At 63.0% G+C, this 54,986-nt stretch carries 56 protein-coding genes, 1 tRNA gene, 1 pseudogene and 1 riboswitch (2 of these 59 only partly in view); of the genes and pseudogenes, 29 read left to right on the forward strand and 29 right to left on the reverse strand.

What is annotated here, in order from left to right; translation table 11 throughout:
- Both NKJ04_RS13080 and NKJ04_RS13085 read right to left on the reverse strand, forming a co-directional pair.
- On the reverse strand, positions 1-735 hold the 5' portion of the coding sequence (locus NKJ04_RS13080) for an epoxide hydrolase family protein (protein WP_352675431.1). 384 nt of this gene lie to the left of the window's left edge; 735 of the gene's 1,119 nt are visible here — the first part of the coding sequence; the start codon lies at positions 733-735; its stop codon lies off the left edge, out of view.
- A 146-nt stretch (positions 736-881) separates the two neighbouring features.
- Entirely contained in the window at positions 882-1,766 is an 885-nt protein-coding gene (locus NKJ04_RS13085) for a PhzF family phenazine biosynthesis protein (protein WP_352675432.1), read from the reverse strand.
- A gap of 96 nt (positions 1,767-1,862) precedes the next feature.
- On the opposite strand from NKJ04_RS13085, the gene NKJ04_RS13090 reads away from it, so the two are divergent.
- Both NKJ04_RS13090 and NKJ04_RS13095 read left to right on the forward strand, forming a co-directional pair.
- Complete coding sequence (locus NKJ04_RS13090; protein ID WP_352675627.1) at positions 1,863-2,717, forward strand: LysR substrate-binding domain-containing protein; 855 nt, start codon at positions 1,863-1,865, stop codon at positions 2,715-2,717.
- Positions 2,718-3,206: 489 nt separating this feature from the next.
- Positions 3,207-3,717, forward strand: a pseudogene (locus NKJ04_RS13095) (alpha/beta hydrolase).
- Positions 3,718-3,874: 157 nt separating this feature from the next.
- Here NKJ04_RS13095 and NKJ04_RS13100 read toward each other — a convergent pair.
- Both NKJ04_RS13100 and NKJ04_RS13105 read right to left on the reverse strand, forming a co-directional pair.
- Positions 3,875-3,951: transfer RNA gene (locus NKJ04_RS13100), tRNA-Arg, on the reverse strand.
- A gap of 83 nt (positions 3,952-4,034) precedes the next feature.
- Complete coding sequence (locus NKJ04_RS13105) at positions 4,035-5,198, reverse strand: M20 aminoacylase family protein (RefSeq protein WP_352441763.1); 1,164 nt, start codon at positions 5,196-5,198, stop codon at positions 4,035-4,037.
- Between the two features lie 212 nt (positions 5,199-5,410).
- Between NKJ04_RS13105 and NKJ04_RS13110 the strand changes: the two genes are divergently transcribed.
- A complete protein-coding gene (locus tag NKJ04_RS13110; protein ID WP_352675435.1) occupies positions 5,411-6,574 on the forward strand; it encodes a D-alanyl-D-alanine carboxypeptidase family protein in 1,164 nt (387 codons plus the stop codon).
- Positions 6,575-6,577: 3 nt separating this feature from the next.
- Entirely contained in the window at positions 6,578-7,702 is a 1,125-nt protein-coding gene (locus NKJ04_RS13115) for a CobW family GTP-binding protein (protein ID WP_352675438.1), read from the forward strand.
- 3 nt (positions 7,703-7,705) lie between these two features.
- Here the strand turns inward: NKJ04_RS13115 and NKJ04_RS13120 are convergent, their stop codons facing one another.
- The 5 genes from NKJ04_RS13120 to NKJ04_RS13140 form a co-directional block, all read right to left on the reverse strand.
- Complete coding sequence (locus NKJ04_RS13120; RefSeq protein ID WP_023811061.1) at positions 7,706-7,948, reverse strand: sulfurtransferase TusA family protein; 243 nt, start codon at positions 7,946-7,948, stop codon at positions 7,706-7,708.
- A gap of 8 nt (positions 7,949-7,956) precedes the next feature.
- Positions 7,957-9,255, reverse strand: coding sequence for a L,D-transpeptidase family protein (locus NKJ04_RS13125; RefSeq protein ID WP_352675441.1), 1,299 nt, complete (start codon positions 9,253-9,255; stop codon positions 7,957-7,959).
- Positions 9,256-9,472: 217 nt separating this feature from the next.
- Positions 9,473-10,423, reverse strand: coding sequence for an acetyl-CoA carboxylase carboxyltransferase subunit alpha (locus NKJ04_RS13130; protein WP_023811063.1), 951 nt, complete (start codon positions 10,421-10,423; stop codon positions 9,473-9,475).
- Positions 10,424-10,522: 99 nt separating this feature from the next.
- Entirely contained in the window at positions 10,523-11,440 is a 918-nt protein-coding gene (locus tag NKJ04_RS13135) for a site-specific tyrosine recombinase XerD (protein ID WP_023811064.1), read from the reverse strand.
- Between the two features lie 17 nt (positions 11,441-11,457).
- On the reverse strand, positions 11,458-11,610 hold the full coding sequence (locus NKJ04_RS13140; RefSeq protein WP_013529356.1) for a hypothetical protein: 153 nt from the start codon (positions 11,608-11,610) through the stop codon (positions 11,458-11,460).
- A gap of 210 nt (positions 11,611-11,820) precedes the next feature.
- Here NKJ04_RS13140 and NKJ04_RS13145 point away from each other — a divergent pair, with 210 nt between their 5' ends.
- From NKJ04_RS13145 to NKJ04_RS13155, 3 genes are read left to right on the forward strand one after another with little or no spacing between them, the layout of a single operon-like run.
- On the forward strand, positions 11,821-12,432 hold the full coding sequence (locus NKJ04_RS13145) for a shikimate kinase (protein WP_023811065.1): 612 nt from the start codon (positions 11,821-11,823) through the stop codon (positions 12,430-12,432).
- Entirely contained in the window at positions 12,429-13,571 is a 1,143-nt protein-coding gene (gene aroB, locus NKJ04_RS13150; RefSeq protein WP_352675445.1) for a 3-dehydroquinate synthase, read from the forward strand. Before NKJ04_RS13145 ends, aroB begins: the two co-directional genes overlap by 4 nt.
- On the forward strand, positions 13,568-14,464 hold the full coding sequence (locus tag NKJ04_RS13155) for an HlyC/CorC family transporter (RefSeq protein WP_023811067.1): 897 nt from the start codon (positions 13,568-13,570) through the stop codon (positions 14,462-14,464). The genes aroB and NKJ04_RS13155 overlap by 4 nt, the downstream gene beginning before the upstream one ends.
- Before the next feature lie 24 nt (positions 14,465-14,488).
- Here the strand turns inward: NKJ04_RS13155 and NKJ04_RS13160 are convergent, their stop codons facing one another.
- From NKJ04_RS13160 to NKJ04_RS13170, 3 genes are read right to left on the reverse strand one after another with little or no spacing between them, the layout of a single operon-like run.
- Entirely contained in the window at positions 14,489-16,030 is a 1,542-nt protein-coding gene (locus NKJ04_RS13160) for a SpoVR family protein (protein WP_352675447.1), read from the reverse strand.
- 9 nt (positions 16,031-16,039) lie between these two features.
- The gene (locus tag NKJ04_RS13165) at positions 16,040-17,350 is read right to left on the reverse strand and encodes a YeaH/YhbH family protein (protein WP_352441756.1); all 1,311 of its coding nucleotides are present in this window, start codon (positions 17,348-17,350) and stop codon (positions 16,040-16,042) included.
- 17 nt (positions 17,351-17,367) lie between these two features.
- Positions 17,368-19,317: a PrkA family serine protein kinase gene (locus NKJ04_RS13170; RefSeq protein ID WP_352441755.1), complete on the reverse strand. Its 1,950-nt coding sequence runs from the start codon at positions 19,315-19,317 to the stop codon at positions 17,368-17,370.
- 241 nt (positions 19,318-19,558) lie between these two features.
- Between NKJ04_RS13170 and NKJ04_RS13175 the strand changes: the two genes are divergently transcribed.
- Complete coding sequence (locus tag NKJ04_RS13175) at positions 19,559-20,365, forward strand: alpha/beta hydrolase (RefSeq protein ID WP_352554447.1); 807 nt, start codon at positions 19,559-19,561, stop codon at positions 20,363-20,365.
- A 100-nt stretch (positions 20,366-20,465) separates the two neighbouring features.
- Positions 20,466-22,019, forward strand: a complete 1,554-nt coding sequence (locus NKJ04_RS13180; protein ID WP_352675450.1) for an acetolactate synthase large subunit — start codon at positions 20,466-20,468, stop codon at positions 22,017-22,019.
- Between the two features lie 30 nt (positions 22,020-22,049).
- On the opposite strand, the gene NKJ04_RS13185 is transcribed toward NKJ04_RS13180, so the two are convergent.
- Positions 22,050-22,352 carry a BolA family protein gene (locus NKJ04_RS13185; protein WP_128304678.1) on the reverse strand — a complete coding sequence of 101 codons (303 nt, stop codon included), beginning with the start codon at positions 22,350-22,352 and terminating at the stop codon, positions 22,050-22,052.
- Positions 22,353-22,533: 181 nt separating this feature from the next.
- On the opposite strand from NKJ04_RS13185, the gene NKJ04_RS13190 reads away from it, so the two are divergent.
- The 4 genes from NKJ04_RS13190 to NKJ04_RS13205 all read left to right on the forward strand — a co-directional run bounded on the left by NKJ04_RS13190 (position 22,534) and on the right by NKJ04_RS13205 (position 27,211).
- Positions 22,534-23,163: a J domain-containing protein gene (locus NKJ04_RS13190; RefSeq protein WP_032909134.1), complete on the forward strand. Its 630-nt coding sequence runs from the start codon at positions 22,534-22,536 to the stop codon at positions 23,161-23,163.
- A gap of 123 nt (positions 23,164-23,286) precedes the next feature.
- Positions 23,287-24,273: a cobaltochelatase subunit CobS gene (cobS, locus tag NKJ04_RS13195; protein WP_023811073.1), complete on the forward strand. Its 987-nt coding sequence runs from the start codon at positions 23,287-23,289 to the stop codon at positions 24,271-24,273.
- Between the two features lie 11 nt (positions 24,274-24,284).
- Positions 24,285-26,186 carry a cobaltochelatase subunit CobT gene (gene cobT, locus NKJ04_RS13200; RefSeq protein ID WP_013529369.1) on the forward strand — a complete coding sequence of 634 codons (1,902 nt, stop codon included), beginning with the start codon at positions 24,285-24,287 and terminating at the stop codon, positions 26,184-26,186.
- A complete protein-coding gene (locus tag NKJ04_RS13205; RefSeq protein ID WP_352554445.1) occupies positions 26,183-27,211 on the forward strand; it encodes an esterase-like activity of phytase family protein in 1,029 nt (342 codons plus the stop codon). Before cobT ends, NKJ04_RS13205 begins: the two co-directional genes overlap by 4 nt.
- Positions 27,212-27,222: 11 nt before the next feature.
- Here the strand turns inward: NKJ04_RS13205 and NKJ04_RS13210 are convergent, their stop codons facing one another.
- From NKJ04_RS13210 to rpmB, 3 genes are all read right to left on the reverse strand, one after another.
- Positions 27,223-27,894 (reverse strand): spermidine synthase family protein, encoded by a 672-nt coding sequence (locus NKJ04_RS13210; RefSeq protein ID WP_352441750.1) that lies wholly within the window; start codon positions 27,892-27,894, stop codon positions 27,223-27,225.
- A 59-nt stretch (positions 27,895-27,953) separates the two neighbouring features.
- Positions 27,954-28,634 (reverse strand): queuosine precursor transporter, encoded by a 681-nt coding sequence (locus tag NKJ04_RS13215; protein ID WP_352441749.1) that lies wholly within the window; start codon positions 28,632-28,634, stop codon positions 27,954-27,956.
- Between the two features lie 183 nt (positions 28,635-28,817).
- Positions 28,818-29,114 (reverse strand): 50S ribosomal protein L28, encoded by a 297-nt coding sequence (gene rpmB, locus NKJ04_RS13220; RefSeq protein WP_013529373.1) that lies wholly within the window; start codon positions 29,112-29,114, stop codon positions 28,818-28,820.
- A gap of 271 nt (positions 29,115-29,385) precedes the next feature.
- Between rpmB and NKJ04_RS13225 the strand changes: the two genes are divergently transcribed.
- From NKJ04_RS13225 to NKJ04_RS13235, 3 genes are read left to right on the forward strand one after another with little or no spacing between them, the layout of a single operon-like run.
- On the forward strand, positions 29,386-30,174 hold the full coding sequence (locus NKJ04_RS13225) for a DUF3108 domain-containing protein (protein WP_352675459.1): 789 nt from the start codon (positions 29,386-29,388) through the stop codon (positions 30,172-30,174).
- Positions 30,175-30,208: 34 nt separating this feature from the next.
- Positions 30,209-31,186 (forward strand): aromatic amino acid exporter YddG, encoded by a 978-nt coding sequence (yddG, locus tag NKJ04_RS13230; protein ID WP_352675462.1) that lies wholly within the window; start codon positions 30,209-30,211, stop codon positions 31,184-31,186.
- Positions 31,183-31,857, forward strand: coding sequence for a lysoplasmalogenase family protein (locus tag NKJ04_RS13235; protein ID WP_352675464.1), 675 nt, complete (start codon positions 31,183-31,185; stop codon positions 31,855-31,857). Before yddG ends, NKJ04_RS13235 begins: the two co-directional genes overlap by 4 nt.
- A gap of 13 nt (positions 31,858-31,870) precedes the next feature.
- Here NKJ04_RS13235 and NKJ04_RS13240 read toward each other — a convergent pair whose 3' ends face one another.
- Together NKJ04_RS13240 and gloB are read right to left on the reverse strand one after the other, a co-directional pair.
- The gene (locus tag NKJ04_RS13240; protein ID WP_352675467.1) at positions 31,871-32,299 is read right to left on the reverse strand and encodes a cupin domain-containing protein; all 429 of its coding nucleotides are present in this window, start codon (positions 32,297-32,299) and stop codon (positions 31,871-31,873) included.
- A gap of 19 nt (positions 32,300-32,318) precedes the next feature.
- Entirely contained in the window at positions 32,319-33,086 is a 768-nt protein-coding gene (gene gloB, locus NKJ04_RS13245; protein ID WP_352675630.1) for a hydroxyacylglutathione hydrolase, read from the reverse strand.
- Between the two features lie 196 nt (positions 33,087-33,282).
- Between gloB and NKJ04_RS13250 the strand changes: the two genes are divergently transcribed.
- The 3 genes from NKJ04_RS13250 (at position 33,283) to NKJ04_RS13260 (ending at position 36,902) form a co-directional block, all read left to right on the forward strand.
- The gene (locus NKJ04_RS13250; RefSeq protein WP_352441747.1) at positions 33,283-34,065 is read left to right on the forward strand and encodes a class I SAM-dependent methyltransferase; all 783 of its coding nucleotides are present in this window, start codon (positions 33,283-33,285) and stop codon (positions 34,063-34,065) included.
- 120 nt (positions 34,066-34,185) lie between these two features.
- The gene (locus tag NKJ04_RS13255) at positions 34,186-36,012 is read left to right on the forward strand and encodes an ABC transporter ATP-binding protein/permease (protein ID WP_352675470.1); all 1,827 of its coding nucleotides are present in this window, start codon (positions 34,186-34,188) and stop codon (positions 36,010-36,012) included.
- A gap of 86 nt (positions 36,013-36,098) precedes the next feature.
- A complete protein-coding gene (locus NKJ04_RS13260) occupies positions 36,099-36,902 on the forward strand; it encodes a DUF1194 domain-containing protein (RefSeq protein ID WP_352441745.1) in 804 nt (267 codons plus the stop codon).
- Between the two features lie 70 nt (positions 36,903-36,972).
- Here the strand turns inward: NKJ04_RS13260 and NKJ04_RS13265 are convergent, their stop codons facing one another.
- A complete protein-coding gene (locus NKJ04_RS13265; protein WP_352675472.1) occupies positions 36,973-37,908 on the reverse strand; it encodes a glycosyltransferase family 2 protein in 936 nt (311 codons plus the stop codon).
- Positions 37,909-37,923: 15 nt separating this feature from the next.
- Positions 37,924-38,880: a glycosyltransferase family 2 protein gene (locus NKJ04_RS13270; RefSeq protein WP_352675475.1), complete on the reverse strand. Its 957-nt coding sequence runs from the start codon at positions 38,878-38,880 to the stop codon at positions 37,924-37,926.
- 328 nt (positions 38,881-39,208) lie between these two features.
- On the opposite strand from NKJ04_RS13270, the gene NKJ04_RS13275 reads away from it, so the two are divergent.
- Positions 39,209-39,529: a DUF1330 domain-containing protein gene (locus NKJ04_RS13275; protein ID WP_352675478.1), complete on the forward strand. Its 321-nt coding sequence runs from the start codon at positions 39,209-39,211 to the stop codon at positions 39,527-39,529.
- A 7-nt stretch (positions 39,530-39,536) separates the two neighbouring features.
- Here the strand turns inward: NKJ04_RS13275 and metW are convergent, their stop codons facing one another.
- Positions 39,537-40,154, reverse strand: coding sequence for a methionine biosynthesis protein MetW (metW, locus tag NKJ04_RS13280; RefSeq protein WP_128304666.1), 618 nt, complete (start codon positions 40,152-40,154; stop codon positions 39,537-39,539).
- Positions 40,151-41,320, reverse strand: coding sequence for a homoserine O-acetyltransferase MetX (gene metX / locus NKJ04_RS13285; RefSeq protein ID WP_352675480.1), 1,170 nt, complete (start codon positions 41,318-41,320; stop codon positions 40,151-40,153). The genes metW and metX overlap by 4 nt, the downstream gene beginning before the upstream one ends.
- Before the next feature lie 114 nt (positions 41,321-41,434).
- Positions 41,435-41,512: riboswitch (SAM riboswitch) on the reverse strand.
- A gap of 136 nt (positions 41,513-41,648) precedes the next feature.
- Between metX and hisC the strand changes: the two genes are divergently transcribed.
- Together hisC and NKJ04_RS13295 are read left to right on the forward strand one after the other, a co-directional pair.
- Positions 41,649-42,758 carry a histidinol-phosphate transaminase gene (gene hisC, locus NKJ04_RS13290; protein ID WP_023811091.1) on the forward strand — a complete coding sequence of 370 codons (1,110 nt, stop codon included), beginning with the start codon at positions 41,649-41,651 and terminating at the stop codon, positions 42,756-42,758.
- A 5-nt stretch (positions 42,759-42,763) separates the two neighbouring features.
- On the forward strand, positions 42,764-43,699 hold the full coding sequence (locus tag NKJ04_RS13295; RefSeq protein WP_352675484.1) for a prephenate/arogenate dehydrogenase family protein: 936 nt from the start codon (positions 42,764-42,766) through the stop codon (positions 43,697-43,699).
- 7 nt (positions 43,700-43,706) lie between these two features.
- Here the strand turns inward: NKJ04_RS13295 and NKJ04_RS13300 are convergent, their stop codons facing one another.
- Both NKJ04_RS13300 and NKJ04_RS13305 read right to left on the reverse strand, forming a co-directional pair.
- Positions 43,707-44,630, reverse strand: coding sequence for a sugar kinase (locus NKJ04_RS13300; protein ID WP_352675487.1), 924 nt, complete (start codon positions 44,628-44,630; stop codon positions 43,707-43,709).
- A 7-nt stretch (positions 44,631-44,637) separates the two neighbouring features.
- A complete protein-coding gene (locus NKJ04_RS13305; protein WP_352675490.1) occupies positions 44,638-45,636 on the reverse strand; it encodes a DUF2125 domain-containing protein in 999 nt (332 codons plus the stop codon).
- Between the two features lie 141 nt (positions 45,637-45,777).
- Here NKJ04_RS13305 and NKJ04_RS13310 point away from each other — a divergent pair, with 141 nt between their 5' ends.
- The 3 genes from NKJ04_RS13310 to NKJ04_RS13320 all read left to right on the forward strand — a co-directional run bounded on the left by NKJ04_RS13310 (position 45,778) and on the right by NKJ04_RS13320 (position 48,083).
- On the forward strand, positions 45,778-46,299 hold the full coding sequence (locus NKJ04_RS13310; protein ID WP_352675493.1) for a gamma-glutamylcyclotransferase: 522 nt from the start codon (positions 45,778-45,780) through the stop codon (positions 46,297-46,299).
- Between the two features lie 119 nt (positions 46,300-46,418).
- A complete protein-coding gene (locus tag NKJ04_RS13315; protein WP_352675496.1) occupies positions 46,419-47,366 on the forward strand; it encodes an aldo/keto reductase in 948 nt (315 codons plus the stop codon).
- A 90-nt stretch (positions 47,367-47,456) separates the two neighbouring features.
- Complete coding sequence (locus tag NKJ04_RS13320; RefSeq protein WP_352675499.1) at positions 47,457-48,083, forward strand: LysE family translocator; 627 nt, start codon at positions 47,457-47,459, stop codon at positions 48,081-48,083.
- A 25-nt stretch (positions 48,084-48,108) separates the two neighbouring features.
- On the opposite strand, the gene NKJ04_RS13325 is transcribed toward NKJ04_RS13320, so the two are convergent.
- Positions 48,109-48,909 (reverse strand): lysophospholipid acyltransferase family protein, encoded by an 801-nt coding sequence (locus tag NKJ04_RS13325; protein ID WP_352675502.1) that lies wholly within the window; start codon positions 48,907-48,909, stop codon positions 48,109-48,111.
- Between the two features lie 120 nt (positions 48,910-49,029).
- Positions 49,030-49,932 carry a LysR family transcriptional regulator gene (locus tag NKJ04_RS13330; RefSeq protein ID WP_352675504.1) on the reverse strand — a complete coding sequence of 301 codons (903 nt, stop codon included), beginning with the start codon at positions 49,930-49,932 and terminating at the stop codon, positions 49,030-49,032.
- Between the two features lie 118 nt (positions 49,933-50,050).
- On the opposite strand from NKJ04_RS13330, the gene NKJ04_RS13335 reads away from it, so the two are divergent.
- Both NKJ04_RS13335 and NKJ04_RS13340 read left to right on the forward strand, forming a co-directional pair.
- Complete coding sequence (locus tag NKJ04_RS13335) at positions 50,051-50,521, forward strand: nuclear transport factor 2 family protein (RefSeq protein WP_352675507.1); 471 nt, start codon at positions 50,051-50,053, stop codon at positions 50,519-50,521.
- Positions 50,522-50,545: 24 nt separating this feature from the next.
- On the forward strand, positions 50,546-51,178 hold the full coding sequence (locus NKJ04_RS13340) for a pyridoxamine 5'-phosphate oxidase family protein (protein WP_352675509.1): 633 nt from the start codon (positions 50,546-50,548) through the stop codon (positions 51,176-51,178).
- On the opposite strand, the gene NKJ04_RS13345 is transcribed toward NKJ04_RS13340, so the two are convergent.
- From NKJ04_RS13345 to ftsE, 3 genes are all read right to left on the reverse strand, one after another.
- On the reverse strand, positions 51,179-51,904 hold the full coding sequence (locus NKJ04_RS13345; RefSeq protein ID WP_128304658.1) for a YdcF family protein: 726 nt from the start codon (positions 51,902-51,904) through the stop codon (positions 51,179-51,181).
- A gap of 133 nt (positions 51,905-52,037) precedes the next feature.
- On the reverse strand, positions 52,038-53,033 hold the full coding sequence (locus NKJ04_RS13350) for a cell division protein FtsX (protein ID WP_352441733.1): 996 nt from the start codon (positions 53,031-53,033) through the stop codon (positions 52,038-52,040).
- The gene (gene ftsE / locus NKJ04_RS13355; RefSeq protein WP_010911739.1) at positions 53,026-53,685 is read right to left on the reverse strand and encodes a cell division ATP-binding protein FtsE; all 660 of its coding nucleotides are present in this window, start codon (positions 53,683-53,685) and stop codon (positions 53,026-53,028) included. The genes NKJ04_RS13350 and ftsE overlap by 8 nt, the downstream gene beginning before the upstream one ends.
- A gap of 192 nt (positions 53,686-53,877) precedes the next feature.
- On the opposite strand from ftsE, the gene NKJ04_RS13360 reads away from it, so the two are divergent.
- Together NKJ04_RS13360 and hpt are read left to right on the forward strand one after the other, a co-directional pair.
- Entirely contained in the window at positions 53,878-54,522 is a 645-nt protein-coding gene (locus NKJ04_RS13360) for a hypothetical protein (RefSeq protein ID WP_352675512.1), read from the forward strand.
- Positions 54,523-54,545: 23 nt separating this feature from the next.
- Positions 54,546-54,986 carry the 5' portion of a hypoxanthine phosphoribosyltransferase gene (gene hpt, locus NKJ04_RS13365; RefSeq protein WP_292455534.1) on the forward strand. It continues 102 nt past the right edge of the window, so only the first 441 of its 543 coding nucleotides appear in the window; its start codon is at positions 54,546-54,548; its stop codon lies beyond the right edge, outside the window.

The following is a 54,986-nucleotide window of genomic DNA, read 5'->3' on the forward strand; positions in this document are numbered from 1 at the left end:
CCCCACCGGCGAGTCGTTCATCGCGAAGGCCAGGCTTTGCGGCTTGGTCGCATGCACCAGATTGAAAGCGCCGTGGGCGAAAAACCATTGGTGGATGGCGCCGGCATAGGCTTGTTCCTGCGGGGTCAGGACGGTGAAATCTGTGGTTTGGTCGGGATAGCCCACATCGGTCACGTGATAGCCGAGCAGCACGTCGGGATGGCGCTGGGCCAGCGACATCGAGATGATGGAACCCCCGTCGCCACCCGCAGCGATGAATTTTCCATACCCGAGCGTGTCAGTCATCAGGCGGGCGAACAGATCGGCGACTTTGTCCATCGGTAGGGCGATCTTACCGGAAAAGCCGGTGCCGGGGATCGAAGGGACGACGACATGGAAGTGCTCGGACAACTGCGCGATCACGCGGTGGTAGCGATAAAACGAGTCCGGCCAACCATGCAGCAGCAGGAGCGCAACCGCGTCAGGGTTCTTCGAAGGCTGATGGACGAAATGCAGATCGATCCCGTCGATGCCGACCTTGAAGTTGGCAAATGCGTTCAAAGCCGCCTCGGCTTGGCGCCAATCGTAGTCGTTGAGCCAGTGGTCGGTCAGCCGCTTCATGTAGTCGAGATTGGTGCCCGTGGACCAGCCTGCGTCGGCCGGCTCGTCAGGCCAGCGGACGTGCTGGAGCCTATATTTCAGGTCCATGAGCTGGGCCTCGGGGATGGCGATTTCGAAAGCTGTCGGCGTAGTCATGGCAGAGGTCTCCTCTGAGAAGGCGGTTTGTGAACCCGCTGAGTAAAGCTGAGGTGGCGAGCCTTGGTGAACTGGCGGCGGGTCAGGTCATGTCGCTCCCTTCCACGGGGATTTGCGTAACGGTCTAGAGCGGTTGCTCGATTGCCTCAAATGGAAAGCCTGCCGCGCATCACGATGATGCCGGCGCCCGAAACTTCAGGTTCGGGGGCAAGGCTGACGCGCAGAATGCTCCGCCGACCCATCCTGGTGCCCTGCTCGATCTCGATAACGCCCGACATGATGCCTTCGCTGGCCAAATAGGCGGCGAGAGGACCGGCAGCGGTGCCGGTGGCAGCGTCTTCCCACAATCCCACTGTAGGGTTGAAGAACCTGGCATAGGCGCGGTTTGGCGCGCCATCGAGGGCATAGACATAGCAGCCCTCCGCCGCGGCAGCGTTCAGCACCTTCAGCAGTGCTTTCGCGGATGGATCGGCCCGGTCGACTGCCCCAGCATTGACGAGGCGGACCAGCAGATGTGCCACGCCGGTATTGGCGACCCGCGCCCCGGGTCTTGAAAGCATATCCTCGCAGGAAAGGCCCAGGGCTGCGGTCAATGGGATCAGATCGGTCAATGGTGGACCAAGCTTGAGTGTAGACTGCTTCATGCGCCCGAAAATCCGCCCGTCCACCCGGCGAAGCTCGATCGGCAGCACCTCGCCACCGATCTCTTGCTGGAACGTTTGGGGCCCCTGGACTGGTCCGAGCTTGCCGTCTTCGGCCAGCCAGAGCCAGGCACCGAGCGCATTGTGGCCGGCGCCGCCCACTTCCGCCCCGGCGGCGGTGAACGAGCGCAGCTTCAGATCGGCCCGATCGCTGTGCATGATGAAGGTGGTTTCTGCCTGATTGAACTCGCCGGCGATCCGGCGCATCTGTGCGTCTGACAGGCCATCCGCGCCCTCCACGACGGCCAGTGGATTGCCGTTCAACGAGGTATCGGCAAACACGTCGATAAGGCCTGCCACTAAGGTTGAATTGGTCGATTGCGGTTGCAAGGCATCGCTCCTGTTGCTTTGATAGGCAGACTTTGCGCCAGCGCGGCGTCATCCCAAAACGCGCATTGCTTGCCCAATTGACAAGGAAAACTAATCATTCGTCCCGCTCTTGAATCGCTACGGATCCTGGAGATGTGCGTCAGCGTGGGCAGTTTTGCCGGCGCCGCGGACCGCCTTGCGCTCACCCCGGCCGCCGTCAGCCTGCGCATTCGCGCGCTGGAACTCGAACTTGGCCGGCCCCTGTTCACCCGCGTTGGCCGGCGGGTTGTTCCGACCCCGGAAGCGGTGGTATTGGCGAGCCGGGTACGGCAGGCGCTCGATGACATCAGCGATGCGCTCGACCAATTTCGGGGCGGAGCCGCACCCTTGCGCGTCACGGTGCCGCCGACCTTCGCCTCGCGCTGGCTGGCCCCGCGATTGTCGAGCTATCGCGCCGCCGGTGGCGCGGTCATCGAACTGGAGATTTCGTCGGACCTGCGTGAGTCGACTGCCTTTGACGTGGCGATCCGCACTGGGCGCGGCGGCTGGGAGGGGCTCGACGAATACCCCCTGGCACCGGTCGACGTCACCCCCATGGCCGCACCCGCGCTACTTGGCTCACAGCCGTTTGCTGGACCGGAGGACCTGACGAAATTCGATCTGCTGCCCCACCCCGATTGGGGCAAGTGGTTTGCTCGAGCCGAGCGGCCGATGCCGATCGATCTGCGCTTCGTTGGCGTCGACTACTCAATCTTTGAGCTCATCGCCAACGCCGCGGTAAGTGGTATGGGCGTGGCGCTGCTATCGCCGACACTGTTCCGGCCTTTGCTGAAGGCTGGCCAGCTCGTCGCGCCACTGAACATAGTTTTGAAGGGACCTGATTGGTACTTCGCCCTGATGCGCAAAGGTGACCGACGCCAGGCGCCACGCCACTTCTGCGACTGGCTCCGCGAGCAGGTCCATCATCCGTGATGGCAAAATAGCGTTCAATCTGGCGGTTCGCTCCTGCATCCACAAGCAGGAAAACTTGTCCTGCCGTTTGGGCGTCAGCATCCAATCGGCAGATATCCGATATTTCTTGTCTGAAGGCAGACTGTCGGCAGGCAGCCCGTTGCGGCGTTCTAGAGCATGGCCCCGAACGTTCGCAAACGAGATTAAGCTACAGTCGACTGTCCGGGGACCATGCTGAGCGATACGGGAAGAGTTCTGAGTGCCCACAAAAAACGCAACCAAATCGATAGGTTACCTACCTCCCGGGGCCGTCCATGACCATTGATCTTGCAACAAAGAAATGCACCTATTGAAGCAGTGACGGTACTTTTCGAGACGGATTAGGTGGCGCCGTTGAAAGCCATAAAGGTGCAAAGGCCTGACCAAGGACGGCTATACCGTCAGCGTCGTCCAGAACCCGACCGTATCCCTCAAGGAAGACGCCGCCTCCCCCGTCGTGCGATCGACGCCATGGGTGGCAAGGTCGTGCTGGTCGGCCACAGCTATGGTGGTGCCGTTATCAGTGAAGCCGGCACGTGCGCCAACGTTGCTGGCCTCGTCTACATCGCGGCCTTCGCTCCAGACAAGGGTCAGTCAATCATCGACATGCTGGCCAACCCTGAGAAGGCAGACCCTGCCGCCCGTGGACGGCTTTCTGTTCCTTGACAAGGCGAAGTTCCACACATCTTTCGCCGGCGATGTCTGCAACCAGCTCGCCGGGTTCATGCAGGCGTCGCAGGTGCCGTTTGGCCTTGAAGGAGCGGGCGGCAAGGTAAGCGACCCGGCCTGGCAGACAAGGCCTTCGTGCTATCTGTTGACCATCAACGACAAGATGATCCCGCCGCGTGTCCAGAAATTGATGGCGGACCGTGCCAAGTCGCAGGTCACCGAGGTCGCTGCCAGCCACGCGGTCTACGTGTCGCAGCCCAAGGCTGTGGCCAGGATCATCGAGAAGGCTGCCCAGGCCCTCTCGGCCAAATAAAGCCAACGCGGCGGGGAGGTGTTCCCCCGCCGTCGCTCCCTAAGGCGAGGCAGGGGGCATGTAGTGGCTGCCAATCGAGCATCAAAAAACGCCGTACTAATTCCCGTACTAATTGACGAAAAAGTACGGCATCAATTCGCTAAGCGATTGAAAAGATTGGTGATCCCGACAGGAATCGAACCTGTGACCTACAGATTAGGAATCTGCCGCTCTATCCTACTGAGCTACGGGACCACGCGGCCAGACACATAGCCGCTTCGGATCGTTTCGCCAAGAGGCCGGCCGAAGGCAATTCGGCCGACTTTGCGCTGCCGCCGTCAGGCGGCCAGCGCGGTTTCCGCCAGTTTCACCCAGTAGCTCATGCCGTGCGGGATGACCTCGTCGTTGAAGTCGTAGGCCGGGTTGTGGAGACCGGCGGTGTCGCCATTGCCGATGAAGATGAAGGCGCCGGGGCGGGCTTCGAGCATGTAGGAGAAATCCTCGCCGCCCATCACGGGCTGGATGCCGCGGTGGACATGGGCGTCGCCGGCGACACTCATCGCGACATCACCGGCAAACACCGTCTCTTCCGCGTGGTTGAAGGTCACGGGGTAATTTGCCTGGTAGTCGACCTCGATCTTTGCCCCGAACGCGGTCGCCAGCCCGTCGCAGATGCTGCGGATGCGCTCTTCGGACTTCTTGGCGATCTCCTTGCGCAAGGTGCGCACGGTGCCGGCGATTTCAGCGGTTTCGGGGATGATGTTGTAGGCGTCACCGGCGTGGAACTTGGTCACCGACACCACCACGGCCTCGACCGGGTCGGTGCTGCGCGAGGCGATCGTCTGCAAGGCGCCGACCAGCTGGCTGGTGATGACGATCGGGTCGATCGTGCCGTGCGGCATCGCCGCGTGGCCGCCCTTTCCCCTAACGGTAATGGTAAACTCGGCGGTCGCCGCCATGATCGGACCCGGGCGAATGGCGAACTGCCCGACAGGCAGGCCCGGCATGTTGTGCATGCCGAACACCCTGGAGATGTCGAAACGCTCCATCATGCCGTCCTTGACCATCTCGTTGCCGCCGCCGCCGCCCTCTTCGGCCGGCTGGAAGATCACCGCCACGGAACCGGTGAAGTTGCGCGTCTCGGCGAGGTATTTGGCCGCGCCCAGCAGCATCGCCGTGTGGCCGTCATGGCCGCAGGCGTGCATCTTGCCGGGGATGGTCGAGGCGTAGGGCTTGCCTGATATCTCGTTGAGCGGCAGCGCGTCCATGTCGGCGCGCAGGCCGATTGTGGGGCCTTCGCCCTGGCGGCCGCGGATGATGCCGACCACGCCGGTCTTGCCGAGGCCGGTGACCACATCGTCGCAACCGAAGGCCTTCAGCTTCTCGGTGACGAAGGCGGCGGTCTTGAAGACGTCGAAGTTCAGTTCTGGCGTCTGGTGCAGATGCTGGCGCCAGCCGGCAACTTCGTCCTGCATTTCGGCGGCACGGTTCAGGATTGGCATAATGGTTCCATCTCGCTGTTGGGACGGCGGGTGTTGGCCGCTGCCTTGCAATTGTGATCGCCAGGCACTTTGCCATCTTGGCGTCACATAGAGTAAATAGCACCGCAACAATGGGTCCGGTTTTTGAGGGTCGGACCATATGCTGGCGATCGCGTAACGAAATCTTACGGAGCCAGGGGCGACTACGGCAAGAGGCGATTTCGGATTTGATCATGCGGTACAGGCATTTCCTCAAACTATTCTCGGCTGGCACAATCGCGCTGTCGGTCCTGGCCGGGCCGGCGCTGGCCAATCCGGTGGTCGTGTTCGATCTCGGCAGCGGCAAGATCCTGCAGCATCAGGACGCGTTCAAGCGCTGGTATCCGGCGTCGCTGAGCAAGCTGATGACCGCTTATGTCACCTTTCGGGCGATCGCCGCCGGCGAGGTTCAGCTTGATTCGCCGATCAAGGTGACCAAGCACTCCGCCGGGGAGCCGCCAAGCAAGATGGGCTTCAAGCCGGGCTCGGTGATGCGGCTCGACAACGCACTGAAGATGATGCTGGTCAAATCGGCCAACGACATCGCCATGGCGGTGGGCGAAAATGTCGGCGGTTCGCAGGCGGCCTTTGCCGAACGGATGAATGCGGAGGCCGCCCGGCTCGGCATGAACGGCACGCATTTCGTCAATCCGAATGGGCTTTTTTCGCCTGACCAGTACACGACGGCGCGCGACCTCGCCGTGCTGGTGATGGCGATCCGCCGCGAATTTCCGCAATATGTGCCGTGGTTCTCGATCGAAGGCCTTGCCGTCGGCAAGAAGGCTATTCCCAACTACAATCTCTTGATTGGCCGTTATCCCGGCGCCGATGGCATGAAGACAGGCTTTGTTTGCCCCTCCGGCTTCAACATGATCGGTTCGGCGACCCGCAACGGGCGCACGCTGGTCGCGGTGGTGCTTGGCGAGAAATCGGCCGTCACACGTGCCGAGACCGCGGCAAAACTGCTCGATCAAGGTTTTGACGCGCCTGCCGCCGGCTCGGCCACCGTCACCACGCTGGCGCCCTATGGCGACACCGTCTCGCCCAACGACATGCAGGACGAGGTCTGCAAGAAGAAGACGCCGCAGGAGCAGTCCGAGGCGCCGCCGGTTGCCGCCAAGGACGTGCCGAAATCGCCCTATCAGGAAAAGCTCGACCATGTGCCGACACTGGTTGCCGTCGGCCTTGGCGGCGCCACCGGTCCGGCGCCGAAGGCCATCCTCGACCAGGGCGGCCAGGAATATGCCGACGTGCCGATCCCGAGCTGGCGGCCCGACAGGCCGGCACCGGCCGGCACCGGCCCGAAGATTGCCGGCTCCGCCGCACAGGGCGACCAGCCGGCCAAGGTTGCGAACTAGCCAATGGCGAGCGGCTTCCCGATCCCCGTCTCGGTGCTGACCGGTTTCCTCGGCGCCGGCAAGACGACGCTGCTCAACCGGCTGCTCAAGGATCCGGCGCTGGCCGACACGGCGGTGATCATCAACGAGTTCGGCGAGGTGGCGATCGACCATTTGCTGGTCGAGCAGTCTTCCGACGGCATCATCCAGCTGTCGGACGGCTGCCTGTGCTGCACGGTGCGCGGCGAACTGGTCGATACGCTGGCCGATCTGGTCGACCGGCTGCAGACCGGCCGCATTACCCGGCTTGCCCGCGTCATCGTCGAAACCACCGGCCTTGCCGACCCGGCGCCGGTGCTGCAGTCGATCATGGCGCATCCGGCGCTGATCCAGGCCCTCCGGCTCGACGGCGTCATCACTCTGGTCGATGCCGTCAACGGCAATGCCACGCTCGATGCCCATGTCGAGGCGGTGAAGCAGGCTGCCGTCGCCGATCGCATCGTGCTCAGCAAAGCCGATCTGGTCGCCGATCCCAATGAGTTGGAAATGCTCCGGGCGCGCCTGCGGCAGATCAATCCAGGCGCCGAACTGCTCGATGCCGGCGACACGGAGACAGGCGTGGCGGCGCTGTTCGACTGCGGCCTCTACAACCCTGCAGCCAAATCCGCCGATGTGCGGCGCTGGCTTGGCGAGGAAGCCGCGCATGATCACCATCATCATGATCATGATCACCATGATGGGCATGATCACGAACATGGCCGTGACCATGGGCATCGCCACGATTCGCGCGTGCGTTCCTATTCGCTGGTGCATGACGGCCCGGTGCCGTTTTCGGCGATCGAGATGTTCCTCGACCTGCTGCGCTCGACGCATGGCGAGCGCCTGCTGCGCATGAAGGGAATTATCGAGCTCAGGGAAGACCCGTCGCGGCCGCTGGTGATCCATGGCGTGCAGAAGATCCTGCATCCGCCGGTGCAATTGCCGTCCTGGCCCGATGGCCAGCGCGGCACGCGGCTGGTGCTGATCACGCTCGATATGCCCGAAGATTATATCCGCAGGCTGTTCGCCGCCTTCACCAACCGGCCGTCGATCGACACGCCCGACCGCGCCGCGCTGGAAAACAACCCGCTGGCGATTGCCGGGCGTTGAACTCTACGATTGCTGTTCGCCGCGCTCGATCAGAAAGCGATGGCCGCCGGAGACCGCCGCCGTTTCAATCAACTGGTGGCCACTCTCGGAGCAGAATGCCGGAATATCTATGACGGCGAGCGGGTCGGTGGTTTCGAGCCACAGCCGGCTGCCCGGTTGCATCCCGGCCAAGCGCTTCTTGGCCTTGAGCACGGGCAAGGGGCAGTTCAGCCCCTTGAGGTCATAAATAGCGGCGCGATCATCCACGGGCGAAATCAACCGCCGAACATGCCGAGCAGCTTGTTCTTCAGCTTCGTCACGCGGCTCTCGTCGGCACTCGCCGCTTGCGTCTCAGCCATCGGTGCCGCTTCCGAAGGGGCCGCGATGGTCGCGGTGGCGACAGGGGCTTCCTTGGCGGCCTTTTCGGCCTCCTTTTCGGCCAGAGCCTGAGCCTTGGCGGCTTCCTTGGCTTGCTTGGCCGCCTCTATGGCAGCGAGCCTCTGCTCCTCGGCCTTCTGCTTGGCCGCCTTTTCGGCGTCGAGGGCCGCCATCTTGCGGCCAGCGGGCGAATCGATGCGGCCCATGCGTGCCGTCTCGGTGACCGAGCCGTCATTGTTGAGCGACGGCGGATCGATCGGCACGCGTTCGCCGCGTGCGCGGCGCTTGGACCAGTCGGAGACGATGCTGGCTTCCTTGATACCGGCGATGGTCGGCTTGGGCGCCGGCACGCTGGCCTTGACCGCGCCGCTGAATGCCGCGTCGTAGGTGCTCATGTAGGAATTGTAGGCGCTCTTCAGCGAATCAGGCTGCGTCGTCGCCGGGCAAGCGCCGGTCGGGTCGAATGTCTGACCGTCGGCGGCAACCTGGTTGAAGACATAACGCTTCTCGCAGACATCGACCTTCGGCGGCACCTTGGTGATCTCGAAATTGTCGTAGCCGACCTTCAGCATCTTCCAGAAGTCGTAATTGGGGTCGTTGCGGTAGCGCGCCATGTTGGCGGCAGTCATGCGGAACGGAAACGCCTGGATCTGGAACTCGGTCTGGCCGCCCTGGAAAGCATCGCGGCCGAAGGCATAGATCTGCTCGATCTGCGCATCGGTCATCGAATAGCAGCCCGACGACGAACAGGCGCCGTGCACCATCAAATTGGAGCCGGTACGGCCATTGGCGCGGTCATAGGCGTTGGGATAGCCGATGTTGAAGGACAAATGGTAGTTCGAGCGCGGATTCATCTGCGCCGGGCGCACCGTGTAGAAGCCTTCCGGCGCCTGGCGGTCGCCTTCTGTGTATTTCGGCCCGAGCTTGCCCGACCATTTGCAGATGTCGTAGCTGGCGACCATGTCGTAGCGGCCGTTGGTCTTGGCCTTCCAGATCTCGAGCTTGCCTTCTTCCTTGAAGATACGAGCCATCACCGACGAGGTGCGGACCATGCCCTTGGCTCTCATGTCGGCGAGGATCTTGTCGGGCAGCGGCTTGTTGGCCTCCGGCGCGAAATCCTTCATCGACGAATTGTTGCAGCCGGCAACGCCGAGGGCGGCGAGCAGGATTCCGGTGCGGGCAAGCTTGATAAACATGGCTGCGGATATCGTCTTTTCTCTGGCGCCAGGACGTTTCCTGCCCCGGCTGCTGCACTGCGCATCGACGGACCCTAAGCCCGTTAACCCTAACAAATTCCTTACCGCAAGTGCCGACGCATCCCCCTGCGGCAGTCTCATTGAGCCGAATGCAGCGGCATTTTTGTGGCAAAAATGCTCCGCTCCGCCACATTGTGGCCGCCAAGGCTGCATGCGGTCAGAGACTGCGGCCCATGGCCAGGTATTTTTCGCGGCGCTGCTCGCGGAAATCGGTGTTGGCGCCGGCAAAGTCCTTCATCGTCCTGGCGATGAGGTCTCCGGTCGCGCCGATCACGGTTTCGGCGCCGCGATGCGCGCCGCCGAGCGGCTCGGGGATGATGGCGTCGATGATCTTCAGCTCCAGAAGGTCCTGCGCGGTGATCTTCATGTTGGTTGCCGCATCCTTCGATCGCGTCGTGTCGCGCCACAGGATAGAGGCGGCGCCTTCCGGCGAAATCACCGAATAGATGGCGTGTTCGAGCATGTAGACGCGATTGGCGGTGGCGATGGCAATGGCTCCGCCCGAACCGCCTTCGCCGATAACCACCGAGATCGACGGTACTTTCAGGCCGAGGCAGGTCGAGGTTGAACGGGCGATAGCCTCCGCCTGGCCGCGCTCTTCAGCGTTGACACCGGGATAGGCGCCAGCCGTGTCGACCAGCGTCAGCAGCGGGATCTTGAAGCGGTCGGCCAGTTCCATCAGCCGTACCGCCTTGCGGTAGCCCTCCGGGCGAACCGATCCGAAATTGTGCTTCAGGCGGCTGGCTGTGTCGGAACCTTTTTCCTGGCCGATGATGGCAATGGGTTCGCCGCGGAAACGGGCGAAACCGCCGACGATCGCCTGGTCCTCACCGAAATTGCGGTCGCCGGCCAGCGGCGTGAAATCGGTGAACAGGCCCTTGATATAGTCGACGCAATGCGGCCTGTCGGGATGGCGCGCCACCTGCACCTTCTGCCACGGCGTCAGCGCCTTGTAGGCGTCGCGCAGCGCGTCGCGGGAGCGCTTCTCGAGACGGCTGATCTCGTCGCCGACATCGACCGCCTCGCCGTTCTCGGCAAGCTTCTTCAGCTCGAGGATCTTGCCCTCGAGGTCCTGCACCGGCTTTTCGAAGTCGAGGTAATTATACATGCGTGAGCGGACCGATACGTCGGAAGGCAGTGGCTGACGGAACCCTTGAATCCAAGGCTCCGGGCGGTGAAATGTCGTCCTCACATAGCGATATGAGGCCTAGTCGGCAAGCGGATGATGATCGTTGACCAACCGCACCAGCCGCTCTTCCAGCACATGGGTGTAAATCTGTGTGGTCGATATGTCGGCATGGCCAAGCAATTGCTGCACGGCCCGGAGATCGGCGCCGTTCTGCAGGAGATGGCTGGCGAAAGCATGGCGCAGCACGTGCGGCGAGATCTTCGCCGAGGCGATGCCGGCCCTTGCCGCCAGCCCTTTCAGGTCACGCGCGAAGACCTGGCGCGAGAGATAGCCGCTGTCGGAGGCGGCCGGAAACAGGAACGGACTGTCGGCAAAGGCGGGCACCTTGGCACGGGCGGCAAGCCAGCTCTTCATCGCCGCGCGTGCCTTGGCGGACAGCGGCACCATGCGCTCCTTGTCGCCCTTGCCGCGCACCATGAAGAAACGGTCGTCGCGCTGCGCCACCGTCACCGGCAGGCCGACCAGCTCGGAAACGCGCAGGCCGGTGGCGTAAAGCACCTCGACCAGCGCATGCAGGCGCAGTGATGCCAGGCTGTCCCCATCGCCCGACGAGACATCGCCGGCTTCAAGCGCCGCACGGTCGATCAGCCGGCCGGTGTCGGCCTCGCTCATCGTCTTGGGCAGCGGGCGGCCCTTTTTCGGACTGTCCAGCGTGCCGGTCGGGTCATCGCCGCGCAGGCCTTCGGCGTAGAGGAATTTGAAGAACTGGCGGATCGCCGACAGTTTGCGCGCCTGCGAGGTGGCTGCAAAGCCGCGGGCGGCAATGTCGTCGAGATAGGCGCGGATATCGGCGGCGGCGGCAGTGGCCAGCCCGCCATCGATCGCGCCAGAAGCGTCCTCGAGGTCGCGGCGGTAGGAGGAAAGCGTGTTTTCGGCCGCGCCCCGCTCGGCGCTCATCATTTCCAGAAAGGCTTCGATGCGGGCGGCGCTGTTCATTCAGCCTGTCTTGTCATTCAGCTTTTCTTGGGATTGAGCTTTTCCGGGGGGATGCGCACGCTCATTTCCCCCTTCTTTGGCTCGACGAACATCACCAGTGCGAACATCGTACCATAGGCAATGCCAGCCAGAATCGCTGTTACCACGACAAAGCGAAACAGTGTCGGCATCAATTTTCGCCCGTCTTCTTGTTCTGCGTTTCCAAACCCTGTCCCCTTATGGGACGCCAATCCGGCCAATTCAAGGAAGAAGCTGAGGCCTGTTAGCAACTTCTGATGCAGACCATGCCGGTCCATATCGGGTTCAAGGCGCTTGCCACGCTTGACGCAAACGGGCTTTTCATGTCGATACGCCGGCAAAGAGGGCCTTCGAAACATCCGATGAACGCGCTGCCAGCAAATCCTCCAGACGAGACCCACGCCGCGTTGCTTGGCCGGCTGGGCAGCCGTTCCGTCGTCTTCGTCGGATTGATGGGCGCTGGCAAGACGGCGATCGGCCGCAAGGTGGCAACGATGCTGGCGCTGCCCTTCATCGACAGCGACCAGGAGATCGAAAGCGTCTCGCGCATGACCGTTCCGGAACTGTTCGAGCGCTACGGCGAGACCGAATTCCGGGCGCTGGAGCAGCGCGTCATCCTGCGCGTGCTGGAAAACGGCCCGCAGGTGCTGTCGACCGGCGGCGGCGCCTTCATGAATGCGCAGACGCGCGAGGCGATCGCAGCGCAGGGCGTGTCGGTATGGCTGAAGGCCGAACTCGACCTTCTGATGGACCGCGTCTCCAAGAAGCAGAACCGGCCGCTCCTGAAAAGTGCTGACCCCCGTGCCGTGCTGGAACGGCTGATGGGGGAGCGCTATCCGGTCTACGCGACATCGGACGTCACCGTGCCGACCCGCGACGACCGCAAGGAAGTCATCGCGACCGAGGTGGTGGACGCGCTGTGCCGGCATTTCGGCATCGATGAGACGACGGCGGCGGGCGAGGTGGAATCGTGAGCATCGATGCACCCGTTGTCGTCGAAGTAGGCCTTGGCGATCGGACCTATGACATTCTGATCGGCTCGGGGTTGTTGGCCCGCGCGGGCGCGGAGATTGCGCGCCGGCTGCCGGGCACGCGCGCCGCGGTCGTCACCGACGCCAATGTCGCGGCAGCGCATCTCGCTGCCCTTCAGGCCAGCCTCGAAACGGGCGGCATCCAGACCGCCGTGATCACGTTGCCGCCCGGCGAGAAGACCAAGAGTTTTGCCCGTCTCGAAGAGGTGGTCGACGGTGTGCTGGCTGCGAAACTGGAGCGCGGCGACATCGTCATCGCCTTCGGCGGCGGCGTTATTGGCGACCTTGCCGGCTTTGCCGCCGGCATTGTGCGGCGCGGGATGAATTTCGTGCAGATCCCGACCTCGCTGCTGGCTCAGGTCGATTCCTCGGTCGGCGGCAAGACCGGCATCAACAGCCCACGCGGCAAGAACCTTGTCGGCGTCTTCCATCAGCCGAAACTGGTGTTGGCCGACACCGGGGTGCTCGACACGCTGCCGATCCGCGAATTCCGCGCCGGCTATGCCGAACTCGCCAAATACGGGCTCATCAACCGGCCGGAATTTTTCGCCTGGCTGGAAGAGAACTGGGCAAAGGTGTTCGCCGGCGGGCCGGAGAGGACGCAGGCGATTGCCGAAGCCTGCCGCGCCAAGGCGGACGTGGTTGCGCGCGACGAATTCGAGACCGGCGACCGCGCGTTGCTCAATCTCGGCCACACATTCGGCCACGCGCTGGAAGCCGCCACCCAATATGACGGAAGCCGCCTCGTCCATGGCGAAGGCGTCGCAATCGGCATGGCGCTGGCCTACCGGTTCTCGTCACGGCTCAATCTGGCCAGCCCCGACGATGCCGCGCGCGTCGAGTCGCATCTGCGCGCCGTCGGCCTGCCTTGGCGGATAGCCGACATCCCGGGCGAATTGCCTGACGCCGAGGCTCTGCTGGCCTTCATCACCCAGGACAAGAAGGTGTCACGCGGCGCGCTGACCTTCATCCTGACGCGGGGCATCGGCCAGGCTTTCATTGCCAAAGATGTTCCGGCATCGGAAGTGCTGTCGTTTCTGACAGAAAACCATCCTGACCAGCAGAAGATGCGGCCGAGATGACCAACGAGCCCGGCTGGATCGTCGTCGCCGTCCTCGCCATCCTCATCGCGCTGCTCGTTGCCGTGCGCACGCGCCTGCTTGCCATGTTCGGATACGAGCTTTCGCGCATCGAGCCGCAGCGTTCCAGCCAGGACGAATTGCGCGGTGCGGTCGACGATTTCCGCCGCGACGGCCAGGTGGTGCGCGAGGATCGCGACCGCGTCGGCGGGCTGTTCGATCTCGCCGAGCTGGAAGTCTCCGACGTCATGGTCCACCGCACCAACATGCGTTCGGTCAATGCGGACAATGCGCCGGAAGCGGTGGTGCGCGAGATTTTGCAAAGCCCGCACACCCGCATGCCGCTGTGGAAAGGCTCGCTCGACAACATCGTCGGCGTGCTGCATGCAAAGGATCTGCTGCGCGCCTTGAACGAAGTCGGCAACGATTTCTCCCGGATCGACGTGATGAAGATCGCCTCGAAACCCTGGTTCGTGCCCGACACCACGACCTTGCAGGAACAGCTCAACGCCTTCCTTCGCCGCAAGGCGCATTTCGCCGTCGTGGTCGACGAATATGGCGAGGTCGAAGGGCTGGTGACGCTGGAGGACATTATCGAGGAGATCGTCGGCGAGATCGCCGACGAGCATGATGTCGACATACAGGGCGTCAAGCAGGAGGCCGACGGCTCCGTCGTCGTCGACGGTACGGTGCCCATCCGTGACCTCAACCGGGCTCTCGACTGGAACCTGCCGGATGAGGAGGCCACCACCATTGCCGGCCTCGTCATCCACGAGACGCAATCGATCCCCGAGGAGAAGCAGGCTTTTACGTTCCACGGCAAGCGCTTCGTCGTCATGAAACGCGACAAGAACCGGATCGCAAGGCTGAGGATCAGGCCAGCCGGCGACACCTGATACGCGCAGGGAGGCCGGGGCACGTCATCCGGCGATCTGGCTGGTCGAGCGTTCGTGGATCGTCGCGCCGGTCTCGGCATCTATGGCCGCCAAGCTGACTTCATAGCCCCAAAGCCTGCGAATGTGACGAAGCGTGGCGTCGCGGCTGGCATCCTCGAGAAGGATGCCGTCATTGACCTTGTGCTGCAGCCGCAAATGGCGGTCGCCGAGCAGATCGACATCCACCACCTGAATGTCCGGCCGGTTCGCGCCGAGATCGTAACTGTTGGCGAGCGCGTCGCGTATCTTGCGGTAGCCGCGCTCGTCGTGGATCGAGGTGACCTGACAATGCGGTTGGTCGGCAGCGTCGCCGAGCACAAAAAACCGCCATTTCCGGATCAAGGCCGGACTGAGGTACTGGCGGATGAAGGATTCGTCGCGATGATCGGCCCATGCGTCAAGCAGGACCTCGCGCCAGTTGCCCTGGCCGGCGATGTCGGGAAACCAATCGCGGTCCTCGGCCGTGGGTTTGGTCGAGATGCGCTGAATGTCCTGCATCATGTCGAGGCCGAGAGCATAGGGGTTGATGCCTGAAAAACGCGGATCGTCGAACGCCGGCTGAAAGACCACGTTGGAATGATTGCGCAGGATTTCGAGCATGGCGCCTTCGCTGATCTGGCCGCGGTCGAACAGCATGTTCATCAGCGTATAGTGCACGAAAGTGGCACAGCCCTCGTTCATCACCTGTGTTTGCCGTTGCGGGTAAAAATATTGCGCGATGACGCGGACGATCCTGATGATCTCACGCTGCCAGGGCTCCAGGACCGGGCTGTTCTTTTCCAGGAAATAGAGCAGGTTTTCCTCAGGAAGGTTTAGCGATTTCTTCCGCTCCGGGTCCTGGCCCTTTTCGTTGGTCGCTTGCTGGGAAGGCGGCAGCGTACGCCACAAGTCGTTGTAGGAGCGCTCCTCGTATTCGAGACGCTCGCGAATTCCTTCGCGTTGCCGTTCCGACGACAGCCTCGGCGGCCGGTGATAGCGAAACACGCCCTGATCCATCAGCGCGTGAGCGGAATCGAGAACAGCCTCGACGGCGGCGAGGCCGTGCCGCTCCTCGCAACGGACTATGTAGCCCTTGGCGAAGTCCAGGTAGCCGAGGATCGCACCCGCATCCGTCCACTGTTTGAACAGCTGATTGTTCTTGAAGAAATGATTGTGCCCGAGCGCTGCATGGGCCGTCACCAAGGCCTGCAGGGCCATGGTGTTTTCCTCCATCAGATAGACGATGCAGGGATTGGAATTGATGACCAGTTCATAGGCAAGCCCTCGCCCGCCTTTGCGATAGAGCAGATCCTGGTGGAGGAAATGTTTGCCGAAAGACCAGTGACGGTACATCAATGGCATGCCGATGGACGAATAGGCGTCGAGCATTTGTTGCGACGAGATGATCTCCATCTGAACGGGATAGGTGTCCAGATGAAGCTCTTCGACCGCAAGTGCCTCGATCGCGTCATAGGCCCGCGACAATGTTTTGAAATCCCAGTCTGACCCTGAGAAAAGCAGACTGGATTTGCTCGCTTGTCTGGCCATCGGGAACCCTCACGCTCTCTTGAGGGAGGCCGGCTGCCTGCCGAAGAGCTGGCGAAAGACCGGGTAGATATCGGCGGGTGTGGCGATGCGGCTCATCTGGAAGTTCGGCCACTTCTGGTCGATGGCGTTATAGGCACGCCACAGCGACGTCCCGTTTTCGGTCGAGCCGAAAATATGGGCTTCACGCTCGTCGATGATCTCGACATAGGCAAAATATTGGCACAGCCGCATGAGTTCGCCGTTGAGCAGCGAAATGCATCGCTCCGAATCGCCGGCGAAATTGTCGCCGTCCGAGGCCTGGGCGGCATAGATGTTCCAGTCGTGGGCCGGGTAACGGCTGGCGATAATACGGTGCATTTCCTCCAGCGCGGTGGAAACGACGGTGCCGCCGCTTTGGGTGTTGTAGAAAAATGTCTCCTCGTCGACCTCCTGAGCCAGGTGCGTGTGGCGGATGAAGACAATCTCGATGCGGTCGTAGCGTCGTTTCAAGAACAGGTGCAGCAGCACGAAGAAACGCTTGGCCAGATCCTTCTCGCGCTCGCCCATGGACCCGGACACGTCCATCAGACAGAACATGACGGCATTGGCGTTCGGCACCGGCCGGGAATCGAAGCGGTTGAAGCGGATGTCGACCGGATCGACATAGGCAATCCGGCGGCGGCGTCGTTCCAGCCGGTCAAGCTCTTCGCGCAATGCCGCGATACGCTGGCGCGCGTCGACGCTGGATGGCGCCGACTCGAGCGAGGCGATTTCCTCGAGGAGGACATCCAGTTCGACCTGCTTGGGGCGCCTCAGCGCAATGCGGCGGCCGTGGCTGTTGCGCATCGTGCGGCCGACATTGATGTTGGTCGGCGAACCGGTGGCGGCGAAGCCGGCTCTGCGCGGCTTGAAGGCAAGGATCTCCTTGAGGTTGAGCTTGACCATGTCCGGGAGCTCGAGATCCTCGAAGAACAGATCGAGCACTTCCTCGCGCGACAGTACGAAACGAAAGTCGTCCTCTGATGCCTTGTTTCCCGGGGACGATGCTCCCCCGCCGCCTCCGCCGGGCTTGGGGATCAGGTCTCCGGCGGAGAAATGCCTGTTGCCCGGCAAGATGTGCTGACGCCTGCCGGTGTCGCCGGCGTTGTTGAAGCTCGGCTCGCTTGTGCCTCTTTCGGGCATGCGCACGGCGTGCTCGGAATCCGCGTCGGCAATCCTGCCGGTGCGGATCTGGTCGCGTATGCTCCGCTTCAATTCCTCGCGCGCGCGTCGGAGGAAGCGCTGGCGATTGCCGAGACTCTTGTCTTTCGGGTTCAGGCGGCGGTCGATGAAGATCGGCATGGAACCATCCGGGTTCTCTAACCCGCCCTGTTCACCCGCATGTACCAGTCCACAAGGCGACGAACCTGCCGCTCGGTGTAGCCGCGCTCGACCATCCGCTGCACGAATTCATTGTGCCGCTTTTCCGTGACGCTGTCCTGCTTGGAGCCGAAACTGATCACCGGCAGGAGGTCCTCGACCTGGCCGAACATGCGTTTCTCGATGACTTCCCGCAGCTTTTCGTAACTTGTCCACGCCGGGTTGCGGCCATGGTTTCTTGCACGGGCGCGCAGCGTGAATTTCACCACCTCGTTGCGGAAGTCCTTGGGATTGGCGATGCCGGCCGGTTTTTCGACCTGCGAAAGCTCGTTGTCCAAAACCTCGCGGTTGAGGATCTGGCCGGTGTCGGGATCCTTGTAGTCCTGGTCTTCGATCCAGGCGTCGGCATAGGCGATGTAGCGGTCGAAAAGATTCTGGCCGTACTCGCTGTACGATTCCAGATAGGCTTTCTGGATCTCATGGCCGATGAATTCGGCATACCGCGCGGCCAGCTCGGACTTGATGAACTCCAGATAGGCGGCTTCCGTCTCCTTCGGAAACTGTTCGCGCTTGATTGCCTCCTCCAGGATGTACATGAGATGCACGGGGTCGGCGGCCACCTCTTCGGTGTCATAGTTGAAGGTCTGCGACAGGATCTTGAAGGCAAAGCGCGTGCTGACGCCGGCCATGCCCTCGTCGACGCCCGCGGCGTCCCGATATTCCTGAACCGACTTGGCCTTGGGGTCGACTTCCTTGAGGTTCTCGCCATCATAGGCGCGCATCTTGGTGTAGAGCGGCGAATTGTCGTGCTCGGCCAACCGGGTCGAGACGGTAAACCGGCTGAGGATGTCCAGCACCTCTGGAGCGCAGGGACTGGCGGCCAATTCGCTCTCCCGCAGCAGTTTCTCGTAGATCTGCCGCTCTTCGGTTATCCGCAGGCAATACGGCACCTTGACCACGAGGATGCGATCGAGAAAAGCCTCATTGTTCTTGTTGTTCTTGAACTGCAGCCATTCCGACTCGTTGGAATGAGCCACGATGATCCCCTGATAGGGAAAGGCGCCGAAATTTTCGGTGCCGTTGTAGCTGCCTTCCTGGGTGGCGGTCAGCAGCGGATGCAGGACCTTGATAGGCGCCTTGAACATTTCGACGAATTCAAGCAGGCCCTGGGTGGTCCGGTTCAGTCCGCCACTATAGGAATAGGCGTCCGGATCGGATTGGCTGAAATTTTCCAATTGCCGGATATCTACCTTGCCAACCAGGGCCGAAACGTCCTGATTGTTCTCGTCGCCGGGCTCGGTCTTGGCGATGCCGATCTGGCGCAGTCGCGAAGGCATCAGCTTGACGACGCTGAACTTGGAAATGTCGCCGGAGAGTTCATCGAGGCGCTTGGCCGCCCATGGCGAAATGAGCCCATTCAACCGGCGTCGGGCAATGCCGTATTTATCCTCCAGCAGGTCGCCCATGCGATCGGGATGGAAAAGGCCCAGCGGCGATTCGAAAACCGGGCTGACCTGGTTGCCGACCTTCAGCGTGTAGATCGGGCGCTGCTCCATCAACTTCTTCAGCCGCTCGGCAAGGGACGATTTGCCGCCGCCGACCGGGCCGAGCAAATAGAGGATTTGCTTGCGTTCCTCGAGCCCCTGCGACGCATAGCGAAAATAGCCGGCGATGCGCTCGATTGTGTCCTCCATGCCATAGAAATCGGCAAAGGAGGGGTACACTTTCAGGGTCCGGTTGGAGAATATGCGGCCGAGCCGCTCATCCTTGCTGGTGTCGACCAGGTTCGGCTCGCCGATCGCCTCGACCATCCGTTCAGGCGCTGAGGCATACATCGACTTGTCCTCGCGGCAGGCAAGGAGATATTGCTGGATGCTGATCTCTTCCTGCGTCGCGTTGGTGTAAATTTCCGAAAACAGATCGAAGACGTCAGACTGGTTCTCTCGCATGATGCTTTTGCCCTCGGAGCCGCTGTGGCTTCCATTCGGCTCACCTCGCATTCAACTGTCGGGGGGTACCGTTTGTTCCCTTCATGTGAAGAGGTGGCTACGATCATAAGGATTTGAGGCCACTCCGGGATCAAGGCGCTCGGTGCGGAGCGGTATTCAGCGCGGGTAGCGGGTGTGTGGCGAATCCCTGACTGGGCGGCTGGGGCCGCCGCGTGCAGTCTTGCCTCGTCAGGAGACAGTGATGATCGATCGACGAAGCCTGATCATGGCCTCGGTGGCGGCGATGCTGCCATTGGAAGCATCGGCCGCGTCGGAAACACGCCGACCCACGCCAAAAACCTTAGACTACGGGCCGGCCAAGCTCGACATCTATGCGCCCGATGGTGCAATGGACCTGCCGGTCGTGTTTTTCGTTCATGGCGGCACCTGGCAGTTTGGCAAACGCAGTCAGGTCGACGCCAAACCGGCCTTCCTGCTCGCCAACGGCTTCTGCTTCGTCTCTATCGATTACCGCATGTTGCCGCAGGCCGATGTCGCCACCCAGGCCGGTGACGTCGAAAAGGCCTACGCCTACATCAGGGCCAACATCGCCCGGCATGGCGGCGATCCCAACCGCATCGTCGGCATGGGCCATTCGGCCGGCTGCCATCTGATTGCGCTGACCGGCATGCGCGGCGGGTTGCCCGGCATAGCTGCGCTCATTCTCGACGATACCAGGGCCTATGATCTTGCAGCACTTGCCAAGAAGGGCGGCATGGTGCGGGCCTATGCCCGCGTCTTTTCCGATCCCGCGCAATGGGCGGCACTGTCGCCGGCCAGCCATGTCGACGGCCGCAGGCACCCGCCGACTTTCATTGCCTATTCGCGCGCCCCTGGCCGCGGCGAGGACTCCAAGGCCTTTGCCGAGCGCCTGCGCGCGACGGGCACCAAGGTTACGCTGTTCGACGGCAGCGCCTACACGCATATGTCGATCAATCGGGATTTCGGCGAGGATGGCGACGCGCTGACCGCGGCCGCGCTGGCATTCCTGAAATCGACGGTTGGCTGATCTTTACGGCACTGGATCAGATCAAAAGTGGCGGCGGGACATTGCTGTGCGGGCGCGCCTGGGTGCAAGTGCTCTTCGATCGTGAGCGGGAGGGAATTGCATGAACGGCGCCGATGTCCTGTGTGACGTGCTTCTGGCCAATGATGTGACAGTCTGCTTCGCCAATCCCGGCACCTCCGAAATGCACTTCGTTGCAGCACTTGACCGCAAGCCGAAAATGCGTTGCGTGCTCGGGCTGTTCGAGGGGGTGGTGACCGGGGCCGCCGATGGCTATGCGCGGATGACCGATCGGCCGGCCGCGACGCTGCTGCATACCGGTCCCGGCCTGGCCAACGGTCTCGCCAACATGCACAATGCCCGGCGTGCCTTCAGCCCGATAATCAACATCGTCGGCGACCACGCCTCTTACCATCTGCCGCTCGATGCCCCGCTCACCAGCGATATTGAAAGCCTTGCGGCGCCGATGTCTAACTGGGTCGGCCGCGTCAAGGGCCCGGCCGATATCGCGCCGGCAGCTGAAGCAGCCTTTCGCGCCTCGCTGACACCACCCGGCGTCGCGACGATGATCCTGCCGGCGGATGCCGCCTGGGGCGAAGTCGACGCGGTTTCGGTCGGCAAGGTGAAGCTGGTGCCAGCGCCGGCCGTCGATATGGACGCCGTGCGCAAGGTCGCCGCGGCGATCCGTGCCGCTCCGGGCCGGGCAGGCATGATCGTTCGCGGAAAGGCCGCACGCGCCGATGCGCTCGCCATCGCCGGGCAAATCTCGACGGGCAGCGACGTCCGGCTGTTCGGCGAGGTTCTGATCGCACGGATGCAACGCGGGCGCGGGCGTGTCGCGCCGGCCCGCATCCCCTATCCGGTCGACGCGGCGATGGCTGTGCTCAGGGATGTCGATGTTCTGATCCTGGTCGGCGCGAAGGAGCCGGTTGCCTTCTTCGCCTATCCGGGAAAACCGGGACGGCTCGTTCGGGAAGGCTGCGAGGTGCTGACACTGGCCGCCCATGGCGAAGATCTGCATGCGGCGCTGGAGGCGCTTCGCGACGAACTTGGCATCAAGCCGCCGAAACGACAGGTCGTCGCGGCCGCTTTTCCCGACGAGGCAACGCCGAGCGGCAAGCTGACGGAAGATGCGATCGCGCTGTCGGTGGCGCGCAAACTGCCGGCCGATGCGATCATTTGCGATGAAGCGGTCACCTCGGCCAGGCGTTTCTTCGCGCTGTCGGCCTTTGCAGCGCCGCACGACTACATGATGGGCACGGGCGGATCGATCGGCGGCGGCATCCCGATGGCGACCGGGGCGGCAATCGCCTGTCCGGACCGCAAGGTGATCAATCTCGAGGCCGATGGCAGCGGGATGTACACGGTGCAGGGATTGTGGACGCAGGCGCGGGAAAAGCTCGACGTGGTGACGATCGTGTTTTCCAACCGAACCTATGCGATCCTGCATGGCGAGATGAAGAATGTCGGCGTCGGCGCCATCGGCGAGAACGCCAGGCGCATGCTCGACCTCGACTATCCCTCGCTCGACTGGGTGTCGCTGGCCAAAGGCATGGGCGTGGAGGCGGCCCGCGCCGAGACCTGCGAGCGCTTCGAGGCGCTGCTGGACAGCGCGCTGTCACGGCGCGGGCCGTTCCTCATCGAAGCGGTGCTCTGAGCGCGGCGAAAAACGATAGGCGGAACCGAGCTACCAGCGGGTCTTTTCGCCGGGAGCCGCCGGTTCGATCGCCAGCGCGTGCACGCCGGCCTTCAATTCATCGGCAAGCAATTCATTGACGGCGCGGTGACGGTCGATGCGGCTCATGCCGGCAAAGGCGGAAGCGACGACGCGGACGCGAAAATGCGTCTCGCCGGTGCCGTCGTAAGTGCCGTGGTGGTCGGAGCCGTGATGGTGGTGACCGGCATGGAGATGGCTCTCGTTGATGATAACCAGCCTGTCCGGCGAAAATGCCTTATTGAGCTTGTCTTCCATGGTCGCCTCTATGGACATCGCCATCTCCCTTCACCAAATATCGCTGGCGTCTCGGCCTGGAAACCGAAAATCGGTTTCGCGAGGGGCCGCCGCCGTGCAACAAAATCCGCCATTCGCCTGCTTTATGCCGCGATTCAGCGGTTAGGGCGATGATCGCGAAAATGTCAATTCTTGTTTCGCATCTGCGAACGCCCCATAAATGGGTAAGATGAAGCCGTACCCCAAATATTTCGAGAAGATTCGCGTCCGCCCCGACAAGGACGCGGAGCTGAAGTCGCACTCGCCGATCTGCCAGTGGGACGGCTGCAAGGAAGCGGGCACCCATCGTGCGCCGGTCGGGCGCATGAAGGAGGGCGAGTATTTCCATTTCTGCTTCGATCATGTGCGCGAGTACAACAAGGGCTTCAACTACTTTTCCGGCGTGCCGGACACCGAGGTCGCGCGCTTCCAGAAGGAAGCCATGACCGGGCACCGGCCGACCTGGAAGATGGGCGCCAACGGGGCCTCGACGCGGTCGTCGCCCGATATGGCCCAGATGCGTTCCGGCCGGGCCGGCTACTATAACCGCATGCGCGACCCGTTCGACCTGTTCAAGGGACCGAAGGATCCGCGCGAGGCGCGCGAGCGCAAGGCCAAGCCGCTTGAGGCCAAGGCGCTGGAAACGCTTGGCCTTGATACAAAGGCGACTGGCAAGGAGATCAAGGCGCGCTATAAGGAACTGGTGAAACAGCACCATCCGGATGCGAATGGTGGCGACAGAGGTTCGGAAGACCGGTTCCGCGATGTGCTGCAGGCCTATCGCGTGCTCAAACAGGCGGGCCTGTGCTGAGCGGCCATACGGTTCGTGTCGTTTTCCAACTTTCATAAGGTTGGAAAAGGCTCTAAGACCGCCCCCGGACAAAATCGATTGCCGGCGAAATCAGACGTTTCGCCCGTGGAGACGTTGAGAGATATGAACAAGGTCGATCGTGACATCGCCAACCTGCCCGACACGACGGTGTCGGTGAAGGAGAAATTCGGCTTCGAGTCCAAGATGGTGGTGCCGGCCTATTCGGTGACATCGGAGCATGTGCCCGACATCGACCCGGACTATCTCTTCGACAAGAACACGACGATGGCGATCCTTGCGGGCTTTGCCTACAACCGCCGCGTCATGGTGTCGGGCTATCACGGCACCGGCAAGTCGACCCATATCGAACAGGTTGCCGCCCGGCTTAACTGGCCTTGTGTGCGCGTCAACCTCGACAGTCATGTCAGCCGTATCGATCTCGTCGGCAAGGACGCGATCGTCGTCAAGGATGGCCTGCAGATCACCGAATTCCGCGACGGCATCCTGCCCTGGGCCTACCAGCACAATGTCGCTCTGTGCTTCGACGAGTACGATGCCGGCCGTCCGGATGTGATGTTCGTCATCCAGCGCGTGCTGGAATCGTCGGGCCGGCTGACGCTGCTCGACCAGAGCCGGGTCATCCGCCCGCATCCGGCCTTCCGGTTGTTCTCGACCGCCAACACGGTCGGCCTCGGCGACACCACTGGCCTCTATCACGGCACCCAGCAGATCAACCAGGCGCAGATGGACCGCTGGTCGATCGTCACCACGCTGAACTATTTGCCGCACGACAATGAAGTCGCCATCGTGCTGGCCAAGGCCAAGCACTATCGCGACAGCAAGGGCAAGGACATCGTCAACAAGATGGTGCGCGTCGCCGACATGACGCGTTCGGCCTTCATCAACGGCGATCTGTCGACCGTGATGAGCCCGCGCACCGTGATCACCTGGGCCGAGAATGCCGAGATATTCGGCAATATCGGCATGGCGTTCCGGCTGACCTTCCTCAACAAGTGCGATGAACTGGAACGCTCGGTGGTGGCCGAGTTCTACCAGCGCGCCTTTGGCGAGGATCTGCCCGAGAGCGCCGCCAACGTGGTGCTGGGCTAAGCAGAGTCTCGATGGCGGGTCCGGGCGACAACACGCGCAACAAGTCGAAGACGGGTTCTGAAGCCGACAGCTTCAAGCGCGCCGTCACCGTCTGCATGCGCGCCATCGCCGGCGACAAGGAGCTGGAGGTCGGCTTCGCCAAGGACCGGCCGGCGCTCGCCGGCAGCCGTGCGCGTCTGCCAGAATTGCCGAAGAAGGCGTCGAAGACCGATATCGCGATCACCCGCGGCCTCGGCGATTCCATGGCGCTGAAGCGCGCCTGCCACGATGTGCGCATCCACACCAAGCTGGCGCCGGAAGGCAAGGCGGCCCGCGCCATCTATGACGCGGTCGAACAGGCCCGCGTCGAGGCGATAGGCTCACGCGCCATGCAGGGCGTCGCCGACAATATCGGCTCGATGCTGGAGGACAAATACGCCAAGGCCAACCTCGTCGACATCAAGGACAAGGCCGACGCGCCGATCGAGGAAGCTCTTGCCCTGATGGTGCGCGAGAAGCTGACCGGCCGCCCGGTCCCGAAAAGCGGCGAGCGGCTGGTCGAACTCTGGCGCCCCTGGGTCGAGGAGAAGGCCAAGGCCGACCTCGACGGATTGTCGGCCAAGCTCGGCGACCAGCAGGCGTTCGCCCGGGTCGTGCGCGAGATGCTCGCCTCCATGGAGATGGCCGAGGAACTCGGCGACGACCAGGAGACGGAAGATTCCGAGGACAATGACGACAACCAGCCGCAAGGCGAGGAGCAGAGCGAGGAGGGCGGCGAAGAGGATTCCGGCTCCGAGCAGTCGCAGTCCGAGGATGCCGAAGCTTCGGCCGATGACGAACAGTCGGCCGAGACCGAAGCCTCCGACGCCACCGCGGACGACCTGTCCGACGATGACGACGCCGATGCCGAAACGCCCGGCGAGGCGCGCCGCAACGACAATCCCTTCACCAATCTGCCGAAGGAGATCGACTACAAGGTCTTCACCACGGCTTTCGACGAGACGGTCGGCGCCGAGGAGCTGTGCGAAGAAGAAGAGCTCGACCGGCTGCGCGCCTTCCTAGATAAGCAGCTGGCCAATCTGTCCGGCGTCGTCGGGCGGTTGGCCAACCGGCTGCAGCGTCGCCTGATGGCACAACAGAACCGCTCCTGGGATTTCGACCTGGAAGAAGGTTACCTCGACCCGGCAAGGCTGGTGCGGGTCGTCATCGACCCGATGCAGCCGCTGTCGTTCAAGCAGGAGCGCGACACCAAATTTCGCGACACGGTGGTGACGCTGGTGCTCGACAATTCCGGCTCGATGCGCGGCCGGCCGATCACGGTCGCGGCAACCTGCGCCGACATATTGGCCCGCACGCTGGAGCGTTGCGGCGTCTCGGTCGAGATCCTCGGTTTCACCACGCGGGCCTGGAAGGGCGGGCAGGCGCGCGAGAAATGGCTGAAGGACGGCAAGCCGCCGAATCCTGGCCGGCTCAACGATCTGCGCCACATCATCTACAAGTCCGCCGACCATCCGTGGCGGCGGGCACGGCGCAATCTCGGCCTGATGATGCGCGAAGGCCTGCTCAAGGAAAATATCGACGGCGAGGCGCTGCTGTGGGCGCACAACCGGCTGATCGCCCGGCCCGAGCAGCGCAAGATCCTGATGATGATCTCGGACGGGGCGCCGGTCGACGATTCGACGCTGTCGGTCAATCCGGGCAATTACCTCGAGCGCCATCTGCGCGCCGTCATCGAGCTGATCGAGACGCGTTCGCCGGTGGAACTGCTGGCCATCGGCATCGGCCACGACGTCACGCGCTACTACCGCCGGGCTGTCACCATCGTCGATGCCGAGGAACTGGCCGGCGCCATGACCGAGCAGTTGGCTTCGCTGTTCGCCGAGGAAAGCGCGAAGGATACGCGACGCGGCGGTGGTATGCGGCGCGCCGGATGATCTCCAGGCGCGGCGGGTTTCGGCAGACGCTTTTCGCCGCCATCGCCCTGCTTTCCGGCGTGGCTTCGGCGGCAGCCGGTTCGGCCGACTCTAGTTCTGTCGAACCGGCCGAAATCTCGGCCCGCCCGATCACCGAATTCCACATTGGCCGTGCCGGCAAGCAGTTCGGCCCGTTCGAATTCGTCGGCGGGCTGGAGATGACCTCGCCGACACGCGATTTCGGCGCGCTGTCGGCCTTCCGCTTCCTGAAAGCCGGCGGTGACTTCATCGGCGTTGCCGACACCGGCTTCTGGTTCTTCGGCACGGTGGTCCGCGACGCGGAAAAGCGACCCTCCGGCATCCAGAATTTCCGCATGCAGCAGATGGTCGACCAGACCGGCCGGCCGATCGACAGGAAGTGGGAGGTCGATGCGGAAGGTCTCGCGGTCAAGAACGGCATCGCAACCGTCGGCTTCGAGCGCAGCCACCGCGTCGCCCAGTTCAAGATCGACCCCAACGACATGAAGGCACCCTTCAAGCCGCTGGATTTCGCCGTTCCGGCCCGCGAGCTGCGCCAGAATCGCGGCTTCGAGACCGTCACCCACGCCAATGCCAACGGCCAGCATGAGGGCGGCCTTGTCGTGGTCTCCGAGAAGAGCCTGGACAAGGCCGGCAACATCTATGCCGCCATCATCGAAGGACCGCACAAGGGCGTCTTTACCGTCAAGCGCAATGGCGATTTCGACATTACCGACGGGGCCTTCCTGCCGGATGGCGACCTATTGCTTCTGGAGCGCAGTTTCTCGATGGCCAGCGGCGTCAAGATGCGGCTGCGGCGCATCTATGGCGAAAGCGTCGAGAAGGGCGCGGTCGCCGACGGGCCGGTGCTGCTGGAGGCCGACATGGGCTACCAGATCGACAATATGGAAGGGCTCGACGTCTGGACCCGCGGCGACGGCGCGCTGATGGTGTCGCTGATCTCCGACGACAACCACTCGATCCTGCAGCGCAACCTCTATCTGGAATTCATTCTCCACCAGGATTGAGCCCGCCGGCTTTACGTCCTGGTGGCGATCCAGATGACATGGCGGGCGCCACGCTTGCCGTTGGCGCGCGTACTGACCTCTTCGACCCCGAAGCCTGCCTGCTTCAGCCGCCGCGTGAAGCCGATGTCGGGGCCTTGCGACCACACTGCCAGCACGCCGCCGGGTTTCAGGGCGCTGCGTGCGGCTGCGAGGCCGTGCACGCTGTAAAGTGCGTCGTTGGATTTGTGGACGATGCCTTCCGGGCCGTTGTCGACATCGAGCAGAATGGCGTCCCAGGCCGCGGGCCGCGACCGGATCAACTGCCCGACATCGGTTTCCTGGATGGTGACGCGAGGATCGTCGAGACAGCCGTCAAAGATTTCGGCCATCGGGCCACGTGCCCAGGCGACGACGGCGGGCACCAGTTCGGCGACGACTATTCCGGCATCATTGGCCAATTCTGTGAGTGCGGCGCGCAAGGTAAAACCCATGCCAAGCCCACCGATCAGGATTGTGGGCCGGCTCTGGCCGGCAATCCGCTCGCAGGACAGTTTTGCCAGCGCTTCCTCGGAACCGCTGAGGCGGCTGTTCATCAGTTCGTTGGTGCCCAGCATGATCGAGAATTCGGTGCCGCGCCGCTTGAGGCGAAGTTCTTGTGCGCCATCCGGGATCTTGGCCGAATCGAGCTGGACCCACGGGATCATGATCTTTGTCCGACCATGATCTTTTCCGAAAACCGGGTCCCACTTTTCGGGATCATGGTTTAAGCCGCTACCGCCGGCTGGCTCCAACGGGCCGCGAGCAGACGGTAGGGGATCAACGCCACCACGGCGATGATCAGCTTCACGCTGAGGTCGCCCAGCGCCCAGGAGATCCAACGCATCGCATCGACATGGAAGATGCCCATCAAGGGTGCGTTTTCCAACGCAAAGCCGTCGTTGGGACCAGCGAAGGCGAAGGCGGCCGAGAACGCGACGGTGAAAAACACGGCGGTGTCGAACACCGACCCGACCAGCGTGCCGATGATCGGCGCGCGCCACCAGCTCTGCCGGCGCAGCCGGTTGAAGACGGTGACATCGAGCAGTTGCGCGCTGAGGAACGCCGCTCCGGACGCGGCCGCGATACGCACCAGCCGGTCGGCGGCGGTCTCGAGTTCGATCAGGCCGTGGCGGAACAGGAAGGGCGGGACAAGGATCGAGCAGATCACCGCCGTCATGAAGCCGACAAAGACGATCCGGCGCGCCGCAGTGGGTCCGTAGCGGCGGTTGGCGAGGTCGGTGACCAGGAACGAGAAGGGATAGGTGAAGGCCCCCCAGGTCAGAAGATCGGCCAGCGAGAGGCCGCCGATCTGACCCTGCATCGGGAATTGCACGAGAATGTTCGATGCCACGACGACAAGCGCCATGGCGGCCACGAATGGCAAATACCGCGAGAAGGAAGTCATTTTTTTATCCTGGGTAATGGAACCAGCCAAGCACCATGCCCATGCGGGCGATGCTTGCCTTCGTATGTGGGCACCGGATTGCCAAAACCTTGCGGCTTCGATCCGATGCTCAGGCCAACAAGATGTTGGCCAGAGGCCAACAAGAGGTCGGCCAGGGCGGTCGTCCCCCGCCTTTGAACTGTTTTAAGCGGCAGCCTGCTCGGCGGTCTTCTTGGCGATCTGCTTTTTCAGCAAACGGGCGCGCTGCGACAATTCCTTGACGTCTGCCTTGGCCAGGAAGGCGTCGAGGCCGCCGCGATGTTCGACCGAACGCAGCGCGTTGGCCGAAATGCGCAGGCGCACGTTCTGGTTCAGCGCTTCCGAAATCAGCGTCACATTGACGAGGTTCGGCAGGAAGCGACGCTTGGTCTTGTTGTTGGCGTGGCTCACATTGTTGCCGGACATGACTGCCTTGGCAGTGAGTTCGCAGGTGCGGGACATTGTTCTAACCTTCAGTTCTCGGGTCTGCCAAACACTCAAGCCCACGCCGGGTGGCGCGCGGTTCTGGTCAGGCGGCCTTATGGAAAAAGTTGGCGTTCCATAGTTGCATTTCGCCGAGGCGTCAAGCTCCGGCTTGCCCAGCCCTGCATTGCCCACGGCGCGCCCGGCATTTTCATATTAAGGCCGGAATTCATCCTATAAGCGGTTCCATAGGGACATGCCAGACCGGAGTTGCCCGCCTCCGGCCCAAAATCAAGGACCCGATCCCGCCATGCTTCGTTCGCCACATGCCCTTGTTGCCATGCTTGCCATAGCTTTGCCGTCCGCCGCGTCTGCTGCCTCGCCGCAGTCGTTCAAGGGCGAGTACACGGTGTCGTTTCTTGGTCTTTCGATAGCGAAATCAACGTTTTCCAGCCGCTATGAGAACGGCGCCTACGCGATCCAAGGCAGTGTCACCGCGGCCGGTCTCGCCAAGCTGTTCGACGACACGCGCGGCACGATCTCGTCCAAAGGCACGATTGCGGGCAAAAAGATGGTGCCGCAGGCATTCCGCGCCGACTACACCTCCGGCAAGAAGGCATCGGTGGTCGATATCCGCTTTGCCAATGGCAGGGTCACTTCGACGAAGGTCGTACCGGCACCAGGCAAACGCGACCCCAAGAACTGGGTACCGCTCGGTGCCGGCGACCTGGCATCGGTGCTCGATCCCATGGCCGCCACCGTCATTCATGCCGACAGTCTCGACCAGGTCTGCGGCCGCACGGTGAAGTTCTATGACGGCGAGATGCGTGCCGACCTGACGTTGACCTACGCGTCGAAAGGCACGATCTCGGTCCCGGGCTACAAGGGCGACACCGTCACCTGCCAGATGGGCTTCGAGCCGGTGGCGGGTTATCGCAAGGGCCGCAAGGCGCTCAACTATCTCAAGAACAAAAGCCACATGATGGTGACGTTTGCACCGCTCGGCCAAACCGGCGTATATGCGCCGATCCGTGCCACGGTTGGCACGCAGATCGGCACCTTGACCATCAGCGCCGGGCGTTTCGAAGCCGTACAATAGCCAGGCGCGGAATTGGCGCGCCACTGGAGACAGAATGGGGCGCGCAACACTGATCGGCTTTTCGGCGGTCGCCATGTGGGCGTTGCTCGCACTGCTCACCGATGCGTCGGGCCAGGTGCCGCCGTTCTTGCTGTCGGCGATCACCTTCTCGATCGGCACCGGCGTCGGGCTGGTCGCGCGGCTGTTCATGCCGGCACCCGACAAGAGCCAGAAGATACCGCCGCAGGTGTGGCTGATCGGCATTGCCGGCCTGTTCGGCTATCACTTTTTCTATTTCACCGCGCTGCGCAATGCGCCGGCGGTGGAGGCGAGCCTGATCGCCTATCTGTGGCCGCTGCTGATCGTGCTCGGCTCGGCGCTGATGCCGGGCGAAAAACTGGCCTGGAACCATGTCGTCGGTGCGCTGCTCGGCCTTGCCGGCACCGTGCTGATCGTCACCAAGGGCGGTGGGCTGGCCTTCGACGCCCGCTATTCCTTCGGCTATGCCATGGCTGCCGTCTGCGCCGTCCTGTGGTCGGCCTACTCGTTGTTGTCGCGGCGTTTCCCGTCGGTGCCGACCAGCATCGTCACCTGGTTCTGCGCGGCGACCGCGGTGCTGTCGCTCGCCTGCCACCTGGCGCTGGAACAGACGATTCTGCCTGACGGTGTCGGCCAGTGGCTGGCCGTGCTCGGCCTTGGCCTGATGCCGGTGGGTGCCGCCTTCTATGCCTGGGACATCGGCGTCAAGCGCGGCAACATCCAGGTGCTGGGTGCTGCAAGCTATGCGGCGCCGCTGTTGTCGACGCTGGTGCTGATCGCGGCCGGCGTCGCCGAGCCGTCGCTGCGCATCCTCGCCGCCTGCGTGCTCATCACCGGCGGCGCGGTGCTCGCCGCAAAATCCCTGTTCCTGCGCAAGCCGGCTGCGGTCGAGAGCGGAGCCGAGGCATCCGAAAGCGGAGCCGGGGCATCCGAAGACGGAGCCCGGGCATCCGAAGGCGGAGCCCGGGCATCCGAAGGCGGAGCCAAGGCATGACGATGCCGTTTGCGGGCGGCATCGACGCCAATGCCAATGCGACACTGATTTTTTCGCTGGCGGCGGCGGTCATCTACGCCTTCACGCTTGGCATGCCGCCGACGCTGGCCCGCTCGGCCGCAAAGACGCTTGCCGTGGCGATGCTTGCCGTGCTGGCGGGGCTGCAAGGCGGCCCGCTGCTGCTGGTCGCCGCGCTCGCACTCAGCGCCGTTGGCGACGCCTTCCTGTCACGCGACGGCGAAAAGGCCTTTCTCGGCGGGCTGGCCAGTTTTCTTGTCGCTCACGTCGTCTATGTCGCGCTGTTCCTGCGCAGCGGTGGCGGGTTGGGAGTGCTTGGCGCCGAGCCGTGGCGCGGAGTGATCGCGCTCGCCATGGCGGTGTTCGTGGTCATCGTGCTGGCGGCGCTGTGGCGTCGTGTCGGTCCCAGCCTGCGTATCCCGATCACCGTCTATATCGCCGCGATCCTGGCAATGGGCATCTCGGCGCTGACAACCAGCAATATGTGGGTGATCGGTGGCGCCGTGCTGTTCATGGTATCGGACGGGCTGCTCGCCACGGAGAAATTCCTTGTCGCCGCCATCTCGCCCCACCGCGCCTGGATGCGCTTCGCCGTCTGGGCGCTATACTACGCCGCCCAGCTCGCGACCACGCTAGGCTTCCTGCTAAATTAAGGTTCTTGCCAAGTTAGGACTGTCCAGGCTGCCAGCCGGGTGCCGCCAGCTCAAAAGCTGCAAATTCGAAGCCCGGCGCGACGGTGCAGCCGACCAGCGTCCATTCGCCCAGGCTGCGCGCCGATTGCCACCATCCTGCGGGCACGACGATCTGCGGCCGCTCACCGGCTGCGAGATCGATGCCGAGGACCTGCTCCACAACGGCACTGCCTTCCTCCCACATCGCCAGCGCCAGCGGGGCGCCGGCATGGAAATGCCAGACCTCGGCGGCATCCTTGACCCGGTGCCAGGTCGAAACCTGATGCTCCTCAAGCAGGAAATAGATGGCAGTCGAATGGCCGCGCGCGCCGCCGGTGCCATCGCGAAAGGTCTCGGCATACCAGCCGCCTTCCGGATGCGGCTTCAGCCCGAGCGTCGCGATAATTTCTGCGGAGCTGGTCATGGCGACGATACCACCGGGCCTAGAAATTGTCCTTGCGCTTGCGGATTTCGGCAAAGACCTCGGCGTCCGAAGCTTTCTCCAGCCCCAGATGCTTGCGGATCGCCGGATCGTGCCAGCGCAGGAAGGGATTGGTCGACAGCTCCTCGCCGATCGTCGTCGGCAGCGTCGGCTTATTGTCGGCGCACAGCTTTTCGATCTTGGCGGCGCGTTCCTTCAATGCCGAATTCGTCGGGTCGACGGTCAGCGCGAAACGGGCGTTGGCGAGCGTGTATTCATGACCGCAATAAATAATCGTTTCGGCCGGAAGCGCGGCCAGCTTCTTCAGCGAATCGTACATCACCGGCGGCTTGCATTCGAACAGCCGTCCGCAACCCAGCGCAAACAGCGTGTCGGCGGTGAACGCCACACCCGAAGCCGGCAAATAGTAGGAAACGTGGCCGGCGGTGTGGCCGGGCGTGGCGATGACTTCGATCTTTTCATCGCCAAGATGGAGAACCGAGCCGTCTTCGACGGTCTCGTCGATGCCGGGGATCTTGGCCTTTTCCGCTTCCGGGCCGACGATGCGCAGCTTGAAGCGCTCTTTCAGCGCCAGATTGGCCTCAACGTGATCCATGTGATGATGCGTGGTCAGGATCATCGTCGGCGTCCAGCCGGTGCGCTTGAGCGCGGCCAGGATAGGCGCTTCCTCGGGCGCGTCGATGATCGCGGTCTGGCCGCTTTTGGGATCATGCACCAGCACGCCGAAATTGTCGCTGCGGCACATGAACTGTTCGATTTCGACCGGCATCGCATCTCTCCGTTTATGGCCGCAGACATAGGGCGCCGGCGCGTGGATGTCATCCTGGATGTTGAAGACATCCTGGATGTTGAGCAACATTCCGGGACGTTGAACGACGTCCCGCAATGTCTAGTGACATTCCCGGAATGCCAGGTCGTCGCGGCCTGTTGTTGAAACCCGCCGATATCGCGGCTACATCCCTGCCATGCATTCCGACATCGTCGATCTTCGCTCCTTCTATTCGACAACACTCGGCCGTTTCGCCGAGCGTTCGATCACCATGGCGTTGTCGTCGATATGGGCGGTCGTGCCCAACGAGCGGCTGGTTGGTCTGGGCTACACCTTGCCGTGGCTGGAGCGGTTCGGCACCGACGCCGAGCGGGTCTTCGCCTTCATGCCGGCGACGCAGGGCGCGGTGGTGTGGCCGGCGACAGGGCCGACGGCGACGGCACTGGTCTTCGACGAGGAACTGCCGCTGGTCGATTCCTGCATCGACCGCATGCTGCTCGTCCATTCGCTCGAACATGTCGAGAACCCGCGTGAGACGCTGAACGAGATCTGGCGCGTGCTGTCGCCGGCTGGCCGGGTGGTCATCGTCGTGCCCAACCGGCGCGGTGTCTGGGCACGCTTCGAGCATACCCCATTCGGAAATGGCCGGCCCTTTTCGCGCGGCCAGCTCACCGAATTGCTGCGCGAGGCGAATTTTACGCCCGCCGCCTGGTCCGATGCGCTGTTCTTTCCGCCGTCGAGGCGCCGTTTCATGATGCGCTTCCACAATGTGCTGGAGCGCGCCGGCCGGCGGCTGTGGCCGATCTTTTCCGGCGTCATCGTCGTCGAGGCGCAGAAACGGCTCTATCAAGGCGTGCCCGTCGTCCAGCGTGCCTCGCGCCGCGTCTTCGTGCCGGTGCTGTCGCCGCATGGCGCCACCCGGCTTGGCCGTCACAAAGCCGGTGCCGAGCCCTCGGCTGCGCGGGTGACGGCTTCGTGATCACGGCAAGCGTGCCTGACGTCGTTTCCCTGCCTATCTGTCGCAAGCGGACCGACAGCCCATACGAACGCCTGTCAAGTTTCTCCATCCGGTTTCAGCACTGACGCAAGGACCTCGGCCATGGCTGATCAACCGGACAATGCCGCCGCCGTTCAGCCGGTTGCCGTGGCGGTCGAAACCAGCAGCCTGCGCGATCAGGTGATGACGATCCGGCGGGCGCTGGCGGGATCGCCGGTTCGCAAATGGTTGCAGTGGACATCGGTCGGCATCATGGCCGTGATCATCGCAACGTCGATCGGCCAGGTTCTGCTCAACCGCTGGAACCAGCCTTTCTACGATGCGCTTGCGCGCCGCGACATGGCGGCCTTCCTGCACCAGCTCCTCGTCTTCGCGATGATCGCCGGCGGGCTGCTGGTGCTCAATATCGGCCAGACCTGGCTCAACCAGATGATCAGGCTCAAACTGCGCGAGGCGCTGACGCTGGATCTGATCGATCAATGGATGCGGCCGGCGCGCGCCTTCCGGTTGGCCAATGCCGGCGCCATCGGCGTCAATCCCGACCAGCGCATGCAGCAGGACGCCGCGCATCTGTCCGACCTGTCAACCGATCTCGGCGTCGGCCTGCTGCAGTCGTGCATCCTGCTGGTGTCCTTCGTCGGGGTGCTGTGGGAGCTGTCCTCGGGCTTCGTGTTCCACATCGGCGGGACCTCGCTGGCCATACCGGGCTACATGGTCTGGGCCGCCATCCTTTACGCCGGCATCGCCTCCTGGCTGAGCTGGCTGGTCGGGCGCCCGCTCATCCGCCTGAACAGCGACCGCTATACACGCGAAGCCGAGCTGCGCTCCTCGATGGTGCGCGTCAACGAGAATGTCGATGCCATTGCGTTGTATCATGGCGAGGCCGACGCCAGGCGGCGGCTCGAACTCGATCTCGGCACGGTGCTGGGCGCCATGCGGCGCATCTACACCGCCCAGATCAACCTGTCCTGGGTGACCGACACCTATGGCTGGATCACCGTCGTGGCGCCCATACTGGTCGCTTCGCCGGTCTATTTCTCAGGTGATATCAGCTTTGGCGGGCTGATGATGGCGGTCGGCGCCTTCAACCAGGTCCACTCCTCCTTGCGCTGGTTCATCAACAACATCGGCAGTATCGCCGATTGGCGCGCCACGCTGATGCGCGTGGCCGATTTCCGCATCGCGCTCGATGAAACCGATGCGCTGCATGACACCGAAAAGCGCATCGCCTTCGGCCAAAACGTCAATGGCAGCCTGACTTTCGAGAAGCTCGAAGTGGCCTCGCCGGAGGGTTGCACCAGACTCGCCGACCCGCATGTCGAAATCCGCCCCGGCGAGCGCGTGATGATCACCGGCGACCCCGGTGCGGGCAAGACGCTGTTCTTTCGTGCCATTGCCGGCCTGTGGCCATGGGGAAGCGGCCGGATCGGCCTGCCGGCGGGAGAAACCCCCATATTCGTGCCGCGCGTGCCTTATTTTCCGGTCGGCACGTTGCGCGAGGTCCTCGATCACCCGAACGGGCCCGCGCCGGCGAACGATGCCGACATTTCGGCGGTGCTGGCCGAGGTCGGTCTGGGACGGCTATCCTCGTCGCTCGACCGCGCCGGGCGTTGGGACCATGAGTTGGGCGATGACGAACAACGCTCGCTGGCCTTCGCCAGGCTCGCCTTGCGGCAGCCGAAATGGGTGATCATCGATGAGGCGCTGGATGCGTTCGACGGCCCATCGCTAAGACGCGTGCTGTCGATGCTCGATAAGCGTTTGCCGGGGACAGCGATCCTCAACATCGGGCGCGGCCAGCACAACAACCACTTCTTCCCGCGCGCGTTGACGATCATCAAGGATTCCGGTGCGCCAGCCCTGAAGCCCGCCCGCGTCAGAGCCGGCGCGATCGAACCGCCGCCAGCCGCCGCTCGTCGCAAGAAATGAGCTGATTTCCGGGCGAGGGAAGCAGAGCTTTATTTTGCCGCGATCGCGAGGGAAGCTCCTCGGGAGAAACAATCTTGGCGACGGCCATGCTTGATGCTCTGCGCCTGCTTGCCTGTCTTGCCTGCGCCCAGGCTGCCCCGGCCGCCTCGCCGCCGGATGCGCTCGCCGTCGACGTCGAGCTGGTGCTGGCGGTCGACATCTCGCTGTCGATGGACGAGAAGGAGTTCGCCCTGCAGCGGGCCGGTTATGTCGAGGCGCTGCGGCATCCCGACTTCATCAAGGCTGTCCGCGCCGGCGCCAAGGGCCGCATAGCGCTGACCTATTTCGAATGGGCCGGCACGGTGCGCGACGACGCGGTCATCGGCTGGCAGATTATCGATAGTGCCGAGAGCGCGAACAGCTTTGCCGACAAGGTCGCGGCTCGTCCGTTCCGCAGCTTTCGCGGCACTTCGATTTCCGGCGCGCTGGCCTTCGGCACCGAGCTTTTCGACCGCACGTCTTTCCAGGGCGAACGCAGCGTCATCGACATTTCGGGCGACGGACCGAACAATATCGGGCCGCCGGTCACCGCGACGCGTGATGCGGCGACTGCCAAAGGCATCATCGTCAACGGCCTGCCGATCCTGATCAGCCCGTCGCCCACCTTCAGCCATCTCGACCAGTATTATGCGCAGTGCGTGATCGGCGGACCCGGTTCCTTCGTGCTGCCTATCTATGCCGCCGCCGAGTTTTCGACAGCCATCCGGCGGAAGCTGCTCCTGGAAGTGAGCGGCATTCAGGACGAGGTGAGAAGTGTCCCCGTCGACGCGGCGACGCCGATAGACTGCCTGCAAGGCGAACGGGACAGGCGGTTTCTATCGGATCCGTATTTTCCCGAACTTGACCGTTGAGCTCTCGACAGAGGGGTTAACGCGATCCGGAGGAAAAACCATTCCACAATTTCCCGGAATCCCTATCGGTTTAAGCGGGCCGGGCACCAAATTGATTGCGAAACTCGTTGGAGAGATCGCGGCGCCAGCGCCGGCCATGGACATAGCCTTGCATCAATTCCGGCAGCGAATAGCCAAGCGTTTTGGATGAACGGTTGGCCATGTAGCCCTGAAATGCCTCCGGTATCCTGCCTCGCAGGATGTCGGCGATGAGCTGCCGCGAGATCATGTAAGGCGGAATGTGCGGGTAGGCATGGGCAATATGCGGATGTTTGCCCATCAGGTTCGCATAGGCCTCGACATAGCCGTCACGGCGGCCGGAAATCGAGTTCTCCGAATTGTATTTCGTCCAGTCCAGATCCCTGGACAACTGCGCACCGAAGCGCCGGGCAAGGCGCAGCAGCAATTCGCGATCCTGCATGCGGGTGATGTCGCTGTCGTAGCCGCCGATGGCCAGCAAGGCTTCGCGGCGAGCGGTGATCGCGGAGCCGGCAATGAAGATGGTCTGCCCAACCAGCGTCCGCTCCAGCATTGCGGGGCTCACGAACGCCTCGGGGTTGACGCAGTTTGTGATGCGATTGCCTTTCAGGGACACGAACGAACTGATCAGCACTTGCAGTGCAGGATTCTCATCGAACCAGGTCAGGGTTCGTTCAAGCCGGTGCGGCATGTAGATGTCGTCGGAATCGAGGAACGTCACCAACGGTGCCCGCGCGCGCTCGATGCCGGCATTCCTGGCAGCGTTGGCGCCTCGCCATTTCGCCCCGACATAGATCAGCCGCGGGTCCTGGATACGGGCCAGCGCCGCTTCGGTTCCATCAGTCGAACCATCGTCGACGACAATGTGCTCAAGCCTCGACATGCTCTGGGAGAGTACGCTGTCCACGGCGCGCAACACCGTTTCGCGTCGGTTGTGGGTCGGCGTAATGACCGTGATGAGAGGTGTTGGTTCGATGGTTTTGACCATTTTGACCATAGTGCTTCAGCTATGTCCCACGTAGAGGGGCACGTTTTCAACCTCGTCCCGAACCAGCCCAAGGGCCATGGCCGCTTGTGCACAAAAAACCAGCGCGCAAAAGGCCAATCCGACGATCAGTGCAAACGGGATCTGCCATGCCGGCATTCCGAGCCGAGTTGCATGCGTCAGAATACGCCCGCCCACTTTCCAGGACGTCGAAAACCAACGTCTTGTCGCCTTCAGCACTCGCGCGGCTTGGGATGGCGATGCCAGTGCCACATATTTCCGGTCCGCATCGCGCCCGGTGACCAGGGCACGCCAAAAGAAAAAGCGCCAACCGCGCGGAGGATAATGGCTGGCCCGGGCATCGACTCTGACAAAATCATGCCCGCTTGCTCGTAACTGGCTGGTGAGCAACGTGCAAGAAACCTTGAATCCATTGCTGGCCGGAAAGGGATGGCCGGCTAACCAGCTTCTGCGGAAGGCGCAATTGTTGGCGTTCATCGCGCGCTTGGAGGCAAAGCGCCGATCACCATCACGCAGCGGGAAGAACCACAGAAGCGCAAAGGTCCGCGACGCGAAATCGTCACAGCCGAGATAGGTGTAACCGTTCACGGCGATTGTCTTCGGGTCCTGGAATGGTTTGAGAAGTGCCGAGAGCCAGCCGTCTTCGATCACTGTATCGGAATCGCAGAAAATGACGATGTCGCCCTTGGCCAGCGCGGCGCCTGCGTTCTTGATCTCATAGTACCGGCCGCCCGTGCAGGCGCTGAAGACCGCATTTGCTACCATGCCAAGTTGCGGAACAATTTCGGTGAGACGATGCCGCAGAAGCGGTGTGTCGGTATCTGGTCCGCTGTGAACGACGATGACCTCCGGTTTTAGGTATTGACCGGTTGTCGTCACGGCTTCTATTTCCCGTGCCAAAGCACTCAACGAAACGCCGATCTCATCTTCATTGATGGACTTGGCGTTTTCCATTTCGACAACGATCGAATAGGTCAGGTTCCCCGCTCCGTGCTTCGCTCGGCATCGCGTCCAGCATGACACTACGAAAAACATATTCCCGTGTCATCATCTGGTTGCAGAGTTCAATCCGTCCGCAACCACGAATTCGCAACCTTGCGTCTCAACGGCAACACCCTGAGGGCCGGAGACTGGAAACGGCCTCAGGATCGCGCAGGCCGATTCGTCACGATCGCGTCCATGTCATTCTTATTACTTTTGGAGTAATCGAATTCCGTCACGACCCTTGGCAATCTGTGCCTGTGGAGCCGGCAATCGGCTTCGATTGAAAGGGAGTGCACTTATGACCGCTTACGCCGTTGCCCATATGCGCCAAGCCACGATGGGCCCGCAGATCGTCGAATACCTGCACAAGATCGATGCCACGCTGGAACCTTTCGGCGGCCGTTTTCTGGTCCATGGCGGCGATGTCGAGGTGATCGAGAACAACTGGCCGGGCCATCTGATCATCATCGAATTTCCCGACAGGCAGCATGTGCATCGCTGGTACAATTCGTCCGCCTACCAGGCGATATTGGCGCTGCGCACGGACAATTCGGAGGCCGATGTGGTGTTTGCTGACGGCGTCGAACATCCGCACAAGGCCACGGACATCCTCGAATAGCTTGCGGCTACTGCCGTTTCAGCAAGAACACTGCCTGCTGGCCGAAGAAGTTCCAGAACCACCACGGCATCGACAGGCCGATCTTCTGGCCGTTGGCGTCGAGAGCGGTTGCCTTCTCGACGGTCGCGCCGAGCTCGTCGCACAGATTGACGAAGTCGCGGATGGTGCAGAAGTGGATGTTGGGCGTGTCGTACCAGGAGTAGGGCAGATCCTTGGTCACTGGCATGCGGCCGTTGACGAACAGTGACAGACGCACACGCCAATGGCCGAAATTGGGGAAGGAGACGATGGCGCGATTGCCGATCCTGAGCAGTTCGTCGAGCACCAGCTTCGGGTTGCGGGTGGCCTGCAGCGTCTGCGAGAGGACGACGAAGTCAAAGCCCTTGTCGGGATAGAATTCGAGATCCTTGTCGGCATCGCCCTGGATGACCGAGAGGCCGCGCGCCACGCATTCGTTGACGCCGCGCTGCGACAGCTCGAGCCCACGGCCGTCGACCTGCTTGCTGTCCTGCAGCAATTCGAGCAGCGAGCCGTCGCCCGAGCCGACATCGAGCACGCGCGACTGTGGTGGGATGAGGTTGGCGACGACTTCAAGGTCGACGCGCTGGTCGAAATTGACGTTCATGATGAGAGCCCTCTTGCTCGTGCCGCCGAGCCGATGAAGCCGTTAATGGCGGCAAACAGTTCCGGCTCGTCGAGCAGGAATGCGTCGTGGCCGCGGTCGGTTTCGATCTCGACGAAGGATACCGATGCGCCGGCGGCGTTGAGCGCATGCACGATCGAGCGGCTCTCCTCGGTCGGAAACAGCCAGTCCGAGGTGAAAGACACCAGGCAGAAGCGGGTTTTCGTTCCGGCGAAGGCATCGGCCAACCGGCCGCCATGGTCGGCGGCAAGGTCGAAATAGTCCATCGACCGCGTCATGTAGAGGTAGGAATTGGCGTCGAAGCGATCGACGAAGGTCATGCCCTGGTGGCGCAGATAGCTTTCGATCTGGAAGTCGGCGTCGAAGCCGAAGGTCAGCGCCTCGCGATCTTGCAGATTGCGGCCGAACTTGCGGTGCAGGGCGGCTTCCGACAGGTAAGTGATGTGGGCGGCCATGCGCGCCACCGCCAGGCCTTTTTCCGGGCGTTTGCCGTGCTCGAAATATTTGCCGCCATGCCAGTCCGGATCGGCCATGACAGCCTGGCGGCCAACCTCATGAAAGGCGATGTTCTGCGAGGAATGGCGCGCGCCGGTGGCGATCGGCAGCGCCGAGAAGACGCGCTCCGGATAGCTCGATGCCCATTCCAGCACCTGCATGCCGCCCATAGAGCCGCCGAGCACACAGAACAGCCTTTCGATGCCGAAATGGTCGATCAGCATCTGCTGCGCCCGCACCATGTCGCGAATGGTGATAATGGGCAGGTCAAGCCCATAGGGCTTGCCGGTGGCGGGATTGGTCGAGGCCGGACCGGTGGACCCAAGGCAACCGCCGATGACGTTGGAGCAGATGACGAAGAAGCGATTGGTGTCGATGATCTTGCCGGGGCCGATCAGCACTTCCCACCAGCCAGGCTTGCCGGTCACCGGATTGGTGCTGGCGACGTGCTGGTCTCCGGTCAGTGCATGGCAGACGAGGATGGCGTTGGAGCGGGCATCGTTCAGCGTGCCGTAGGTCTGGTAGGCGATCTGGAACGGTGACAGCAGCGTGCCGGCGTCCAGCTTGAGCGGCTTGTCGGATCCAAAACGCAAAACCGGGCTCGACGGTTGGTCAACCTCGTTGTTGGTTTTGCGGGCACGCAGAACGGCCATGACATCCATCTCACACTTTGAGCCCACGCATCGCGCTTGTCGAAAGTCGATGCCGATCCGGGTGTCCGGCCGGCGCGGACAACAAAAAACCGGCATTGCGGTTGCAAAGCCGGTTACAGGATGCAAACGGCCCTTTAGCAAGTTGTTTAACGTGGCTGCAAGCCGACCGGCCAAATCACCACGGAAGTCCGCTCCCCTTCTAGGGCTGTGGCGCGCCGGCGTCAACGGCCAGCCTTGGGCGGTGGCTGTCGCCTCTCGACATTGCAGGCCACGGCTTGTATTTCCGCTGCGGCTTCCCTCAGGAAGCGTTCTCGACGGATTTTGCGACATGAGCCAGACACCGGACCAGGCACGTCCAACCCCGCGCGCGGGCATCATGGACATAGACGCCTATGTGCCGGGCAAGAGCACGGCGCCCGCGGGCGTCGCCAAGGTTCACAAGCTGTCCTCGAACGAGAATCCGCTCGGGCCCTCGCCGAAAGCGATCGAAGCCGCGCGCGAGATTGCCGGAAAGCTCGACGTCTATCCAGATGGCACCGCCAGGCGGCTGCGCGAAGCGATCGCCGAGGTGCATGGTCTCAACCCGCAGAACATCATTTGCTCCAACGGCTCCGACGAGATCCTCGGCCTGCTGGCGCAGACTTATCTGGCGCCCGGCGACGAGGCTGTCATCACCGAACACGCCTTCATGGTCTACAAGATCTACATCCAGTCGGCAGGTGCCGTTCCGGTGACGATCAAGGAAAGAGACGAGCGCGCCGATATCGACGCCATCCTCGCAGCCGTCACGCCGCGCACCAAGATCGTGTTCCTGGCCAATCCCAACAATCCGACCGGCACCTATGTGCCTTTCCAGGAGGTGCGCCGCCTGCATGCCGGCCTGCCCAGGCACGTGCTTCTGGTGCTAGACGCGGCCTATGCCGAATATGTCCGCCGCAACGACTATGAGGCCGGCATCGAGCTGGTCGGTGCTGCCCAGAACGTGGTGATGACCCGTACCTTCTCCAAGATCGGCCTCGGCGGAGCGCGGATCGGCTGGATGTATGCGCCGATGCATATCGTCGACGCCATCAACCGCGTGCGGGGTCCCTTCAACGTCAATGCGACGGCGATCGAGGCCGGTATCGCAGCCATCCGCGACCGCGCCCATGTCGAGCGCAGCGTGGCGCACAACGAGACCTGGCTGGCCTGGCTGAGCGAGGAATTCACAAAGCTCGGGCTGCGGGTAACGCCGAGCGTCGGCAATTTCGTTCTCGTTCATTTTCCCGATGACCAGAAGCATTCGGCGGCCGCGGCGGACGACTATCTGACGGCGCGCGGCTATATATTGCGGCGCGTTTCGGGCTATGGCTTTCCCAACGCGTTGCGCATGACCGTCGGCACCGAAGAGGCCAATCGCGGCGTTGTCGCCGCTCTCACGACATTCCTGAAAAGCTAGAGACCATGACATCACTGATGTTTGAAAAGATCGCGCTGGTCGGCATCGGCCTGATCGGCTCGTCGCTGGCCCGGGTCATCCGCCGCGAGGGGCTGGCCCGTCACGTGGCCATATCAACGCGCAGTGCGGCGACGCTGGCGCGAGCCGAGGAACTCGGGCTGGGCGATAGCTATACCACCGATGCGAGAGAAGCTGTCCGCGATGCCGACTTGGTCATCATTTCGGTGCCGGTCGGCTCATCCGGCGCGGTTGCCGAGGAAATCGCGCCGGCGCTGAAGCTGGGTGCGATCCTCACCGATGTTGGCTCGACCAAGGCGTCTGTCATCGCGCAGATGCAGCCTTATGTCCCTGAAGGCGTCCATTTCATTCCCGGCCACCCGCTGGCGGGCACGGAAAAATCCGGCCCCGACGCCGGCTTCGCCGACCTGTTCGACAATCGCTGGTGCATCTTCACGCCGCTGCCCGACACCGACCCGGACGCGCTGGAACGGCTGTCGGAATTCTGGCGCCGCTGCGGCGCCAACATCGACACCATGGATCCCCAGCATCATGACATGACGCTGGCCATCGTCTCGCATTTGCCGCACATCATCGCCTACAACATCGTCGGCACCGCCGATGATCTGCAGTCGGTGACCAAATCCGAAGTGATCAAATACTCGGCTTCGGGTTTTCGCGACTTCACCCGCCTTGCCGCCTCCGACCCGACCATGTGGCGGGATGTCTGCCTGCACAACAAGGACGCCATCCTCGAAATGCTGGCGCGGTTCTCGGAAGATCTGGCGTCGCTGCAACGCGCAATCCGCTGGGGCGACGGCGAAAAGCTCTTCGACCTGTTCACCCGCACCCGCGCCGTGCGCCGCTCGATCATCGAGGCCGGCCAGGACATCGACGTGCCCGATTTTGGCCGCCAGGCCGTCGAGCATCCCGCGAAGGGCTAAGTCTGTTTCAGGCAGGCCAGGTCGCGGCGACCATGGCCAGCGTCTCGGCCCTATCCGGCGCACCAAGCCTGCCGCCGAAGCGCAGGCATTTGAGCGCGGCGGCCGCACTGGCAAAGCGCAAAGCCTGCTCGACCGGCATGGCTTCCGCCAGTCCGACGGCGAAGGCGCCGTGAAAGACATCGCCGGCGGCCAGTGTGTCGACTGCCTTGATCTTCGGTGCCGCGACATGGCGCACGCAGCCTGCGCGACGGTCGTGCCACCAACTGCCCGCCGCGCCGCCTGTCACTGCGACAAAAGCGTCGGTGCGGCTGGCGAGATCGGCGCAAGCCGTTTCTGGATCGAGCGCCTGGCCGCAGACAATGCGCGCCGCCGGTTCCGAAGCGACGATGTGCGTGGCGAGCGGCAACAGCTGTTCCAGGATCTGCAACGGTGCGGTATCGGCATCGAGGATAGCCGGCCGGCCGATGGCGCGCGCCGCTCTCAGGGCAAGGGCTGCCGCACCTGGCCAGCGGACATCGACCAGCACGGCGTCGAATGCCGTGAGGTCGGCGACCGGCAAGGCTTCGGGATCGGCCTGGGCAAGCCCGTCATAGAACGGCACGATGATGCGCTCGCCATGCGCGTCGACCAGGATCGAGGCCAGCGCCGAGCGGGCGCCTCTGACGCGGCGCACAAAGGTGCAATCGACGCCTTCGGCCTCGATGCCGGCGATGAGCTGGTCTGCGACGGCATCGTCACCCGCGCTCGCCCACAGCGATACCTCGGCCCCCAGGCGATGCGCGGCGCAGGCAGCACTCGTGGCCATGCCCGAGGCGATCTGGACGCCGTCGGAGGCAATGAATTTGCCTTGATGCACGGGCAGCGTCTCGACGCGCAGGATGGTGTCCAGCGTCAAAGCGCCAACGCTCAGCAGCTTCACGGGTCTTGCCATCGCAGCGCTATTCCACCGGCTTGATCTTGCCCAGCGGAATGAAGCCGAGCGAGGCCTTGCCCCTGACCACCTTCAGCGGCATCGACGGTTCGTTGCCGAGCACCGCCAGGGCAGCAAAGCCCTGCTCGATCTGGCTTTTCTGCTCGGGTATGGCGGCGCCGAGAATGGCCGCCACCGCCTTCGGGTCCTTCAGCCTGATCATCAGATCGGCGTTGACCAGGCCCTCGGCATCGACCGAGAGCGGTCCCGAAACGGTGATGCGCGCCGTCCCCGACGATAAGTCAAGGTTGCGGATTTCGATCGCCTGGCCACGAAGGCTCTTCACCTGCGTGCCGATCAACGCGACGCCGTTCTTCAATGTCACGTCGCCACTGGCGTCGAGCGCCGGCAGCACGCGCCCGCCAATCGCGTCGGGGTCGATCTCGAGATCGCCGAAGCTGCCGAGATAGTCGATATCCGCCCCATTGGGCTGCAGTTGGCCGGCCGCCTTGCCGGCGCTGAACAATTGCACCGGATCGGTGTCGTCGGCCGGATCGGTCTGGCCAGAAAGACCCTCCGCCTGCAGCGAAATCCGCTGCGGCAGCGGCCACCACAATTTGAAATTGGCCTGCAGATTGTCCCAGTCGATCCACAGCGGCACCATGTCCGGAACGGAGGTCCTGAGCGGGCCGCGCAGATTGGCAACCGGCGACAGAGGCTGGATGATCTGGGCGGCTGCGTTGAAACTGCCGGCTGAGGCCGCAATGTTCTTGACATCGTCCTCATAGGCGAGGTTGTCGCAGGAGACGGTAAAGCTCAGGGGATAGCCGCTGACCTGGAGATTGGCGCAGCCGGCCTCGACGCCATTCTTGTTGAGCGTGGCAACCGCCTTGTCGGCCTCGCTCCTGACGCGGTCAGCCAGATAGAACCAGCCGCCGCTGTAGAGGGCGAACAGCACGACGATGAATGCTGCAAGCCAGACCAGGCGGCGACGTTTGTTCGGCTGGCGTTCGTCACTTGACGTCATGCTTTGGCTCTCGTTAACGCATGGGTGTTGCGGACGGGTAGTCGATTCCGCCAGGTAGACAGACGATAGTTAGACGGGACGGGCGGAAAAAACACCGGTCCGGGTGCGGTGTTGGCATCTTTTGCAATCAGGCGCGGCGATATGGGCGATTTTTGGGTGTTTGGCTATGGCTCGCTGATCTGGCGGCCGGGATTCGCGCATGTCGAAACACAGCGTGCCCGCCTGCATGGCTACCGGCGCTCGCTCTGCGTCTATTCCTTCGTGCATCGCGGCACGCGCGAGCGGCCGGGGCTGGTGCTCGGCCTCGACCGCGGCGGGTCCTGCGTCGGCCTCGCATTCCGCGTCCCCGGCGACTTGCGCGACGAGGTCATCACCTATCTGCGCGAGCGCGAACTGGTCACCAATGTCTATCTCGAGCGCATGCTCAAGGTTCGCCTCGACGGCGGCGGTACGGTCGACGCAGTGGTCTACATCGTCGACCGCCAGCACGAGCAATATGCCGGAGCGCTTGACGCTGCGGATGCGGCGGCCGTGGTGCGCGGCGCGGTCGGCCAGTCTGGCAACAACGAGGACTATGTGCTGAGCACGCTTGAGCATCTCGAGGCGTTGGGCATCCGCGACCACTGGCTGGAGGATGTCGCCAGCCAGGTCGCGCCTTTGTGAAGCTGCCTCTGCGGAAAATGGCGGCCAGGCCTTTGACCTCGTTCAGGCAAGACCTAGGTTAGGCTCCGACCCTCAGCCCGCGGCGCCATTTGCCCGCCCAATCATCCCGGAGATCCGCCTTGCAGAAACGTCGTCTCGGTCGCACCGACCTGTCCATCGCGCCGCTGGTTCTGGGCGGCAACGTCTTCGGCTGGACCGCCGACGAGAAAACCTCGTTCGACCTGCTCGACCGCTTCGTCGGCGCCGGCCTCAACGCCATCGATACGGCGGATGCCTATTCGCGCTGGGTTCCCGGCCACAAAGGCGGTGAATCGGAAACCATCATCGGCAAATGGATGAAAGACCGTGGCAATCGCGACAAGGTCGTGGTGATCACCAAGGTCGGTTCGGATATGGGGCAGGGACACAAGGATCTGTCCGCCGCATACATCGAAAAGGCCGTCGACGCATCGCTGAAGCGGCTGCAGACCGAGTTTATCGATCTCTATCTGTCGCATTGGCCGGACCCTGCAACGCCCTATGAAGAAACGCTTGGCGCCTACGAGAAGCTGCTCGCCAAGGGCAAAATCCGCTATGCCGGCTGTTCGAATCTCGACGCCGGCCAGTTGCGTGCCGCACTCGATGTGGCGAGCTTGCGCAGCCTGCCGCGCTACGAGGTGCTGCAGCCGGAATACAATCTTTACGATCGCTCGTCCTTCGATGGGCCGTTGCGCGATCTATGCGTGGCCGAGGACATCGGCGTCATCACCTATTTCAGCCTGGCCAAGGGTTTCCTCAGCGGCAAATACCGCAGCGAAGCCGATCTCGGTCAAAGCCCGCGTGGCGGCGGGGTGAAGGACTATCTCAATGAGCGCGGCATGCGCATCCTTGCGGCACTCGACGCGGTTTCATCAAGGCATTCGGCCAAGCAGGCGGAAGTGGCGCTTGCCTGGGTTATCGCTCGGCCAGGCGTCACCGCGCCGATCGCCAGCGCCACCAAGCCTGAACAGATGGACAGCCTGATCAGGGCGGCGTCGCTGAAACTGACCGCCGCCGACATGACCGAACTCGACAAGGCGAGCGGCTGAAGCTCAGTCGCGACGCCTCGCACGAACGTCCAAGACGCCCCTCTGGTCCTGCCATACCGTCTCTTCGCGCAAGGCAGGACAGAGGAGAAAATGGCTGAGCCGCTTCTTTCGCAGCCGGATTTTTGGGGACAACTTCTCGCGCTGATGCTTGCCGCCCTGGTGATCATGGGCAGCCCGGGACCGGCGACGATAAGCGTTACCGCCGTCGGCGCTGCCTTCGGTTTGCGCCGCTCGCTGGGTTATGCCTGGGGAATCATACTGGGCACGATGGCCGTGCTTCTGGTTGTCGCGACCGGGGTCGTGGCGGTGCTCACCGCGATGCCGAGGCTGGCGCCGTTGCTGGCTTTCGCCTCCGCGGCCTATATCCTCTATCTCGCCTTCAAGATCGCCACGGCGCCGCCCATGGCAGCACGCGGCGCCGAGGCTTCGTGTCCAACATGGCTGGCTGGATTCCTTCTCGCGGTCGTCAATACAAAGGCCTATGTGGCGATCGCCGCCGTGTTCGCCGGTGCTTCGTCCAAACAGGGCGCCACTGAGCTTGGTCCATGGCTGAAGCTGACGGCTCTCGCCATGATGATCGTTGCCATCCATGCTCTGTGGCTTGTCGTGGGAGCATCGTTCGCGCGCTTCCTGCGCCGGCCGGCGGCCTCGCGGATCATCAATCTGGTCTTTGCCGCGACGCTGGTGTTGACCACCGCGCTGGCAATGTTCGGCTGAGAACTGCCGGCCGGAGACTTCCGGTTCAGGCTTTGGTTCTTTCCGCCGCGTCCAGCTCTTGCAGCCTTTTCACCGCTGTCGGAGGCAAGGCAGGCGGGTTCGGACCGCGCGCCACATCAATCAGGAATTGGTCGCAGGCAGCCTCGGTCTCGCCGATCAGGCGGGCCATGAATTCGTCCTTGCTCAGTCCCGGTGGGATCGGCGGCAGGAAACGCGCCTTGATGGTGCCGGGATAGCGCAGGAATTTCCGCCGCGGCCAATAAAGGCCGGCGACATGGGCAACCGGCACCACCGGAACGCCAAGCTGTGCATAGATTTCGACGATGCCGTATTTATAGGCCGGCTCGTCGCCCGGCGCGCGTCTTGTCCCTTCGGGGTAGATGATGAGCTGGCGAGGGTTGCGCGCCATCTCCTCCTTGGTCGCGGCGACCACGGCCTTCAGCGCTTTCGAACGGCTGCCGCGATGAACCGGGATCATGCGCATCTTCATGATGTACCAGCCGAAGAACGGGATCCAGGTCAGCTCGCGCTTCAGGATGTAGAGCGGGTCGTGAAGGAAGGGGAAGAAGGCGATCGCGTCCCAGAACGACTGGTGCTTTGGTGCCAGGATGAAGGAGCCTTCGGGCAGGTTTTCCCGGCCGGTGATCTCGTTCTTCGTTCCGGCGATCTTGTCATAGAGCCACATCGAGGTGCGCGACCAGAATTTCGGCACGAACCAGGCGCGGTGACGGGGCGACAGGAAATAGTAGGGGGTCCAGAGGATCATCTGGACGATCAGGTTGACGTAAAAGACGAAATTGAACGTCAGCGATCTGATGTAGAGCATTGGGGGAGCCCGGTGAGGAGGTGAGCGTTGGTTACACCAAGCGCGGGAAAAAAGGAAATGGCCGCAGGGCGCTTGGTTGGCAACGAAGAACGGTCGCCAATGGGGATTGGCCTGGTTCCGCTACATCAGCCGCGCCAGCCGCTCCTTCAGGCGCGGGGCGGCAAAATCGAGGAATGCGCGCAGCTTGACCGGCAGCAGGCCGTGGCCCGCATGCACCAGGCTTACCGGCCATGGCGCCGGCTCGAATTCCTGCAGCAGGATGCGCAGCGTGCCGGAGCGCAGCGCGGCCTCGATCTGGTAGGAAAGCACACGGGTCAGCCCGACGCCGGCAATCGCGGCATCGATGGCCGCTTCGGCGGTGTTGACCTGAAGCCGCGAGCGGACCCGAACCGGGATTTCGGCCCTGCCCTTGATGAAGCTCCAACTGGCGGCGGAGGCAAGTCCCTCGAAAGTGATGCAATCGTGTGTTTCCAGATCCTCCGGGGTCGTTGGCGTGCCGTGTTCGGCCAGATAGGCCGGGCTGGCGCAAACGACGCGACGGATAGCGCCGACGCCGATGGCGACCAGGCTCGAATCGGGTAACTGGCCGATGCGGATGGCGAGATCGAAATGGTCCTCGACCAGCTGGGTTATGCGGTCGGCCAATGTCAGGCGGATGTCGACGTCGGGATAGGCGGCGAGAAAGCCGGTGACGATCGGCAGCACATGCAGGCGGCCAAAGACGACCGGCGCGGTGATGGCCAGTTCGCCGGTCGGAGCGCTGTATTCGCCGGCTGCCGTGCGTTCGGCCTCGCCGACGTCGTCGAGGATGCGGCGGCAGGCGGCAAGGTAGGCCTGGCCGGCATCGGTCGGCGTCAACCGACGCGTCGAGCGGTTCAGGAGGCGCGTGTTCAGATGGCGCTCGAGATCGGAAATCTTGCGGCTGACCGTCGCCAGGGGAATGCCGAAACGGCGGCTGGCCGCGGAAAGGCTGCCGGCCTCCACGGCAGCGACAAAGAGCGACATGGCTTCGAGACGATCCATAGCTTCTTCCGGAAAATGGAAGGACGGGTTACGAATATGGCATCTGCATTTGAATGATGGAAGGCTCTATATTGGGTATGTCGGCCTGCCTGCAGCATGGCCTCGCAAAGGAGTTGCCATGTCCGAGGCCCGTCCGCCGCTGCCGCCGTTTACCGCCGCGACATCAGCACAGAAGGCGCGCATGGCCGAGGATGCCTGGAATTCACGCGATCCAGCGCGGGTCGCGCTCGCCTATACGAAGGACAGCCGCTGGCGCAACCGCGCCGAATTCCTGCAAGGCCGCGACGCCATCCAGGACTTCCTGACGCGCAAATGGAGTCGCGAGCTCGACTACCGGCTGATCAAGGAGGTCTGGGCCTTCCACGGCAACCGCATCGCCGTGCGTTTCGCTTACGAATGGCGCGATGACAGCGATTCATGGTTCCGCAGCTACGGCAACGAGAACTGGGAATTCGACGAACACGGACTGATGCGCCTGCGCATCGCCAGCATCAACGACCTGCCGATCGGCGAGGCCGATCGTAAGTATCACTGGCCGCTCGGCCGGCGTCCGGACGACCACCCGACACTGTCGGAACTCGGGCTTTAGCATCTTGCCGCCAGGAGGCTTTCGATGAACGCGCATGCTTTCACCAGCGACGTCGCCTTCACGCCGACCGTCAAGGCGATCCAGGCCCGCAAGGGCTCACGTCAGTCCTATGCCCGCGTCGAGGAGCGTGGCGGCTGGCAGGCCGGCATCACCCCGGACCTTGCCGCCTTCGTCGAGATGCAGACCAGCGTTTTCCTGTCGACGGCCAATGGCGATGGCCAGCCCTACATCCAGCATCGCGGCGGGCCCGTCGGCTTCCTCAAGGTGCTGGATGAACACACGATCGGCTTCGCGGATTTTGCCGGCAACCGGCAGTTCATCACGCAGGGCAATCTGGCCGACAATCCAAGGGCGTTCCTGTTCCTGATCGACTATATGCACCGCCAGCGCATCAAGATCTGGGGCACGGCGCGGGTCGTCGAGAGTGACGCCGAGTTGATGGCGAAACTGATGCCGCAAGACTACAAGGCGCGCCCCGAGCAGGTCATCCTGTTCACGGTCTCGGCCTGGGATGCCAATTGCCCGCAGCATATCCCGCAACGGTTCGAGGCGGCCGACGTGGCGGCGGCACTCGAAGAGCGGGACAAGCGTATCGAACGCCTTGAGCAGGAGATCGCACGGCTCAGGGGAAATTCGGGCGCGGCCGCAGGGGAATAATCAGCCGCCGGCCGCGGTTTCGGCCAGTGCGATGCCGTTAGGCGTCGGCTTGACCGGCACGATGCCGCGCGCCAGCGCCAGCAGATATTTGTTGTATTCGGTGAACAGCACGCGCAATGCCCGCGGCTTGGTCAGCCAGCCGCCATTGTCGAGGTTGGAATTGACCACCGGATAGGGCTCGAGCTTGGCGCCATGCAGCAGCCTGCCCATTTCCAGCAGGCTGCGGGGCATGTGATAATTGTTGGTGACGAGGATCACCGTGCCATAGGCGTGGCTCTCGACCCATTTGGCGCTTTCCTCCGCATTGCCGATCGTATCGAGCGCGGCGCGGTCGATGTCGACGCAACAGGAAAACAGCTTCTTGTCGCCGCCGGTCGCTGCCTGCAGCTGGCGACGGCTGGCCGAAGGGTGCACGCCGCTGATCAGCAGCCGTTCGCCCTTGCCGGACGCCAGCAGATCCATCGCCGCATCGAGGCGGGACTGGCCGCCGGTCAAGACAATGATCGCGTCCGCCCTGGCCGGATTGGCGGGCGTCGTCAGATGGCTTACCTTGTTGGCGAACCAGCCGAAACCGCCGGCAAACAACGTAGCGAGGATGAGCAGAGACAGAGCCGAGAGGCGCAACGCGGCTCTTAGACGGCTCACAGCGCGGCGGTCATGCGAACGGGCAACCACCACTGGCATCTGCCCAGCCGTACCGGTCGAATCCCGCGCGTCCATCGCCATATGGTTAATCCTGAAATGCGGCTTTGGGTAGGTAAAAGACGCACTTTGCGTTACGTGAATTCTCCATCCGTGATCACCCTGTTTTATCCATGGCGTTGTCCCAAAACCGGTTCCCACTTTTGGGCGACATGAATTAGCCTGCATCCGGTTGGCGGACATCGATGTCGCTGAGATAGGCAACCACGGTGGCGTGGGACGTGGCAGCCGTCAGTCCGCCGATCACCAGCACCATCAACACGACACCGAGATAGCCTGCCGAACCGATGGCGAAATTGCCGAACAGGGCGGTCGCCTGGTCGGCCTGCGGCGTCGCCATATTGCGCGACGACCACCAGGAAAAGACGATGAACACGAGCACTGCGGCGGCACCGCCAGCCGCTGCTCCCTTCATGCCGGTGACCAGGAAATGCCGGCGGAATTCGCGCGCGATGAAGCGTGCCTCGGCGCCGACGAAATGCAGCACCTCGATGATGTGACCGTTGCCGGCCATGGCTCCGCGCGTCGCGAACACCACGGTCAGCACGGTCGCCGACAGCATCAGCGCCAGCACGGCAATGCCGATGGTCACCGTCGTGCGGGCCATCGCCACCAGCCGGTCAACCCAGGTGCGGTGATCGTCTAGCGATGCGCTCGGCAGTTTCGGCGTGATCGCGGCGCGCATGGCGGCGAAATCGGGCGGGCTGTTCTCGTCGATGGTGACGATGATCAGTCGCGGCACCGGCAATTCGTCGATGTTGAGGCCCGAGCCCAGCCAGGGCTCCAGGAGCCTCGCGGTCGCCTCGCGGTCGATGATCCGGGTCCCCTTCACGCCGGGAAATTCGCCGGCGATCTGCGAGGCCTGGGTCAGGGCCGCCTCCATGTCGAGGCCGTCGACCGGCTTGATCTGGATCGTTGCCTCGCGTGAAATCTGGTTCTCCCAGACGGACGCCGTGTCGCGCACCAGCGTCACCGCGCCGAAAGTCAGGCAGGACAGGAAGGTCATGATGGCGATAACCAGTACCAGTGCCCGGCCGGCGATGTTCTGCGCCGGCACGATCGGCGCCATCCTGCGCTGGGCGCGCGGCTTTGCCTCGGTCGCCTCGGCGTCCTGCTCCCGTTCCACAAAATGTTCGGCGGACAGTTCAGTCATAGATGTCCAGCCTTCCGCCGGCCAGGATCATGCGGCGCGCGTCGACCTGTTCCATCAGGCCAAGGTCGTGGGTGGCGATCACCACCGCGGTGCCGAGGCGGTTGAGCTCGATAAACAGCCGCAGCAGCCGTCGCGCCAGAGGCGGATCGACATTGCCGGTCGGTTCGTCGGCGAGCAGGATTTCCGGCTGCTCGATCAGCGCCCGCGCGATCGCCGCGCGCTGCTTCTCGCCGCCGGACAGAACCGGCGGCAGCACATGCATGCGTTCGCCCAGCCCGACCCACTTCAACAACTCGGTGACATCGGTGCGGTAGCTCGCCTCCTCGCGCCCGCGCACGCGCAGCGGCAGCGCGACGTTCTCGTAGGTGGTCATGTGGTCGAGCAGGCGAAAATCCTGGAAGACCACGCCGATGCGGCGGCGCAGATGCGGCAATTCGGTGCGCGAGATGCGCGAACGGTCCTTGCCAAAGATGGTGATCAGCCCGCGCGTCGGCTTCAGCGACATGAACAGCAAGCGCAGCAAGGTCGTCTTGCCGGCGCCCGAAGGCCCGCTGAGGAACTGGAAGGAGCGCTCCGGGATGTGCAGGGAGATGTCGCGGAGGATTTCCGGACCCATGCCATAGCGGAGGCCGACATTTTCGAAACGAATCAATTTCGACGACCTGAATTTCGGCACGGCGGCGAGCCGGCCTGTTCTGGGTAAAGACCATCGGCCGGCATGGTTAACCGGCGGTTAATTTCTGGGCTCTTTCGGCTCGTCACGAGGGCTCCGGTGGGGAAGCGTTAACCATTTGTGTTTACGCAAAAGAAACGAAAAGCGAACACGTGCTGCAATGCTGGGGCCATGATGGCTGACGATCGAACCGCGCGCCCGGTTTCCGGCGAAATCATGACCGATCCGGCGGCAATTGCCGCAGCGGACAGGTTCATGCGTGGTTCGGCCGGCGACATCGTCGATGCCGACTACGTGGTGATGCCGCGCCTTGCGCCTGCGGTGGAAAGCGTTTCGCCGCTGCCGCGCGCGATCGTCACGCCGCCCATCGAAGGCATGGACATGCTGCGCAAGCCCGAAGCCTCACCGGAGCGGCTACCGGCCTCGCGCGGCGGGCCGATCTTCTGGGTCGCTGGTATCGGCGCTGCCTTGGCCGCGTTCTGGGTCTCCGGTGGGCACGCGCTGGTGCGCCAGGCGCCGTTCCTGTCCAGCGCGCAGGCGTCGGCGCTCAGCATTTCGGGCGTCACGTCACGCGTCGACGCTACCGGGCCGAACGCCGCACTGTTCGTCGATGGCGAGGCCGTCAATGATGGTGCGAAACCGACGCAGCTGCCGCTGCTTGAAATCCGGGTGACCGGCAATGACGGGCAGACCACCCGCTATACGTTGGGGACATCCGGCCGTTCGCTGGCGTCGGGCGAAAGATTCGGCTTTGCCAGCAGGCTCGACGTGCCTAGAAACGGTGTGAAGACCGTGTCGGTCACTTTCGCCGAATAGGCGATCACCGGGGAAGACCATCAATGCCCATCGTACGCGGCAAGGACATCGAGGTTCTGTTTTCGGCATCGGCGATCGCGCGGCGCAATCTCGAGCTCGCCAAGGAGATTGCCGGACACGATTATCACGATCTGCTGGTGATCTCGGTGCTGAAGGGCTCGTTCATCTTCGCCGCGGATCTCATCCGGGCCATGCACGATGTCGGCCTGTCGCCGGAGGTCGAATTCATCTTCATCTCCAGCTACGGCGCCGGCACCAGCAGCGGCGAGGTGAGAGTGCTGCGCGACATCGACAATGAGGTCGCCGGCCGCGACGTGCTGCTGATCGACGACATTCTCGAATCGGGCAAGACGCTGAGCTTTACCCGCGAGCTGATGTTGTCGCGGGGCGCCAAGAGCTGTTCGATCGCCGTGCTGCTCGACAAGCGCATGCGCCGCCAGACCGAGCTCAATGCCGATTATGTC

It is taken from the genome of Mesorhizobium sp. M0618, from assembly GCF_040320765.1.
Lineage (GTDB): Bacteria > Pseudomonadota > Alphaproteobacteria > Rhizobiales > Rhizobiaceae > Mesorhizobium.

Coding starts and splice junctions, on each gene's coding strand:
- yddG (WP_352675462.1), top strand. CDS start 30,209: ATGGGGCGCGCAACACTGATCGGCTTTTCGGCGGTCGCCATGTGGGCG.
- NKJ04_RS13130 (WP_023811063.1), bottom strand. CDS start 10,423: ATGTATAATTACCTCGACTTCGAAAAGCCGGTGCAGGACCTCGAGGGC.
- NKJ04_RS13180 (WP_352675450.1), top strand. CDS start 20,466: ATGAACGGCGCCGATGTCCTGTGTGACGTGCTTCTGGCCAATGATGTG.
- rpmB (WP_013529373.1), bottom strand. CDS start 29,114: ATGTCCCGCACCTGCGAACTCACTGCCAAGGCAGTCATGTCCGGCAAC.
- NKJ04_RS13205 (WP_352554445.1), top strand. CDS start 26,183: ATGATCTCCAGGCGCGGCGGGTTTCGGCAGACGCTTTTCGCCGCCATC.
- NKJ04_RS13260 (WP_352441745.1), top strand. CDS start 36,099: ATGCTTGATGCTCTGCGCCTGCTTGCCTGTCTTGCCTGCGCCCAGGCT.
- NKJ04_RS13225 (WP_352675459.1), top strand. CDS start 29,386: ATGCTTCGTTCGCCACATGCCCTTGTTGCCATGCTTGCCATAGCTTTG.
- metX (WP_352675480.1), bottom strand. CDS start 41,320: ATGGCCGTTCTGCGTGCCCGCAAAACCAACAACGAGGTTGACCAACCG.
- NKJ04_RS13330 (WP_352675504.1), bottom strand. CDS start 49,932: ATGGATCGTCTCGAAGCCATGTCGCTCTTTGTCGCTGCCGTGGAGGCC.
- NKJ04_RS13190 (WP_032909134.1), top strand. CDS start 22,534: ATGGGTAAGATGAAGCCGTACCCCAAATATTTCGAGAAGATTCGCGTC.
- NKJ04_RS13135 (WP_023811064.1), bottom strand. CDS start 11,440: ATGAACAGCGCCGCCCGCATCGAAGCCTTTCTGGAAATGATGAGCGCC.
- NKJ04_RS13165 (WP_352441756.1), bottom strand. CDS start 17,350: ATGCCGATCTTCATCGACCGCCGCCTGAACCCGAAAGACAAGAGTCTC.
- metW (WP_128304666.1), bottom strand. CDS start 40,154: ATGAACGTCAATTTCGACCAGCGCGTCGACCTTGAAGTCGTCGCCAAC.
- NKJ04_RS13185 (WP_128304678.1), bottom strand. CDS start 22,352: ATGTCCATAGAGGCGACCATGGAAGACAAGCTCAATAAGGCATTTTCG.
- cobS (WP_023811073.1), top strand. CDS start 23,287: ATGAACAAGGTCGATCGTGACATCGCCAACCTGCCCGACACGACGGTG.
- NKJ04_RS13175 (WP_352554447.1), top strand. CDS start 19,559: ATGATCGATCGACGAAGCCTGATCATGGCCTCGGTGGCGGCGATGCTG.
- NKJ04_RS13360 (WP_352675512.1), top strand. CDS start 53,878: ATGATGGCTGACGATCGAACCGCGCGCCCGGTTTCCGGCGAAATCATG.
- NKJ04_RS13300 (WP_352675487.1), bottom strand. CDS start 44,630: ATGGCAAGACCCGTGAAGCTGCTGAGCGTTGGCGCTTTGACGCTGGAC.
- NKJ04_RS13325 (WP_352675502.1), bottom strand. CDS start 48,909: ATGCTCTACATCAGATCGCTGACGTTCAATTTCGTCTTTTACGTCAAC.
- NKJ04_RS13110 (WP_352675435.1), top strand. CDS start 5,411: ATGCGGTACAGGCATTTCCTCAAACTATTCTCGGCTGGCACAATCGCG.
- NKJ04_RS13295 (WP_352675484.1), top strand. CDS start 42,764: ATGACATCACTGATGTTTGAAAAGATCGCGCTGGTCGGCATCGGCCTG.
- NKJ04_RS13235 (WP_352675464.1), top strand. CDS start 31,183: ATGACGATGCCGTTTGCGGGCGGCATCGACGCCAATGCCAATGCGACA.
- NKJ04_RS13125 (WP_352675441.1), bottom strand. CDS start 9,255: ATGTTTATCAAGCTTGCCCGCACCGGAATCCTGCTCGCCGCCCTCGGC.
- NKJ04_RS13340 (WP_352675509.1), top strand. CDS start 50,546: ATGAACGCGCATGCTTTCACCAGCGACGTCGCCTTCACGCCGACCGTC.
- NKJ04_RS13240 (WP_352675467.1), bottom strand. CDS start 32,299: ATGACCAGCTCCGCAGAAATTATCGCGACGCTCGGGCTGAAGCCGCAT.
- NKJ04_RS13255 (WP_352675470.1), top strand. CDS start 34,186: ATGGCTGATCAACCGGACAATGCCGCCGCCGTTCAGCCGGTTGCCGTG.
- NKJ04_RS13305 (WP_352675490.1), bottom strand. CDS start 45,636: ATGACGTCAAGTGACGAACGCCAGCCGAACAAACGTCGCCGCCTGGTC.
- NKJ04_RS13160 (WP_352675447.1), bottom strand. CDS start 16,030: ATGGCCAGACAAGCGAGCAAATCCAGTCTGCTTTTCTCAGGGTCAGAC.
- NKJ04_RS13215 (WP_352441749.1), bottom strand. CDS start 28,634: ATGACTTCCTTCTCGCGGTATTTGCCATTCGTGGCCGCCATGGCGCTT.
- NKJ04_RS13345 (WP_128304658.1), bottom strand. CDS start 51,904: ATGGCGATGGACGCGCGGGATTCGACCGGTACGGCTGGGCAGATGCCA.
- NKJ04_RS13265 (WP_352675472.1), bottom strand. CDS start 37,908: ATGGTCAAAACCATCGAACCAACACCTCTCATCACGGTCATTACGCCG.
- NKJ04_RS13310 (WP_352675493.1), top strand. CDS start 45,778: ATGGGCGATTTTTGGGTGTTTGGCTATGGCTCGCTGATCTGGCGGCCG.
- NKJ04_RS13350 (WP_352441733.1), bottom strand. CDS start 53,033: ATGACTGAACTGTCCGCCGAACATTTTGTGGAACGGGAGCAGGACGCC.
- NKJ04_RS13335 (WP_352675507.1), top strand. CDS start 50,051: ATGTCCGAGGCCCGTCCGCCGCTGCCGCCGTTTACCGCCGCGACATCA.
- NKJ04_RS13140 (WP_013529356.1), bottom strand. CDS start 11,610: ATGCCGACACTGTTTCGCTTTGTCGTGGTAACAGCGATTCTGGCTGGC.
- hisC (WP_023811091.1), top strand. CDS start 41,649: ATGAGCCAGACACCGGACCAGGCACGTCCAACCCCGCGCGCGGGCATC.
- NKJ04_RS13145 (WP_023811065.1), top strand. CDS start 11,821: ATGAACGCGCTGCCAGCAAATCCTCCAGACGAGACCCACGCCGCGTTG.
- gloB (WP_352675630.1), bottom strand. CDS start 33,086: ATGCCGGTCGAAATCGAACAGTTCATGTGCCGCAGCGACAATTTCGGC.
- NKJ04_RS13210 (WP_352441750.1), bottom strand. CDS start 27,894: ATGATCCCGTGGGTCCAGCTCGATTCGGCCAAGATCCCGGATGGCGCA.
- NKJ04_RS13250 (WP_352441747.1), top strand. CDS start 33,283: ATGCATTCCGACATCGTCGATCTTCGCTCCTTCTATTCGACAACACTC.
- NKJ04_RS13275 (WP_352675478.1), top strand. CDS start 39,209: ATGACCGCTTACGCCGTTGCCCATATGCGCCAAGCCACGATGGGCCCG.
- NKJ04_RS13270 (WP_352675475.1), bottom strand. CDS start 38,880: ATGGAAAACGCCAAGTCCATCAATGAAGATGAGATCGGCGTTTCGTTG.
- cobT (WP_013529369.1), top strand. CDS start 24,285: ATGGCGGGTCCGGGCGACAACACGCGCAACAAGTCGAAGACGGGTTCT.
- NKJ04_RS13115 (WP_352675438.1), top strand. CDS start 6,578: ATGGCGAGCGGCTTCCCGATCCCCGTCTCGGTGCTGACCGGTTTCCTC.
- NKJ04_RS13320 (WP_352675499.1), top strand. CDS start 47,457: ATGGCTGAGCCGCTTCTTTCGCAGCCGGATTTTTGGGGACAACTTCTC.
- NKJ04_RS13170 (WP_352441755.1), bottom strand. CDS start 19,317: ATGCGAGAGAACCAGTCTGACGTCTTCGATCTGTTTTCGGAAATTTAC.
- NKJ04_RS13155 (WP_023811067.1), top strand. CDS start 13,568: ATGACCAACGAGCCCGGCTGGATCGTCGTCGCCGTCCTCGCCATCCTC.
- NKJ04_RS13105 (WP_352441763.1), bottom strand. CDS start 5,198: ATGCCAATCCTGAACCGTGCCGCCGAAATGCAGGACGAAGTTGCCGGC.